This is a genomic window from Pseudomonas putida NBRC 14164 (genome assembly GCF_000412675.1).
Lineage (GTDB): Bacteria > Pseudomonadota > Gammaproteobacteria > Pseudomonadales > Pseudomonadaceae > Aquipseudomonas > Aquipseudomonas putida.
The window spans coordinates 340578-397579 of the sequence record NC_021505.1 but is presented as its reverse complement, the minus strand read 5'-3'; the positions used below and the strand labels follow the sequence as shown (position 1 = coordinate 397579).

Below are 57002 nucleotides of genomic sequence, written 5' to 3'. Positions count from 1 at the left end.
CATGGACGGCAAGCAGGCCTGCCAGAAGCTGATGGGCCGCATCAAGAACCCGGACCTGGGCTCGATGCGCATCCTGCACCTGCCGCACTCGTGGAACCACTGCATGGGCGACCACATGATCGTGTTCACCGTGTGGCCGATCAGCGCCCAGGAAACCATGGTCACCACCAAGTGGCTGGTGCACAAGGACGCCGTGGAAGGTGTGGACTACGACCCAGAGCGCATGCGCAAGGTGTGGGACGCCACCAACGACCAGGACCGCCGCCTGGCGGAAGAAAACCAGCGTGGCATCAACTCCACGGCGTACCAGCCGGGGCCTTACTCGAAGACTTACGAGTTTGGTGTGGTGAACTTCATTGACTGGTACAGCGACCGTGTATTGGCCAACTTGGGTGCAGAGCCTGCTCCATACCTGAAAGAGGTGAAGGCGCAGTGAGTATTTAGCGTTAGGCTGCCGCGCTCCACTTGCCTGGCGAGTTGGAGCGCGTCGGCCGACGTTTGGACACCCGCGCCTGACGCTACACGGTGACGTCGTGCGGGGTCGGGCGCGCTGACCTTATCCTTTCCGCTACTGCTGTAAACCCCCGGCCCACGTTAGCGAACACCTCGTCCACCATCGTCACATCCATGAAAGTCTCCAGAGCGACCACGGGAATTTCACGTGGGTTTGCCCATAAGTAACTCCCTACCTCACGTGCTGCAGCAAAGTTACCTATCGAACCGCCGCTCAGGTTGGTAACTGAATTCACCACGCCCAATACATCTGTTGCTGTCTGGAAGGCAGGCGTCACACCAGAGATCGCAGCAGCCAACTGCCCAGCTACCCCAGCGCTCCCGGTTATGAAAAACTGCTGATTCGAGACCCTGGATGCATGAGGCAGCTCCTGATGGCGCACGGAGGGCACAGGCCCGCCTCCCCCCGGAGGGTTATTGTTGGCCCAGAAAGCGGCCCTGCGCCCCACTACATTCTTGGCAGTACGTGCCAACGAGCCGAACAACGTAGCACCGCTGGACGCCACGCCAACGATTCTGAGCACGACGCCCCAGAACGCCCCGCTCGGGTCATGGCGATTCACGGGATCGCCGCCACAATAGGCGTATGCATGGATACCTCCCTTGCCGAACGGGCTTAGCGAGTCAGAGCTGATGAACCGCCTCAGGCTCGGACTGTAGAAGCGGCGACCATTGCCCAGCGGATAACAGCCTGTCAGCGGATCCGGATGCTGACCACAGAAAGCCAACCCTGGTATCAGTGCCGCGCTCAAGGCACCGTAAGGCGAAAAAGCGCGCGCCTCGTGACGCCCCCTACCCAGTACAGAGTGCTGGCGGTCGATGCTTAGCAGGAATGTCGTCATGGTTATCCACAAGTCACGAAGCGTGTGGACAGGGTAATGAGGAAAATTGCGTTTGCGTACTGGCAAAAATAGCAGGCCGGCAACTGGTCACTATTCAACCAATCACGTCAAGGCCTCATGCTTTCTGGGCTACAGCGATGTTCATACAACTTGTCCACAGAGACACCAACAGAGTTTGTGAGCAAAACGCGGCAATGCAGCCTCTGGTCTGTGGATAAACGACTCAAGGCCTTGATAATCATGGATCAGGAGGCATTCACCCCTATTTGATCATTTTCTGATCAACTCCTCACACGCCATGACCTGCGCGGCTTTCAGGCAGTGCCGAACAGATTATCCACAGACCCGCTAACAGCGATTGTGGGCAAAACCCGTTGGAGGCACGCATGTCTGTGTCTGAGGAGCCGGCTCAGAGTTGATCAGTTTATGATCAAAACTCTGTAAGCCCCTTTATATATGGCCCCCAGCCATACACCAACACTTTATCCACACCTTGGCGAACAGATTCCGTGGGCAAAATACAGGCGTACCTGATAGTGCTGCCAGTTTCGTGAAATGCAGCGATGTGCTGGGGTAATGGTTACTACTTGGGCATTACCCAGGAGTGACTTATACACAGCCGCCAGGAGGGCACTGTGAAGTGGTTCGATGAAGGGCGGGGCATTGGGGTAGTGGGCGTTCAATGTAGCCAGGGAACATCATTAGTCTGTCAGGGCCAATCGCCGGCAAGCCAGCTCCCACAGGTATTTCACTGAACCCGTAGGCAGTGGTGATCCTGTGGGAGCTGGCTTGCCGGCGATGAGGCCAGTAAAGGTCTTAGCGCAGCACGCCTTCTTCCACCAGCAGCTTGAGGATGGCCTCAGCACCTTCCTGTGGCGAAACGTCCTTCAGCACCTTGCCACCGCCACCACTGGCCTTGGCTGTTGCTGCTTTCATGCGGTCTGCACCGCTCTTGGCCTTGATCACCTTCAGGCGCTTGGGCCGAGGGCGGGCCGGTTGCAACTCGGCATCGGCCAGCAACTCATCTTCGACAATGGCCACATTACGCGCCGCCAGCACACCACGTCGCGCCGGCCCGAATGCGCTCTGGCGCGGCTTGGGCGCAGCGTTATCCACAGTCGCCAGCAACGGCAGGCGCACTTTCAGCCGGCGCCGCTGGCCCCGCGGCAAGGCCTGCAATACCTGAGCGGTGCCGTTCTCGATCGACTCCACCTCGGCCAACCCCACGATCAACGGCCAGCCAAGCTTTTCGGCCAGCAGGAATGGCAACATGCCCGACCCTTCACCCGTCTCGGCCTGGCTACCGGTCAGCACCAGCTGTGCTCCGGCGTCGCGCAGGTAATCCCCCAGCACGCCCAGCACATCGGCACCGGCCGGCTGCTCCAGCACGTCAAGATGGTCCAGGCCCATGCCCAGGTAAGCGCGCAAAGCCTCTTCCTGTGGATTGCCAGCATGTACCACCTGCAAGTTATCCCCAGCCAGCTGCAACCCCAGTTCCACGGCGCGGGCATCCTGCTCGGCGCGCCGGGCGCGCCCGGAGCTTGGGTGGGCACCGATGGAAACCAGGCTGATCACTTTCGTACTCATGGTCGTGCCCTTATGCCGCGTCGCGCTGGCCGCCGCTGCGGTAGTTGTCCACAGCCTCGATCAATGCCTTGAGAATCGCCGAACTGTCGCCAATCACCGACAGGTCCGCCCGTTTGATCATGTCGCAACCCGGGTCCATGTTGATCGCCACCACCTTGTCGCAGGCGCCGATGCCCTGAAGGTGCTGGATGGCACCCGAGATACCCACAGCCACGTACACACGCGCGGTAACCCAGGTGCCGGTAGCACCCACCTGGCGGTTGCGCGGCATGAAGCCGTCGTCCACCGCCACCCGCGAGGCGCCTTCGGTGGCGCCAAGGGCTGCGGTGGCCTGGTGGTACAGGTCCCAGTCCTTGACCCCGTTGCCGCCCGAGATGATGAACTCGGCCTCGGCCATGGCAATGGTGGCCGGGTCCACGGCCACCGAGCCCAGGTCTTCGATGCGCGACAGGCTGCGCGCCACGCTTGTGGACAACTCCACCGGCAAGGCTTCGTGACGGGTTTCGCTGACCGGCTCGGCGCACTCCGCCGCCGCCAGTATCAGCCGTGGCACCGCACGTTGCAGGTCTTGCTGGCCAGCACCGGCGCGGCCGATGCACTGGCCGTCCTTGACCTGCCATACGCGCGTGGCCGGGCGCTCGCCCAGCGCCGCGCCCAGGCGTCGGCCCAGTTCGCCGCCACCGGTGCGGCTGTCAGGCAGCAGCCAGTGGCGCGGGGTGAACTGGTTATCCACAGCCCGCAGGCCCTGCACCAGTTGCTCCGGTGCATAACCCTCGAAGGCCTCGCCCTCGACGACCAGCAGGCGGTCGACGCCAGCGGTGGAAAAGTTGCTTTCCTTGTGCTCGTTAAAGACCACCGCCAGCACTGCGCCGTCACTGCCGGCCAGGCTGTGGGCCAGGCCGAGCAGGTCGCGGTCGTGGCTGCTCAGGCGGCCACCGACCATGTCCGGCACCACCGCGATGTAGAACGCCGGCGCCGGTACCTGGTGCAGCGGCAGCTTGACCTCTGCCGCCGCCGTGCGCCGCCCGCCCACACCGGTACCCTGCTGGGCGCCGCTGCGGTCGATGCGCTTGATGCCGGCCGGGCCGATGAAGCCTGCGGCAATCGCATGGGGGTTCTTGCGGATGAGGCCATTGGGCCCCATCCAGCTGGTTTGTTGCGTCTGCATGGCCGCGTGCAGCGGGTGCAGGCGGTTACGGGCGATCCACTCGGCGCGTGGGTCGCGGCGGATAATGTCGCTCATCAGTGCACCTCCGCAGGTTCACGTTTGGCCGTTTGCGGCTTTGCGGCAGACGGCGCGTCCTCTTCGATCAGCACGTCGGCCACCAGCTCCGCCAGGTCCTTGATCTGTGGGCGCGGCTCGACCACGCCTTCGAGCATGGCGGTGCACTGTGGGCAACCCACGGCCACCAACTCGGCCTCGGTTTCGCGAATGTCGTCCATGCGCATGTCGGGGATACGCTGCTTGCCCGGGATGTCGGTGATCGGTGCACCGCCGCCACCGCCGCAGCAACGGGAACGGAAGCCCGAGCGCTGCATCTCGCGCACTTCGATACCCAGCGCCTTGAGCACTTCACGCGGCGCTTCGTACTCACCGTTGTAGCGGCCCAGATAGCACGGGTCGTGGTAGGTGACGCTGCCGCCCTTGTGCTGGGCCAGGTTGAGCTTGTTGGCCGCGATCAGTTCGGCCATGTAGGTACTGTGGTGCTGCACCTGGTACTCGCCGCCCAATGCGCCGTACTCGTTCTTCAGCACATGGAAGCTGTGCGGGTCGCAGGTGACGATGCGCTGGAACTTGTATTTGGCCAAGGTCTGGATGTTGCGTTTGGCCAGTTGCTGGAAGGTCGCTTCGTCGCCCAGGCGGCGGGCCACGTCGCCACTGTCGCGTTCTTCCAGCCCGAGCACGGCAAAGTCCACGCCCGAGGCCTTCAGTACTTTGACAAACGAACGCAGGGTGCGCTGGTTGCGCATGTCGAAGGCACCGTCGCCAACCCAGAACAGCACTTCGGTGGTTTTCACCTCCGACAGCAGTTTCAGGTTGAGGTCGGCAGCCCAGTTCATGCGACCGCCTGGGGCGAAGCCGCCGGGGTTGTCGGTGGCGATCAGGTTGTCCAGCACCTCGGCGCCCTTGTTCGGGGTGGCGCCCTTTTCCAGGGTGAGGTGGCGGCGCATGTCGACGATGGCATCGACGTGCTCGATCATCATCGGGCATTCCTCGACGCAGGCACGGCAGGTGGTGCACGACCACAGCGTTTCAGCGTCGACCAGGCCATTGACGATAGGCTGGTGCGGATGGCCGCCGTGTTCACCGATCGGCTTGCCCGGGTACGGGCTACCGGCGAACTTGGCGTCCGTGCCACCGGCCAGGCCGATGACCATGTCCTGGATGAGCTTTTTCGGGTTCAGCGGCTGGCCAGCAGCAAAAGCCGGGCACATGGCTTCACATTTACCGCACTGCACGCAGGCATCGAAGCCCAGCAGCTGGTTCCAGGTGAAGTCAGCCGGTTTTTCCACGCCCAGCGGCGCGTTGGGGTCTTCCAGGTCCAGCGGCTTGAGGCCGGTGGAGCGTCCGCCGCCAAAGCGCTCGGCGCGGCGGTGCCAGGCCAGGTGCAGCGCACCGGCGAAGGCGTGCTTCATCGGGCCACCCCAGGTCATGCCGAAGAACAGCTCCGACACGCCCCACAGCACGCCCAGGCCGAGCACTGCGACCATCACCCAGCCACCCGTGTTGGCAGGCAGGATGCCGGCGACCGGCAGGGTGGCAATGAAGAAGCTTGCGGCAAATACCAGCAGGCTCTTCGGCAAGCGCATCCACGGGCCTTTGGACAGGCGCGCAGGCGGGTTGAGGCGGCGCTTGAAGACAAAGATGGCGCCAGTGAACATGATCACCGTGGCCACCAGCAGCGCGTAGCCGAGGACTTTGCTTTGCAGGCCAAAGCCATGCACCAGGATCGCCAGCGCGGCCGACAGCACGAAGCCGCCAGCGGTGGCCACGTGGGTCTTGGACATGTACTTGTCGCGCTCGACGACGTGGTGCAGGTCCACCAGGTAACGGCGCGGCATGGCCAGCAGGCCGCCGATCAGGTCGACCTTGGAGGCCCGGCCACGCCGCCACATGCGCACCCGGCGCAGGGCGCCGAGCACCGCCAGGCCAAGGGCAGCGAACAGCAGGATGGGTAGAAGGGTGTTCAACATGGGAGGCTCCCACAACAGCTAAATTCTTGCGCCACCCCAAAGGCCAGCGCGGACCCCTGTAGGAGCGGCCTTGTGCCGCGAAAGGGCTGCGTAGCGGCCCCAGCATCCTTGATACCGATGAAATGCTGGGGGCCGCTTCGCGACCCTTTCGCGGCACAAGGCCGCTCCTACAGGGGGGCCAGTCCCGCCTCTAGAAAGACGGTGCGATCAGAAATCCTTGCACAGGCGCAAGGCGTCGTAGATCGCCGCATGCACGTTGCGCTGGGCCACGCAGTCGCCGATGCGGTACAGCAGGTAACCTTCGCCCGGCTGGCTGAGGATCGGCTGTGGCTTGATGGCAAACAGCGCCTCCACATCGATCTGGCCCTTGTTGCGCGAGCCCTCTTTCAGCGCGTAGTACAGCTGTTCATCAGGCCGCACGCCGTTCTCGATCACCACCTGGTCGACCACGCGTTCTTCCTTGGCGCCGGTGTACTCGTTCTCCAGCACCGCCACCAGCTTGTCGCCTTCGCGGTAGACCTTTTCCAGCATCATGTCGCCGGTCATGATCACTTCTTTCGGGTACATGCTGCGGTAGTAGGTCGGGAAGGTCGTGCCGCCCATGGCCACGCCCGGCTTGATGTCGTCGGTGACGATTTCAACCTGGCTGCCTTTGTCGGCAATGTAGTCTGCTGCCGACATGCCGGTGAATTCACAAATGGTGTCGTACACCAGCACGTTCTTGCCCGGCGCAACCTTGCCGTCGAGCACGTCCCAGCTGCTGACCACCAGCCCTTCGGCAGCGCCCCAGTGCTCGTTCTGCTCGACAAACGGATGGCCGCCCACCGCCAGCACGATCACGTCCGGGCGCAGGTCCTGGATGGCGTCCACGCTGGCAGCGGTGCCCAGGCGCAGGTCCACTTTCAGGCGCGCCAGCTCCAGCTGGTACCAGCGGGTGATGCCGGCGATCTGGTCACGCTGCGGTGCCTTGGCGGCAATGGTGATCTGCCCGCCGATCTGGTCTTTCTTCTCGAACAGGGTCACATCGTGCCCACGTTCGGCAGCCACGCGGGCTGCTTCCATGCCGGCAGGGCCGGCGCCAACCACCACCACCTTGCGTTTGACGCCGGTGGTTTTTTCGATGATGTGCGGCACACCCATGTATTCACGGGAGGTCGCGGCGTTCTGGATGCACAGCACATCCAGGCCCTGATACTGGCGGTCGATGCAGTAGTTGGCACCGACGCACTGCTTGATCTGGTCAATCTGGCCCATCTTGATCTTGGCGATCAGGTGCGGGTCGGCCATGTGCGCACGGGTCATGCCGACCATGTCCACGTAGCCGCCTTCAAGAATGCGCGTGGCCTGGTTCGGGTCCTTGATGTTCTGCGCGTGAAGCACCGGGACCTTGACCACCTCCTTGATGCCGGCTGCCAGGTGCAGGAACGGCTCTGGCGGGTAGCTCATGTTGGGGATGACGTTGGCCAGGGTGTTGTGGGTGTCGCAGCCCGAGCCGACCACGCCGATGAAGTCGAGCATGCCGGTGCCGTCGTAGTAGGCGGCAATCTGCTTCATGTCTTCGTGGCTGAGGCCATCGGGGTGGAACTCGTCACCACAGATGCGCATGCCCACGCAGAAGTCGTCGCCCACTTCGGCGCGCACGGCTTTGAGTACTTCCAGGCCGAACTTCATGCGGCCTTCAAACGTGCCGCCCCATTCATCGGTACGCTTGTTGACCCGCGGGCTCCAGAACTGGTCGATCATGTGCTGGTGCACGGCCGACAGTTCCACGCCGTCCAGGCCGCCCTCTTTGGCACGCCGCGCAGCCTGCGCGTAGTTGCCGATGACACGCCAGATCTCTTCCACCTCGATGGTCTTGCAGGTGGCGCGGTGCACCGGTTCGCGGATGCCCGACGGCGACATCAGGGTCGGCCAGTTGAAGCCGTCCCAGCGCGAGCGACGGCCCATGTGGGTAATCTGGATCATGATCTTGGCGCCATGCTTGTGCATGGCGTCGGCCAGGTTCTGGAAGTGCGGGATGATGCGGTCGGTCGACAGGTTGACCGACGCCCACCATTCCTGCGGGCTGTCGATGGCGACCACGGACGAGCCGCCGCAGATCGCCAGGCCGATACCGCCCTTGGCCTTCTCTTCGTAGTACTTCACGTAGCGGTCGGTCGTCATGCCGCCGTCAGTGGCGTAGACCTCGGCGTGCGCGGTGCTGAGCACACGGTTGCGGATGGTCAGTTTGCCGATCTGGATCGGCTGGAACATTGCTTCGAATGCCATGACGCTATCTCCGGCTTACAACGGCTTTGTAACGAACAGGCCATCTTCGTGGCCTTCTTCCGAACCGCCGTAGACCTGTTCGGCCACGGTGCGGATCGAGCTGCCGCGGGCAGCGAGAATCTGGTCCATTGCGCCGGCGAACCAGCCGGTGAACATGTAGTCGACCTTGCGGCCAACCTTGCCGTACACGTACACGAACGCCGAATGCTTGAGCTTGACGCTGCAGGTGCCTTTGTCCAGGTCGATGTCCTGGATCTCGAACAGGCCCCAGCCACGCTGGCTCAGGCGCTTCATGTAGTGCTCGAACACCGCCACGCCTTCCAGGCCATGGCACTCGGCTTCCTTTTCACACCAGTGCCAGGCGGACTTGTAGCCGGCCTTGTAGAGGATCTCGGCATAGGCGTCGGCGCCCAGCACTTCCTCGATACCGATGTGGTTGTTGACGAAGAAATGGCGCGGCACGTACAGCATCGGCAAGGCGTCGCTGGTCCAGACACCGGTCTCGCTGTCGACTTCGATTGGCAATTGCGGGGCGATCTTGGCCATGGAAACTCAACTCCATACAAATTTTTATGTGGGTGCCCCGGCGTTGCTGGCAGGGGCTATCAGGCTTGGAGAGCGGCTTACTCGCCCCAGACGTCCTTGAGGACGTTGACCCAGTTCTCGCCCATGATCTTGCGCACCACACGCTCGGAGTGGCCGCGCTTGAGCAAGGTTTCGGTGAGGTTGGGGAATTCGCCCACGGTGCGGATGCCCAGCGGGTTGATGATCTTGCCGAAGTTGGTCAGACGACGGGCGTAGCCCTTGTCGTGGGTCAGGTACTCGAAGAAGTCCTGCCCATGGCCCTGGGTGAAGTCGGTGCCGATACCGATGGCGTCTTCACCGACGATGTTCATGGTGTACTCGATGGCTTCGGCGTAGTCGTCGATGGTCGAGTCGATGCCTTTGGCCAGGAACGGCGCGAACATGGTCACGCCGACGAAGCCGCCGTGGTCGGCGATGAATTTCAGCTCTTCGTCCGACTTGTTGCGCGGGTGCTCTTTAAGGCCCGACGGCAGGCAGTGGGAGTAGCAGACCGGTTTCTTCGATTCGAGGATGACCTCTTCGGAGGTCTTGGAGCCGACGTGGGACAGGTCGCACATGATGCCGACGCGGTTCATTTCCGCCACGATCTCGCGGCCGAAGCCCGACAGCCCGCCGTCACGCTCGTAGCAGCCGGTGCCCACCAGGTTCTGGGTGTTGTAGCACATCTGCACGATGCCCACGCCCAGCTGCTTGAACACGTCCACATAGGCGATCTGGTCTTCGAACGCATGGGCGTTCTGGAAGCCGAAGAGGATGCCGGTCTTGCCCAGTTCCTTGGCCTTGCGGATGTCGGCGGTGGTACGCACCGGCATCACCAGGTCGCTGTTGTCGCGGATGAGCTTCTGGCTGGCGGCGATCTGGTCGACGGTTGCCTTGAAGCCTTCCCAGACCGACACCGTGCAGTTGGCCGCAGTCAGCCCGCCTTTGCGCATGTCCTCGAACAGCTCGCGGTTCCATTTGGCAATGATCAGGCCGTCGATGACGATGCTGTCGGCGTGAAGTTCGGCTGGGCTCATCAGGCTGTCCCCTTTTATTGAATGGTTGGCGCCAAACCTTGTGCCGGCGCTTTGGGGCCAGCATATGCCTGTGCCCAAAGGCGCCCCGATGCAAAAACGACAGGGGGTTTGCCGAAAGCGTCAATGCGCGACAACACGCCCTCTGGCACGCCGTCTGGCGATGAGAGGCAGTCGCGTTAACGACCTTTCGGGCTGCTTTATGAACATTTGGACAGGTGGCTACCCACGCGCCCTCGTCTGAGCGAGAATCCCTGCGATTCGTCAGCCTGTTGAGGAGAAAAGGGATGAAATCATTGGCATGGCTGGCGCTGCTGGCCGTCGTATCGGGCGCCCAGGCCGGCGAGGAAGAAAGCACCCCGTGCGACAACGTCGACACCGATCAGCAGACCTACGCCTGCGCTGCATTCAACAAGCAGACGGCCGAGCGGGAGCTGAAATCGGCTTACGACGACTTGATCCAGCGCATTCGCGATCAATATGCCGACGAAAGCGACCAGGCCACTGCCCTGATCGGGCGCATGGACGCGGCAGAGAAGCTGTGGATGCAACTGCGCGATGCTGATTGCAAGGTTGAGACCTATGCCGAGAAGCAGGGGAGCAAGGCATTCCAGGCGGCCTGGGATACCTGCGTGGCCCAGCGCAGTGATGACCGGTCGGAGTATTTGCAGTCCATCGGCCAGCAGTGAAATCCCTGTTTCCTGCGCAGGCCCTATCGCCGGCAAGCCAGCTCCCACAGGTACCCCACGGCATTCAAAGGCTGTGCAATACCTGTGGGAGCTGGCTTGCCGGTGATAGGGCCAGTGCAGGAGGAAATCAAACTGCCCTGGCCAACCTGTCCTCCCGCGGGCAACGCTGGTACCGCGCCCGGTAACAACGGGTAAAGTACGAAGCCGACTCGAACCCGCAAGCCACCCCCACCTCCAGCACACTCATGTCGGTCTGGCGCAACAACTGCCGCGCCTTGTCCAGCCGCAGTCGCAGATAGAAACCACTGGGCGTGTCGTCCAAGTGCACACGAAACAGCCGTTCCAGCTGGCGCCGGGTCACCTGCACCGCTTCAGCCAGCACCTGGGTATTGAGCGGCTGTTCGGTGTTGCGCTCCATTTCGCCAATCACCTTCACCAGCTTCTTGTTGCTGATGCCATAGCGGCTGGCGATCTGCATGCGCTGGTGGTCCTGTCGCTGGCGGATACGCCCGAGCACGAATTGCTCCGACACCTGCACCGCCAGTTCACTGCCGTGGGCCTGTGCAATCAGGTCGAGCATCAGGTCAATGGACGCCGTGCCGCCAGCGCAAGTGATGCGCCGCCGGTCGATCTCGAACAGCTCCTGGGTCGCCTGCAGGCTCGGGTAGTTTTCCTTGAACGCTTCCAGCGCCTCCCAGTGCACGGTGGCGCGGTGGCCGTCGAGCAGGCCGGCCTCGGCCAGTACCACTGCACCCGTGTCGATGCCGCCGAGTATCACCCCTTCATGATCCAGGCGGCGTAGCACCTGTTGCAGCGCCTGGCCATAACAGGCCAGGGGATCGAAACCGGCCACGATCAGCAGGATGCCGGCAGGCTCGCCCGCGGCCAGCGCCGCATCGGCGTTTACCGACATGCCGTTGCTGGCCTGCACCGCACCGCCATCCAGGCTCAATACCTGCCAACGGTAGGACGGCCCCTTGAACCGGTTGGCTACCCGCAGCGGCTCCAGGGCACTGATGAAGCCCATGGCCGAGAACCCGGGCAACAGCAGAAATTGAATGTTTTGCAGCATTGCATGCTCCACGGCAAAGGTGGTCGCCTCCGTGCAAGTGTTGGTCGCCAGGGTGCGATTTTTCACCCTGCGTGCAGCGTAGCGTGTTCACACGGCCCAGAGAGACCGAACCCCATAACAATATGCACTGCCGATGGAGAGCCACCATGCACAGCTTGATCCGCCGCAGCCTGTTGACCCTTGCCCTGAGCAGCATCGCCACTTCCCCGCTTTACGCCGCCGAACCTGCGGCCTGCAAGAATGTCCGCCTGGGCGTGGTCAACTGGACCGACGTCATCGCCACCAGCGCCATGGCGCAGGTGCTGCTCGACGGCCTGGGCTACCAGACCAAACAGACCAGCGCCTCGCAGCAGATCATCTTCGCCGGCATCCGCGACAAGCGCCTGGATATGTTCCTGGGTTACTGGAACCCGATCATGACCCAGACCATCACCCCGTTCATCGATGCCCAGCAGGTGAAGGTGCTGGAAAAGCCCAGCCTGGAAGATGCCCGGGCGACCCTGGCAGTGCCGAAGTACCTGTATGACAAAGGCCTGAAGACCTTCGCCGACATCCACAAGTTCGAGAAGGAGCTGGGCGGCAAGATCTACGGCATCGAGCCCGGTTCCGGCGCCAACACCCAGATCAAGGCGATGATCACCAAGAACCAGTTCGGCCTGGGCAAGTTCCAGCTGGTCGAGTCCAGCGAGGCCGGCATGCTTGCTGCCGTCGACCGCGCCGTGCGGCGCAAGGAGGCCGTGGTGTTCTTCGGCTGGGCGCCGCACCCGATGAACGTGAACATCGACATGGCCTACCTGGGCGAGAGCCAGGACGCCCTGGGCCCGGACGAAGGCCGCGCAACGGTGTGGACAGTGACTGCCCCGGACTACGCCGAACGCTGCCCCAACGCCCACCGCCTGCTGGCCAACCTGAACTTCAGCGCCGAGGACGAGAGCCGCATGATGCAGCCGCTGCTCGACCACAAGGATGCGCTGGAATCGGCCCGCCAGTGGCTCAAGGACCACCCCGATGACAAAGCCCGCTGGCTTGAGGGCGTGACCACCTTCGATGGCAAGCCGGCCGCAGACAACCTCAAGCTTACTGCCAACTGATCCGGCCCTTTCGCGGGCACGCCCGCTCCCACAGGTTCTGCCTACGCCCAGGGTTCACGCGAACCCTGTGGGAGCTGGCTTGCCGGCGATAGGGCCAGCACAGACAACACAAGGAACCCCGCCATGAACCACGACGTCATCATCACCTGCGCCCTCACCGGCGCCGGCGACACCGCCTCGAAAAGCCACCTGGTCCCGGTCACCCCCAAACAGATCGCCGAATCCGCCGTCGAGGCCGCCAAGGCCGGCGCCACCGTGGTCCACTGCCACGTCCGCGACCCGCAGACCGGCCGCTTCAGCCGCGATGTGGCGCTGTACCGCGAAGTCATGGAACGCATCCGTGAAGCTGACGTGGACATCATCGTCAATCTCACTGCCGGCATGGGCGGCGACCTGGAAATCGGCCCGGGTGAAACGCCGCTGGAGTTCGGCCCGGGCACCGACCTGATCGGCCCGCTGGAGCGCCTGGCCCATGTCGAAGCGCTGCTGCCGGAAATCTGCACCCTCGACTGCGGCACCCTCAACTTCGGCGACGGCAACTCGATCTACGTGTCCACCCCGGCCCAACTGCGCGCCGGCGCCAAGCGCATCACCGAACTGGGCGTGAAAGCCGAACTGGAAATCTTCGACACCGGCCACCTGTGGTTCGCCAAGCAAATGATGAAGGAAGGCCTTCTCGAAGACCCGCTGTTCCAGCTGTGCCTGGGCATCCCGTGGGGCGCACCGGCCGACACCACCACCATGAAGGCGATGGTGGACAACCTGCCGGCCAACGTCACTTGGGCCGGCTTCGGCATCGGCCGCATGCAGATGCCCATGGCCGCCCAGGCCGTTTTGCTCGGCGGCAATGTGCGGGTGGGCCTGGAAGACAACTTGTATCTGGACCGTGGGGTGCTGGCCAGCAATGGCCAACTGGTGGAACGCGCAAGCGAGATCATCACCCGCATGGGTGGCCGCGTGCTCAGCCCGGCAGAAGGCCGGGAAAAAATGAACCTCAAGCGCCGCTGATCCATTCAGGAGACCGATATGCCCTTCATCACCGAGATAAAGACCTTTGCCGCCCTGGGTAGCGGCGTGATCGGCAGCGGCTGGGTCGCCCGCGCCCTCGCCCACGGCCTGGATGTGGTCGCCTGGGACCCGGCGCCCGGTGCCGAACAGGCGCTGCGCAAACGTATCGCCAACGCCTGGCCGGCGCTTGAAAAACAAGGTCTGGCCCAAAGTGCCTCCCAGGACCGGCTGAAGTTCGTCAGCACCATCGAAGAATGCGTGCGCAACGCCGATTTCATCCAGGAAAGCGCACCAGAGCGCCTGGACCTCAAGCTCGACCTGCACGCAAAAATCAGCGCCGCAGCCAAGCCTGACGCAATCATCGGCTCAAGCACTTCCGGCCTGTTGCCCAGCGAATTCTACGAATCGTCGACTCACCCTGAACGCTGTGTTGTCGGCCACCCCTTCAACCCGGTGTACCTGCTGCCGCTGGTGGAGATCGTTGGCGGTAGCCGCACCTCACCCGAGGCCATTGAAGCTGCCAAAACCATCTACACCGCACTCGGCATGCGCCCGCTGCATGTGCGCAAGGAGGTGCCAGGCTTCATTGCCGACCGCCTGCTCGAAGCGCTCTGGCGCGAAGCCTTGCACCTGGTCAACGACGGCGTTGCCACCACGGGCGAAATCGACGACGCGATTCGCTTCGGCGCAGGCTTGCGCTGGTCGTTCATGGGCACGTTCCTTACCTACACCCTGGCCGGTGGCGATGCCGGCATGCGCCACTTCATGTCACAGTTCGGCCCTGCCCTGAAGCTGCCCTGGACCTACCTGCCAGCACCGGAACTGACCGACAAGCTGATCGACGATGTGGTGAACGGTACCTCTGAGCAACAGGGCGAGCGCAGTATCGCTGCACTGGAGCGCTACCGTGACGACACCCTGCTGGCGGTACTGGAAGCGGTGAAAACCAGCAAGGCCAGCCACGGCATGTCGTTTAGCGATTAAGGAGACCAAGATGCCCGCTCTGATCACTTACCGCACCACGGTCCAGGAGGACTGGGTCGATTACAACGGCCACCTGCGGGATGCCTTCTACCTGCTGATCTTCAGCTACGCGACCGATGCCCTGATGGAGCGCATTGGCCTGGACGCCGACAGCCGCGGGCAAAGCGGTAATTCACTGTTCACGCTGGAGGCGCATATCAATTATCTGCACGAGGTGAAGCTGGGCACCGAGGTGTGGGTGCAGACGCAGATCATCGGCTTTGATCGCAAGCGTCTTCACGTGTATCACAGCCTGCACCGGGCAGGGTTCGACGAGGCGCTGGCGGCGAGCGAGCAGATGTTACTGCACGTGGACCTAGCGGGGCCGAAGTCAGCGCCTTTTGGGCACACGACTGTTTGCCGATTGAATCACTTGGTAGAGCAACAGGAGGGGGCGCAGGCGCCGCAATATATGGGGCGTACGATAAAACTTCCTTCTTGAATAACCAGAGAACCGGCGCCAGGGTCTCCATAGATACGAAGCACCTAGGCGCCTTCACTCGCAACAATCAGACAGAGTAGAAGCGGATAATCAAAACGATCACTCGTATGACACCCTATAGACTGGCCCTATCAGTCTTCTTGTAAATTTGAACCCCTCTGGTTTACCACCGCCAGAATGAACGCTCGTGATAACAAAATCCCCAGAAAAGTTACTGCCCGTATAACAGCTCCTTACTGTGTAAAAAATGTTGGAGAAGCATAATTTTCTCGGGGTCGAACCGCTGTAGAAGTCTTTTACCTCTACCCGTACGGGATCGACATCATTATCCTTGCATTCCGTATACCAAGAGAGCAGCGCTTGTTCACCCGGCTTTAAATCAATGAAACAACCCCGGTTCGCCCCATACAACCACAAACGAACGCGATGAGCAGGGTCCGGATAAAAATTGGCAACAGTGTCCCGATTTTCGTTGAAAGTCCGCGCCACATCATTTTTATCTACCGTACCCATAGGAACCCCTTGGTACTGCAGCCGCGGGTTTGAATGATAGGGAATGGCACCATGCGACGTTCGCATCTGCGTATGGAAATTTGGCGCTGTATGCTTGTAGCCATAAGCGTAAGCGGGTATGCCCTGATCGGGAAACTCGTCACTATGCATAGCCCCCATGTTATGCCCTAATTCGTGGCCTAACGCACCAAAACAACTAATGGACGAGAAAGCCGTCTCCTTGCGCGCTGGCATTTTTGCTATACCACAGTAAATACTATACGTGGAAAGCATCGATACCAGATCGGCGCGTACTTTTTCACGTTCGATATGAATTTTGGCCCCTAATGGTTTATCAGCTATCATATCATTAAGCTGAGTTTGGGGTTCTTTGCCTGTTTCATCGTAGTCAGAATCGTAAATATCCGACAGCTCGTACACCGCATCGACTTTGCTATTGATCAAGTATTGGTTGGCGTTTTGTAACGCCTGCGCCAATTCTATCTTGTAATTCGGAAATCGCGCCCTGGACTGCCGGGTTGTCACGAAAAGCACCCTAATCGTACTTTTTGACGACAGAGGAGCAATGACCAACTGGGCATTGCCCTGTGGTTGCACCGGAGCAGCTATCGGCGCTGCTTCTGGTGGTAGTTTTGATTCATCAACCTTGACCAAAACTTGCTGGCCTTTGCCAACCGCCGTTAAACGGTAGAGCTGCCCCTCCACACGGATATCCCCAACGACCAGCTTACCGTCGCTCACCAGCGAAACCCAGTTTAGCGGATCCATATTAATTTCCGCAGGTGAGGGGTAGAGTTGTCTACGATTGGAAGGCATATCACCAACCCACCCTACCATTCCCGAAGCTACATTATCGCTTCTTGACAACTTGAAGCTCACCGTTCTGCCGTCAGTCAGAGGCATTGATAGCATCGTCGTATCTTTCGATACAAGCCCCGGCTTGACCTGCACTTCTTTAACTTCAGCGTCTTCTGCCACATTCAACAAAATTTTCAAATACTGGTCAGTACCGGATTGCCTCTCAAGGGCGGCGCGGTTCTGGTCTGGCTTGATCTGAAATAGCGTAACCGCCGAACTTTCGAGGTAGTTTGCAGGGTCCGAAGCTGTGCATCCTCCAAAAAGAAACACAACACCAAGCAAGCAGAATTTCAATTGTTTCCGGTTCATGTCCATGCTCCTGCTATGGGAGCCTTACTTGACCATGGACATCGACTCCCAACAACTGACATAAATAACAGTTGCAAAAAATGATGCCTAAAAGCCGTGAGCTACCGAGGCCAAGAGCGAGCACCTCCATTGTGCGTGTGCGTGAGCGAGGGTAACCAAACCCTCTCCACCACGCCCGGCATGCACCCGCTGCATGTGCGCAAGGCACTGCGCGATTTCATCTCCGACGGCTTTTATGACGATAATTGGGTGAGTAATGGAATCCGGGGCGCATATTACGCCCCGAATCTACGGTAGCACTCAAGGTGCGGGAGGCCAATCCTCTGAGTCATTCCCATAGGAAATGCGATGCACAGAACCGTTCATATAGCCGCCACCACGATGCGTCCTGACCAGACCCGACGGCAAATCCGTGCCCACGTCCCAGTTTCGGATCGAGAAATTACCTTGATAGTTTCCGTTAAAACAGAGACTTTGACGGTGATCTGCGTTGAAAAAGCACAGCTTGTTATAGGGACTGGAAAAAGAAAATACTTTGGCAGAGCGTGACTTGCCGCCGCTGAGAGCCGCACATTGCGGCCACTCGGACAGGCTGCCTACGGTACTCGTGGGCATGCGAAACTCGCAGGTTTCCCCCTTAAAGTCCGCAAGCGAATACAATTTAATCGTCACTTGGTTATCCATTGCGTATTCAACATATTTAACGTCACCGTAAAATGCGTCATCGCCAACCCTCCCCTCGCGAACCAACCCGGATGGGAGCACGCTTACCGCTTTAAGATTAGGCACCGCAAAGTCACCAGCATACGAACCAGCGTAACAAACTCTTCTATACTCCTCCGATCTAAAGCAAAGTTTCATTCCTGGGGCAAAGTCATAAACCCTTATAGACTTTACCTTATTGCATGACGGCTGATCTACACCCGGCTCGATTTTCAAGGTGCACATGTCACCCCGTTGATTATAATCACTGAAAAGTTGCACCAGTACCGTCAACGGATTTGGTGGCGGGTAAAAATTCTCGACGGTTTCCCGGCGTTCGTTAAACCGCCTCGCAACGTCATTAAATTTACTATCCCCTAACGGCATGCCCAGGTAGGTCACACGGGGGTTGGAGAAATTAGGTAAAGCGTCGCGAGACGCTACCATCTGAGTGTGTAGGTTATAAAGAGGGGTCTCGTAGCCGTATGCATATTCAGGAACATTTCCAGTCTCGCCCTGTTTATGCAGTGCACCGATGTTATGACCAAGTTCGTGCGCAAGCGATCTGGGACAGGTAACTATCGAATGAGGCGAATTCTTGCCCGTCGAAATGTAGGCTCTGCCGCACACCGAAGGCTCTGTAGTATACATTAAGACCATATCCGCTCTTAATTCCTCTCGCATGCTCAGGACTTGCGATGCGAACGGCTGGGCATTACCGATATCTCCCAGTTGCTGGGAGCTGCTTCTTCCAGTCTCGTCGTAATCCCCATAAAAATTCCCGGCCCATTGGTAGGTGATCTGCACGTCACTGTTTTTCATGTATTGGTTGGCATCTCTCATCGCCAGGAGAAGGTCAAGCCACCACCAGGGGTTAGCGGCCTTTCGTTGATTGGTTGCCAAGAACATCAAGCGTATTACGCTGTGCGCGGATTGCGGCGATTTCACTTTGGTGTCATCGCGCGCGCCCCCTGCAGGGGCTACGAGGGGTTCGCCGTCTGGAGGAAGTTTGGACTCGTCAACTTTGATCAAGACATACCGCCCTGAACCAATAGAGTCCAGTCGATAACGCTGCCCCTCGACAATGAGATTGCCCACCAGTTTGTCACCCTCACGCACCATGGACAGATAATAAAATGGGTCGTAATCAATCTCCGAAGCGGAGGCCGCGTGGGTCGCTTTCCATGCCGAAGGCTTGTAGCCAACCCAGCTGTCTATACCCGATTTGAGGGTGGTGAAATCGCGGAGATGAAACTGGGCGGTTTTACCGTCCGGCAAGCTCACCGCCAAATCCTGCGTCTGCTGGCTCACCCGTGCAGGGTCGATCTTGACCAGAGTAACTTCCGCGTTCGCCGGGTCACCCAACAATGTGGCCAGGTAGCCGCTAGCCGTTTTTTGCAGGACGTTGCGCTCAGGCGTAGGTTCAAGTGTGAAAAGTTGAGGGGGTGTACTGTTGGCCGCAGCCACGGTGCGCTCAGAGATTGAACATCCCCCAAAAAACATCACCATTGAGGCAAGCAGGATTCTGTTCCAGATCGTGGTATTCACTTTTCCGCTCCTGTGGAAAACCGTCGCCCGCAGGAGAGCACTATCAGGATCTTTCCGTCACCTGGCAGAAATACTAGGCTGCTAGAAGTTTTATAAGATGGAACTGTTGAGAAACACAAAAAAATAACCCCGGAAAGCCGTGAGCTACCGGGGCCAAGAGCGAGCAACATCCACTGTGCGTGAGCGAGGGTGACCAAACCCTCGGGTACCGTGAATGGCTTCAGTGTGCGTGCTTGCCGGGCGGGGGATTTAGCCGTAAACGACCTGTTCTTAGCCAAAGCAGCCATGGCGATATTCTGTCCTTGCGAGGCTGTTGCGCACGTCACAGAATCGGTCCTGAATCACAGCAGCACTCTCTTCGCGATAAAAGGGACAACAGCCATGATGCATGCGGATTTGATTGACCAGGACGACCTCGCCGGCCACCTGCGCGCCCGCGGTTTCGATATTCCAGCCGGGGCCAGTGCCGAACAGGCGTGTGAAGCGGTGGTGCGTGGGCTGACCGAGCCCAATGCGCGGGCGCTGAAGGGGATGGTGGAGCAGATGTACACCGGTAGTGCGACGATCCTGCCTGCTGTACGCCAGGCCATCGACAAGCAGCTGCTGCCAGCGCTGGCGAGTTTCAACAAGCGAGCCTGATTCTTTTTCCTGTACTGGCCCTATCGCCTGCAAGCCAGCTCCCACAGTGACTACACACAGATCGAGGCCTGTGCAGTACCTGTGGGAGCGGGCGTGCCCGCGAAAAGCCCGGCGCGGTGTCAGAGCCTTACGCTGGCAAAGGTCGACTCGTTGCGCGCCTGGCTAAGCGCGGCCATCGGCCCACTGTGCGGCGACAGGGTCATGGCCTGCGGAATCGGCATCATCGCTACCTGCTGCGCGGTGTTGGAACCCACACGCTCGTCACGCGGCGGAATGCCGAAGTACTCGCGGTAGCACTTGGAGAAGTGCGGCGTGGACACAAAACCACACACCGACGCCACTTCGATGATCGACATCGGTGTCTGCTTGAGCAACTGCCGCGCACGGATCAGGCGCAGTTTCAGGTAGTAGCGCGATGGCGAGCAGTGCAGGTACTTCTGGAACAGCCGCTCAAGCTGGCGTCGCGACACCGCCACGTACACCGCCAGTTCGTCCAGGTCGATCGGCTCTTCGAGGTTGGCCTCCATCAGCGCGACGATTTCCTGCAACTTCGGCTGGTTGGTACCGAGCATGTGCTTGAGCGGCACGCGCTGGTGGTCCTGCTCGTTGCGGATGCGCTCGTAGACGAACATCTCGGAGATGGCCGCCGACAGCTCGCGGCCATGGTCGCGGCTGATCAGGTGCAACATCATGTCCAGCGGAGCAGTGCCGCCGGAGCTGGTGAAGCGGTTACGGTCGAGGGTGAACAGCCGAGTGCTCATGTTCACCCGTGGGTAGGCCTCCTGCATGGCCGCCAGGCACTCCCAGTGCACACTGCAATCGAAACCGTCGAGCAGCCCGGCACAGGCCAGGGCCCAGCTGCCGGTGCACACCGCGCCAAGGCGGCGCGACTGACGGGCCTGGGCCTGCAGCCAGGTGACATGCTCACGGGTAACAGTGCGCTGGATGCCCACGCCGCCGCAGACGATCACGGTATCGATGGGCGGCGCGCTGTGCATGGCGGCATCGGGGGTGATCTGCAGGCCGTCGCTGGCCCAGACCTGGCCGCCGTCGACAGTCAGGGTGTGCCAGCGGTACAGCTCGCGGCCGGAAAGCTGGTTGGCCATGCGCAGCGGCTCGACGGCCGATGCCAGGGAAATCAGGGTGAAATTGTCCAGTAGAAGAAACCCGATGGACTGGGGTGCTGTGCGGTTCTGGGTTGGGGTCCCGGAGGTGTACGACGTCATCGCGATTTCTCCTCACACAAATGCAGGGTGTGCCTCAGGCGGGCACTGATTTCTTGTTATGACCCCTCGGTCATTTTCCGGGGGTAGGTTGCCAATCTCAACGCAAACGCCGTGCCTGAAATTGAACGGCTATCCAAAAAAACCTGAAAACGACACCTGCATCAGGCAAATCAGGGGCTTCGGCCGAGTTGGCAGATAGTCGCAAAACAGGCGTGCTAGGCGCCGTGCGTGTAACGGCTGAGCAATTTGGTGACACGTGCAGCGTAAGTTGCCCAGAAACGACACTCTTGAGTGTCACCGACAATGCCGACACTGATCGCGACACCCGACGATCGGTAGGCGGCGGGCGCACCATAAGGAGGCATTGGTGGTTATGTTGCACCTGCATCAACCTTCAAAGGCCTCTTCGCGGGTGAACCCGCTCCCACACGTACTGCGCAATGCCTGTGGGAGCGGGTTCACCCGCGAAGAGGCCAGCAAATCTGGTAACGATCAGCACTCGATAGCGCTGACCGCCAGGCCACCGCGCGAGGTCTCTTTGTATTTGTCGTGCATGTCGGCCCCGGTATCACGCATGGTGCGGATCACCTGGTCGAGGGAAATGAAGTGCTCGCCGTCACCGCGCAGCGCCATTTGCACCGCGTTGATGGCTTTTACCGCAGCAATCGCGTTGCGCTCGATGCACGGCACCTGCACCAACCCGCCGACCGGGTCGCAGGTCAGGCCGAGGTTGTGTTCCAAGGCAATTTCGGCCGCGTTCTCCACCTGTGGCGGGGTGGCACCCAACACTTCGGCAAGCCCTGCCGCCGCCATGGCGCAGGCTGAGCCGACTTCACCCTGGCAGCCCACTTCGGCACCGGAAATCGACGCGTTCTTCTTGCACAGGATGCCCACGGCAGCCGCAGCCAGGAAGTAATCGACAATGCTGGACTCGTTCACCTCATCGCTGAAGCGCATGTAGTAGTGCAGCACCGCCGGGATGATGCCGGCCGCGCCATTGGTGGGTGCGGTAACCATGCGCCCACCGGCGGCGTTCTCTTCGTTGACCGCCAGGGCGAACAGGTTGACCCATTCCATGGCGCTCATGGTCGAGCCAATCACGTTGGGCTTGCCGATCTCCTGCAGGCTGCGGTGCAGCTTGGCAGCGCGGCGGCGCACGTTCAGCCCGCCGGGCAGCGTGCCTTCGTATTTAAGCCCGTTGTTGACGCATTCCTGCATGGCTTCCCAGAGCTTGTGCAGGCCGGCGCGGATCTCTTCTTCGCTGCGCCAGACCTTCTCGTTGGCCATCATCAATTGCGACACGCTGAGGTCGTTTTGCTTGCACAGGCGCAGCAGTTCGGCGGCGCTGTTGAAGTCGTACGGCAGCACCGTCTGGTCGGCATCCAGCACACCGCTGGCGGCCTGGGCGGCATCGACCACAAAGCCGCCACCCACCGAGTAGTAGGTGTCGCGGTGCAACTCGCCCTGCTCGCCTTCGGCAATCAGGGTCATGGCGTTGGGGTGGTACGGCAGGTTCTCGTCCAGCAGCAGCATGTCGCGGGCCCAGACAAACTCGATGGGCAAGCGGCTATCGAGCTGCAGCGTGTTGGTTTCGCGCAGGTCGGCGATGCGCGGCACGATCTGGGTCGGGTCAATGGCGTCAGGCCATTCGCCCATCAGGCCCATGACCGTGGCGTTGTCGGTGCCGTGACCGATGCCGGTGGCCGACAGCGAGCCATACAGGCGCACTTCGATCCGTTTTACACGTTCCAGCTCGCCGCGTTCGCGAAGGCCCTGAACAAACAGGGCGCCAGCACGCATGGGGCCGACGGTGTGGGAGCTGGAAGGCCCGACACCGATCTTGAACAGGTCGAACACGCTGATGGCCATTGTCGAATCACCTCTTGCTGGGCTTGTCTCTGCGCGCCATGCGCAGGGCGGGGCAACTGCTAGGCTCAAACAGCGGGCCGCCTTGAATGCCAGCATCATCGGGCTTTTACCGCACCCCTCGCCGTCTGCAACCGACGTACTTTTGTCCAGCCGCGCCGCGCTGTTTTTGCTCAAGGAGCGGCCCTCACCACGCCGCTTTCCGGCGGCCTGGTGACGCAAAAATGCGGCCGAGGGGGTGGATAAACCCATAAGCGACATCGCCCTTACTGGATACGACCCGTTCCGTACTGGATACGACCCTACCAGTAGGCGATTGCCCGGCGCTGGAGGATTATCGAAAGCGACTCGTAAAGCACGGCCACGCATCCTGCCCTCTGCAGGCCTGGTCGACCGGACCCTCAGAAAGCCCGGCGACCCACGCGAACCCGAAGACAATATCTCAGGAGTCCATCCATGAAAGGTTCACCCTCGCTGTTGCTGGTTGCGTTGCTGTCCACGCCCTTGCTGGCCCAGGCCGCCGAACCCGAGCAGTGTCAGACGGTACGTTTCTCCGACGTCGGCTGGACCGACATCACAGTCACGACCGCGACCACCAGCGTTGTGCTCGAAGCCCTGGGTTACAAAACCCACACCACCATGATCTCGGTACCCGTGACCTACAAGTCGCTGGCCACCGGCAAGGACCTGGACGTGTTTCTCGGCAACTGGATGCCGACCATGGAGAACGACATCAAGCAGTACCGCGACGCTGGCACCGTGGAAACGGTGCGCGCCAACCTGGAAAACGCCAAGTACACCTTGGCCGTGCCCCAGGCGCTGTACGACAAGGGCCTGAAAGATTTCGCCGACATTCCCAAGTTCAAGAAGGAACTGGACGGCAAGATCTACGGCATCGAGCCCGGCAACGATGGCAACCGCACCATCCAGAGCATGATCGACAAGAACGCCTTCGGCCTGAAGGACGCCGGTTTCAAGATTGTGCAATCGAGCGAGGCCGGCATGCTGTCGCAGGTCGACCGCGCGCAAAAACGCGGCGAGGCCCTGGTGTTCCTGGGCTGGGAACCGCACCCGATGAACACCCGCTTCAAGATGCAGTACCTGACCGGCGGGGACGATTTCTTCGGGCCCGATTTCGGCAAGGCGACCGTATTGACCAATACCCGCAAGGGCTACGCGCAGGAATGCAGCAACGTTGGCCAACTGCTCAAGAACCTGTCGTTCGAGCTCAAGGATGAAAGCACCATGATGGGCTATGTCCTGGACGACAAGATGAAACCCGAAGCAGCCGCCAAGAAGTGGCTTAAAGACAACCCCGGCAAGCTGGACACCTGGCTTGCCGGCGTTACCACTGTTGATGGCAAACCCGGCCTTGAGGCGGCCAAGGCCAAGCTGGCGCAATAACGCAGCACGCAATAGCGCTACCTCGGGGCAGGACCGTGCCTGCCCCGGGTTGATTTCAATCTATGCAGGTGGAAGCTCGCTATCATGCTTATCGATCAGAAAATACCCCTGGGCCAGTACATCGCGTCGTTCGTCGAGTGGCTGACCCAGAACGGCGCAAATTACTTCGACGCCATCGCGCAAGGCCTGGAATTCATGATCCATGGGGTCACCAGTGCCCTGACCTGGTTCAACCCGTTCGTCCTCATCGCCCTGTTCGCCGGCCTGGCACACCTGATCCAGCGCAAGTGGGGGCTGACCGCGTTCGTTGCCCTGTCATTCCTGCTGATCTTCAACCTGGGTTACTGGCAGGAAACCATGGAAACCCTGGCGCAGGTGACCTTCGCCACGGTGGTGTGCGTGGTGATTGGCGTGCCCCTGGGCATCCTGGCTGCGCACAAACCAATGTTCTATACCGCCATGCGCCCGGTACTCGACCTGATGCAGACGGTGCCCACCTTCGTCTACCTGATCCCTACCCTGACCCTGTTCGGCCTGGGTGTGGTACCGGGGCTGATCTCTACCGTGGTCTTCGCCATTGCGGCACCAATCCGCCTCACCTACCTGGGCATCTGCGACGTCCCGCAGGAGCTGATGGACGCTGGCAAGGCCTTTGGCTGCTCGCGTCGCCAATTGCTTACCCGTATCGAACTGCCGCATGCGATGCCCAGCATCGCCGCCGGCGTCACCCAGTGCATCATGCTGTCGCTGTCGATGGTGGTGATCGCCGCCCTGGTGGGCGCTGACGGCCTGGGCAAACCTGTGGTCAACGCACTGAACACCGCCGATATTTCCCTGGGCTTCGAAGCGGGCCTGGCGATCGTGCTGCTGGCAATCATGCTCGACCGTATCTGCAAGCAACCGGAACTGCCGGTAAGGGGTGAGGCATGAGCATCATTCGTTTCGAAGACGTCGACGTCATTTTCTCCAACAAGCCGCGCGAGGCACTGTCGCTGCTGGACCAGGGCAAGACCCGCGAACAGATCCTCAAGCAGACCGGCCTGGTGGTCGGCGTCGAAAAGGCCAACCTTGATATCAACAAGGGTGAGATCTGCGTGCTGATGGGCTTGTCCGGCTCGGGCAAATCGAGCCTGCTGCGCTGCATCAACGGCCTGAACACCGTCAGCCGCGGCAAGCTGTTTGTCGAGCACGAAGGCAAGCACATCGACATTGCCCACTGCAGCCCGGCCGAGCTGAAAATGATGCGCACCAAGCGCATTGCCATGGTGTTCCAGAAGTTCGCCCTGATGCCTTGGCTGACGGTGCGCGAGAACATCAGCTTTGGCCTGGAAATGCAGGGCCGCCCTGAAAAGGAACGGCGCAAGCTGGTGGACGAGAAGCTCGAGCTGGTGGGCCTGACCCAGTGGCGCAACAAGAAGCCGGACGAGTTGTCTGGCGGCATGCAGCAGCGCGTGGGCCTGGCCCGGGCGCTGGCGATGGATGCCGACATCCTGCTGATGGACGAACCGTTCTCGGCACTGGACCCGCTGATCCGCCAAGGCCTGCAAGACGAGCTGCTGGGCCTGCAGGCCAAGCTGAGCAAGACCATCGTGTTCGTCAGCCACGACCTGGACGAGGCACTGAAGCTGGGTACCCGCATTGCGATCATGAAGGACGGGCGGATCATCCAGTACAGCAAGCCGGAGGAGATCGTGCTCAACCCGGCCGACGAGTATGTGCGTACCTTCGTCGCCCACACCAACCCGCTGAACGTGCTGTGCGGCCGCAGCCTGATGCGCAGCCTGGACAACTGCAAGCGGGTCAATGGCTCGGTGTGCCTGGACCCGGGTATCGATTCGTGGCTGGACCTGGGCGAAGGTGGCGCGCTCAAGCGTGCACGCCAGGGCCAGAACGGGCTGGACATGCAGAACTGGGCACCGGGGCAGGATGTGGAGCTGCTGGAGCGCAGGCCGACCGTGGTGCACGCCGACATCGGCATGCGCGAGGCGCTGCAGATTCGTTATCAGACCGGCAACAAGCTGGTGTTGCAGGATAACGACAGGGTGGTGGGGATTCTTGGGGATACCGAGCTTTATCACGCGTTGCTCGGCAAGAACCACGGTTGAGGCAATTGGGGCCGCGTTGCGGCCCTTCGCGGGCACGCCCGCTCCCACAGGTTTGGAGAGATCCCTGTGGGAGCGGGCGTGCCCGCGAAGGGCTGCTAAGCAGCCCCAATCAATGGATCAGCGAACGACGATACCGCGCGATGCCATGTAGGCCTTGGCCTCCGGCACCGTGTACTCGCCAAAGTGGAAGATACTGGCCGCCAGCACCGCGCTGGCATGCCCTTCCAGAATGCCGTCAGCCAGGTGCTGCAGGTTACCCACACCACCCGAGGCAATCACCGGAATGCCCAGCGCATCACTGATGGCGCGGGTAACACCCAGGTCGAAGCCGTTCTTCATGCCGTCCTGGTCCATGCTGGTCAGCAGGATCTCGCCAGCACCCAGGCCTTCCATCTTCTTCGCCCACTCGACTGCATCCAGCCCGGTCGGCTTGCGCCCGCCGTGGGTGAAAATTTCCCAGCGTGGCGTTTCACCTGGCCCGGACACCTTCTTGGCATCGATGGCGACAACGATGCACTGCGAACCGAAACGGTCCGCCGCCTCGCCCACAAACTCCGGGTTGAACACCGCAGCCGTGTTGATCGAAACCTTGTCGGCACCGGCATTGAGCAGGTTGCGGATGTCCTGCACGGTGCGCACGCCACCGCCCACGGTCAGCGGGATGAACACCTGGCTGGCCATGCGCTCGACGGTATGCAGGGTGGTGTCGCGGCCATCGACGCTGGCGGTGATGTCGAGGAAGGTGATCTCGTCGGCACCCTGCTCGTTGTAGCGACGGGCGATTTCCACCGGGTCGCCGGCATCACGAATGTTCTCGAACTTGACGCCCTTGACCACCCGGCCGTTGTCCACGTCCAGGCAAGGGATGATGCGCTTGGCCAGTGCCATGGTTCAGTCCTCAGCCTTGGTAGTTGTCGCAGAAGGCCTGGGCCTCGGCGACATCGAGGGTGCCTTCGTAGATGGCACGGCCGGTGATGGCGCCAATGATGCCGGGGGCCTTGGCGTCCAGCAGGGCCTTGATGTCGCCCAGGTTGTGGATGCCGCCCGAGGCGATCACCGGAATGCGGGTGGCTTCAGCCAGTGCCTTGGTGAAAGGCACGTTGCAGCCCTGCATCATGCCGTCCTTGGCGATGTCGGTGTAGACGATCGCCGAGACGCCATCGGCCTCGAAACGCTTGGCCAGATCGATGACCTGCACGGTGCTCACTTCGGCCCAGCCGTCGGTGGCGACGAAGCCGTCCTTGGCATCCAGGCCAACGATGACCTTGCCGGGGAAGGCCTTGCACGCTTCGGCGACGAACTCTGGCTGCTTCACCGCCTTGGTGCCGATGATCACGTAGCTGACGCCAGCCTTGACGTAATGCTCGATGGTTTCCAGCGAACGGATGCCACCGCCGATCTGGATCGGCAGGGTCGGGTAGCGCTTGGCAATGGCGGTAACCACCTCACCGTTGACCGGCTGGCCTTCGAAGGCGCCGTTGAGGTCGACCAGGTGCAGGCGGCGGCAGCCACCCTCGACCCACTTGGCGGCCATGCTCACCGGGTCGTCGGAAAATACCGTGGAGTCTTCCATGCGGCCCTGGCGCAGGCGCACGCAAGCACCGTCCTTCAGATCGATAGCGGGGATAATCAGCATCTTGGGAACCTGTCTGTTCTTAGGGTTTCAGGGCTTTTCGAGCGCCCACAGATCGCTTTCGATGCTCTCGAACCGCTCCTTGAGGTGCAGCTGAACATCGGCAATCGCCCTGTTGTAGTAAAGGGGTGCAATTTCTTTGCTGAACAGCTCAAGCACCTCGGCCACCTCGAACGACCCCAGCTCCAGCTCGAAACGGTCTTCGAGGAAGCGCTTGAGCGTGTCGAGCGCATCGCGCTCCTGCTCGGGGGCCAGCGTGATGACCGGGGTCTTGGCTTTCGACCTGCTCATTTACCAGCGCCCGTCCCAGGCGACGAAGTTCTGCAGCAACTGCAGGCCATGGGTATGGCTCTTCTCCGGGTGGAACTGCACGGCAAAGCGCGAGCCATCTGCCAGCGCGGCGGCAAAATCGACGCCGTAGTGGCCGCGGCCGACTACCTGGCCCGGCTTGCCGGCATTGATGTAATAGCTGTGCACGAAGTAGAAACGCGCTTGGTCGGGGATGTCGTGCCACAGCGGGTGGTGGATGGTCTGGCTGACTTCGTTCCAGCCCATGTGCGGCACCTTCAGGTGCTCGCCGTCTTCTTGCAGGTCTTTGCCGAAGAAGCGCACCTGGCCCGGGAACATGCCGATGCAGTCGACACCGGCGTTTTCCTCGCTGTGTTCAAGCAGCGCCTGCATGCCCACGCAAATACCGAGGAACGGGCGGTCCTGGCTGACTTCGCGCACCAGGCTGTCGAAGCCCAGGCGGCGGATTTCGGCCATGCAATCGCGGATCGCACCTACGCCCGGAAATACCACGCGGTCGGCTTCACGTATGACTGCGGCATCGCTGGTGACCAGCACTTTACCGGCACCAACGTGCTCAAGCGCCTTGGCCACCGAGTGCAGGTTGCCCATGCCATAGTCGATTACGGCTACCGTCTGCATTTACAGGCACCCTTTGGTCGACGGCATCTGCCCGGCCATGCGCTCGTCGAGGGTGACAGCCATGCGCAGCGCGCGGCCGAATGCCTTGAACACGGTTTCGATCTGGTGGTGGGTGTTGTGGCCACGCAGGTTGTCGATGTGCAGGGTTACCAGCGCGTGGTTGACGAAGCCCTGGAAGAATTCCTGGAACAGGTCGACATCGAAGCCGCCAACACTGGCACGGGTATACGGCACATGCATTTGCAGGCCAGGGCGACCGGAGAAGTCGATGACCACACGCGACAGCGCTTCATCCAGCGGCACGTAGGCGTGGCCGTAGCGGAAGATACCTTTCTTGTCACCGATGGCCTGGGCGAAAGCCATGCCCAGGGTGATACCGACGTCCTCGACGGTATGGTGATCGTCGATATGCGTGTCACCCTTGCACTCGATATCCAGATCGATCAGGCCATGGCGGGCGATCTGGTCCAGCATGTGTTCAAGAAAAGGCACGCCGATATCGAATCGGGCCTTGCCACTGCCATCGAGGTTGATCGAGCACTTGACCTGGGTTTCCAGGGTATTGCGCTCGACGGAAGCCTTACGTTCGACCATCACCAGCTCCGCAAAATCATTGGGCGAAAAGGGCTCCATTATAGGCCCAGAACGCGCCAGCTTGAAACGCGGATGACATATGGCAAAGCGAGGAATTACGGGGGCTGGATGCTGCTACAGGTCTATACAACTGCGTAATGGGGGCTGCTTTGCGCCCCCATGCAGTTACATCAATGGAACAGGACAGCAGTCTTCTGCAGTGTCACCCACACACCCCAGGCCAGCGGCACGACCACCACCGCCCAGGCCAGCAGCACCAACGGCAGGCTCCCCGGCGCCGCCTTCCACTCCAGCGACCGCGCCCCATCGGCACCCTTGTCATGGCTCAGCGCGCGCTCGGCCGCCAGTTCGGCATCGCTCATGAAGTGCTTGTCGGCCACCGGGCGCACCAGCATGTTGCAGATAAAGCCCAGCACCAGCAGGCCGGCGAGGATATACAAGGTCATGTCGTAAGCCGCTGCGCGCTCTACACCCGCTGCCAGCTGAGACTCGCGCAGGTAAGTGATCAACACCGGCCCCAGCACGCCCGCCGCAGCCCAGGCAGTCAGCAGGCGACCATGAATGGCGCCGACCATCTGCGTGCCGAACAGGTCAGCCAGGTACGCCGGCACGGTCGCGAAACCGCCGCCATACATCGACAGGATGATGCAGAACGCGGCCACGAACAGCGCCACGTTACCCAGGTGCCCCATGTTCGGCACCAGGCTGTAAAGGCCAACGCCCAGGGCGAAGAAGGCAAAGTAGGTGTTCTTGCGCCCGATATAGTCGGAGAACGATGCCCAGAAGAACCGCCCGCCGATGTTGAACAGGCTCAGCAGGCCGGTGAAGCCGGCGGCGATCGCGGCAATCTGTGCCAACTGGGCCGCATTCAGCTGGCTGAAGGTCAGTTCGTTGCCCAGCAATTTGCCGGCGAACACTTCCTGCAGCAGGGGCGACGCCATGCCGAGAATACCGATGCCCGCCGACACGTTCAGGCACAGCACCAGCCAGATCAGCGCGAATTGGGGGGTTTTCCACGCCACACTGACATGTACATGGCGGTCGGTGACCATGGTGTTACCGGCTTTTTTCGCCGGGGCGCTCCAGCCTTCGGGCTTCCAGCCGGTCGGCGGCACTCGGTAAGCCAGCGCGCCGGCAGTCATGAAGACGAAGTAGATCGCCGCCATGGCGACGAAGCTCTGCCATACGCCCACTTCGTGCTCGTTGCCAAAATGCCCCATCAGCGCAGTGGCCAGCGGTGCACCCACCATGGCCCCGCCACCGAAGCCCATGATCGCCATGCCGGTGGCCATGCCGCGTTTGTCCGGGAACCACTTGATCAACGTGGACACAGGGGAGATATAGCCCAGGCCCAGGCCGATGCCGCCGATCACGCCGGAGCCCAGCCACATCAGCCACAGTTGGTGGGTTTTTACGCCAATGGCCGAGATCAGCATGCCGCCACACCAGCACAGTGCCGACACCAGGCCCGCCTTTCGCGGCCCGGCGTGCTCCAGCCAACCACCCAGTACTGCCGCGGAGCAGCCGAGGAAGACGAAGAACAGGGTGTAGATCCAGCTCAGCATCGAGATCGGCCAGTCGCATTCGGCGCTGAACAGGCGGGCAATGAAGCCCATGTCTGGCGCACAGGCGACGGGCGCGGTGATGCCGAGGGCTTGCGACAACGGCAGCCAGAACACCGAAAAACCGTAGGCCATGCCGATGCACAGGTGGATGGCCAGGGCGGCTGGCGGGACCAGCCAGCGGTTGAAGCCCGGGCGGGCGATGATGCGCTCCTTCGACAGGAAGCCTGGCGCACTGGCCGAGGCTCCCGCCGCGACGGTACTGGTCATGGATCTGATCCTTCTTATAGGGTGGGTGCTCGCAAAGCGGCGCAAGATTAGCAGAGCCAAGTGGCGTGAAAGCAATCTGATATCGTGATTTTTCGCGTTGCTGAAACGGTCCTCTCTCCTGTGCCGGCCTCTTCGCGGGCTCGCCCGCTCCCACAGGATTTTCAACACCCTTCAGGCCTGTGCAGTACCTGTGGGAGCGGGCATGCCCGCGAAGAGGCCAGCACAGGCAAACATTTGCCCACCGAAAGCCGTACCATCTGCTTCAACCGTAGGAAAAGCCCTGTATCTCTAGTCGAATAAGCAGGGACAACCACCGCGGCGTTATACTCTGTCGCCTGAATTCACTAACGGACTACAAGGACTCGCCCATGAAAGCGTTCGGCAAAATCCTGGGACTGGGGCTTCTCGGGTTGCTGCTGATCATCGTGGCGCTGGGCTTCGCCCTGACCCACCTCTTTGATCCCAACGACTACAAAGACGAGATTCGCCAGTTGGCACGGGACAAGGCTCACGTCGAGCTGACCCTCAACGGCGACATCGGCTGGAGCCTGTTCCCGTGGCTGGGCCTGGAGTTGCACGAAGCAAGCATCGCCACCTTGGCCAAACCCAAGGAGCCGTTCGCCGACCTGCAAATGCTCGGCCTGTCCGTGCGTGTGCTGCCGTTGTTGCGCCGCGAAGTGCAGATGAGCGACGTGCGCGTCGAAGGCTTGAACCTGACCCTGGCCCGCGACGAGCAAGGTCATGGCAACTGGGAAGACATCGGCAAGCCGCTGCCCGCGCCGAACGGCACCCCTGCCGATGCGCAGGCCAATGCCCCCGCCCAGGCAACTGCCGAACAGAAGCCGGCGCCTGCGAACGGCAACGAGCGGGCCGTCAAGCTGGACATCGACAGCCTGACCGTGAACAACGCCCGCGTGCAGTACAGCGATGCCAAGACCGGCCAGAGCTACAGCGCCGAGAGCATCCAGCTGAGCACGGGGCCGGTCCACGAAGGCGCCAACATTCCGCTCAAGGCCAGTGCCTTCATCAGCGCCAGCGAGCCGAATATCAAGGCCCGCACCGAACTGGCCGGCGAGCTGCGTTTTGACCGCAAGCTCAAGCGCTACAACTTCGAAGACATGCGCCTGTCGGGCGAAACCTCGGGTGAGCCAACCGGCGGCAAGACCGTGACCTTCGCCGCCCAGGGCCAGCTGCTGGTCGACCTGGCAGCCAATGTCGCCTCGTGGAACGGCCTGAAAGTCTCGGCCAACCAGCTGCGCGCCCTGGGCGAGCTGAATGTGCGCGACCTGGACAAGGCACCACAGCTGAGCGGTGGCCTGTCCATCGCCCAGTTCAACCTGCGCACCTTCCTCGACAGCATCGGCCGCACGCTGCCAGCCACCAACGACCCGGCAGCCTTCGCCAAGCTGGAGCTGGTGACCCGTCTGCAGGGCACGGCAAACAGCCTGGCCCTGGAAGACCTGGCCGTGAAGCTGGACGACAGTACCTTCAGTGGCCGTGTGGCCGTGGAAGACTTCGCCAAGCAGGCCCTGCGCCTGCAACTGAAGGGCGATACCTTCGACGCTGACCGCTACCTGCCAGCCAAGAGCGAAGAGGCCAAGGGCGCCACTGCCGCGCGCCAGGCCGAGGTCAAGCAGCAAGAAGCCAGCGCCGTGGCCGGTGCCGGCACCACACCACTGCCCAACGCCCCGACCCAGGTGGCCTGGAGCGACGACAAACTGCTGCCGGTCGACCGCCTGCGCGCCCTCGACCTGCAAGCAGACCTGGCCTTTGGCTCGCTGACCGTGGACAAGCTGCCGATCGAAGACGCCCAGCTCAAGGCCATTGGCCAAGGCGGCCTGCTGACCCTGCAAACCCTGCGCGGCGAGCTGTACAACGGCACCTTCGAAGCCAAGGGCACGGTCGACGTGCGCCCTGCCGTACCGCAACTGGGTGTGAACACCAACATCCAGCGGGTGCCGGTAGAGCACTTCATCAAGACCGAAGGCAAGGACCAGGTACCACCCGTCAAAGGCCTGCTGACCCTGACCAGCGACCTGACCGCCAGCGGCAACAGCCAGAAAGCCCTGGTCGACACCCTGAACGGCAGCGCCAACTTCACCATCAATGATGGCGTGCTGGTCAATGCCAACCTGGAACAGCAGCTGTGCCAGGCCATCGCCACCCTCAACCGCAAGACCCTGAGCGGCGAGCCTCGCGGCAAGGACACCCCGTTCCAGGAACTGCGCGGCAGCCTGGTGGTGCGCAATGGCGTTGCCAGCAACCCGGACCTCAAGGCGCGCATCCCGGGCCTGACCGTCAACGGCCATGGCGACCTCGACCTGCGTGTGCTGGGCATGGACTACAACGTTGGCGTGATTGTCGAAGGCGACCAGCGCGCCATGCCGGACCCGGCCTGCCAGGTCAACGAACGCTACGTGGGCGTTGAAGTGCCGCTGCGCTGCCGTGGCCCGCTGGAGCTGGGCGCCAAGGCCTGCCGCCTGGACCAGGGCGGCATGGGCAAAGTTGCCGCCAAGCTGGCCGGCAACCGCCTGAAAGACAAGATTGATGAAAAGCTCGAAGAAAAACTCGGAGACAAAGTGAGCCCGGAAGTAAAAGACGCACTCAAGGGGCTGTTCAAGCGATGAGCCCCGAGCAGTTCTCCAGCGCTGTGCTGGACTGGTACGACGAGCACGGCCGGCACGACCTGCCCTGGCAACAGGGCATCACCCCGTACCGGGTGTGGGTGTCGGAAATCATGTTGCAGCAGACCCAGGTCAGCACCGTGCTCAACTACTTCGACCGGTTCATGCAGGCCCTGCCGACCGTGCAGGCCCTGGCCGAGGCGCCGGAGGATGAAGTGCTGCACCTGTGGACGGGGCTGGGCTACTACACCCGCGCACGCAACCTGCAAAAGGCGGCAAAGATCGTCGTCGCGCAACATGGCGGCGAGTTCCCGCGCAGTGTCGAGCAGCTCACCGAGCTGCCCGGCATCGGCCGCTCCACCGCCGGCGCCATCGCCAGCATCAGCATGGGCATTCGCGCGCCGATCCTGGACGGTAACGTCAAGCGCGTGCTGGCCCGCTACACCGCCCAGGCCGGCTACCCTGGCGAGCCCAAGGTGGCCAACCAGCTGTGGGCCACGGCCGAGCGTTTTACCCCGCTGGAGCGCGCCAACCATTACACCCAGGCCATGATGGACATGGGTGCCACGCTGTGCACCCGCAGCAAGCCCAGTTGCCTGATCTGCCCGTTGCAGCGCGGCTGCGAGGCGCACCTGCACGGTGAAGAAACCCGATACCCGGAGCCCAAGCCGCGCAAGGCGTTGCCACAACGGCGCACGCTGATGCCACTGCTGGCCAACCACGAAGGCGCCATCCTGCTTTATCGCCGCCCCTCCAGCGGCCTTTGGGGTGGCTTGTGGAGCCTGCCGGAGCTGGACGACCTCGCACAGCTCGACGACCTGGCCTATCAGCACGGCTTGCGCCTGGCAGGCAGCCGGGCCATGGCAGGCCTGACCCATACCTTCAGCCACTTCCAGCTGGCAATCGAGCCCTGGCTGGTGCGCGTCGACCTGGTCGGCGAGCACGTGGCCGAGGCCGACTGGCTCTGGTATAACCTCGCCACCCCGCCGCGCCTGGGCCTCGCCGCCCCGGTCAAAAAGCTGCTTGAACGCGCAGCCGACGAACTGATTGCAGGAGATGCCCGATGACCCGCACCGTGATGTGCCGCAAGTACAAAGAAGAACTGCCAGGCCTGGAGCGCCCGCCCTACCCCGGCGCCAAGGGCCAGGACATCTTCGAACACATCTCGCAGAAAGCCTGGGCAGACTGGCAGAAGCACCAGACCATGCTGATCAACGAAAAACGCCTGAACATGATGAATGCCGAGGACCGCAAATTCCTCCAGGCAGAGATGGACAAGTTTTTCGCCGGCGAAGAATACGCCCAGGCGGAAGGCTACGTTCCACCGGCCGAATGACCCCAAAAATCGTAAGCGACGGAATTAATTTAAAATTTTTTCAAAAAGTCGTTGACGAGCGGTCCGGAAATCTATTTAATTCACCTCGTCGCCCAGATAGCTCAGTCGGTAGAGCAGAGGATTGAAAATCCTCGTGTCGGCGGTTCGACTCCGTCTCTGGGCACCACCTTCAGCTTCTGGTGGTTGCAAAGTTACCCGAAGCGACAACAAGAAACCCGCCTAGTGCGGGTTTTTTGTTGTCTGTAATTTTTGCTCATTGACCAGCATCAAATAGCCATCACTCGCTCACCTTCATAATCGAAGACGGACACCCGTATCGACCAGCAAGGACCTCCATGAGCGAAGAATCCCCCCTCCTGCTCCCCGCCCCCAGCGAACCCGCCATCACTCCAGTCCGCACGCGCCGCCCACGCCAGCGCAAGCCGGAACCGGCGATCGCCAGCATCAGCCAGCAACCCGCGGCACTGGAAGTTGCCACCGCCCCCAAGGGCAGCAACGAAGACAGCACCTCGGCGCGCCTGCCGGCCAGCTACCCCTACCGTACCCGTCTGCGACGCCAGGACTACGAAAAGGCCAAGCACGCGCTGCAGATCGAGCTATTGAAGGTACAAAGCTGGGTGAAGGAAACCGGCCAGCGTGTGGTGATCCTGTTCGAGGGGCGCGATGCCGCAGGCAAGGGCGGCACGATCAAGCGTTTCATGGAGCACCTCAACCCACGTGGCGCACGCATCGTCGCACTGGAGAAGCCTTCCGAGCAGGAACAGGGCCAGTGGTATTTCCAGCGCTACATCCAGCACCTGCCCACAGCGGGTGAAATGGTGTTCTTCGACCGCTCCTGGTACAACCGCGCCGGGGTCGAGAAGGTAATGGGCTTCTGCACGCCGCTGCAGTACCTGGAGTTCATGCGCCAGGCGCCAGACCTGGAACGCATGCTGTGCAACAGCGGCATCCTGCTGTTCAAGTACTGGTTTTCGGTGAACCGCGAAGAGCAACTGCGCCGCTTCATCTCGCGCCGGGACGACCCGCTCAAGCACTGGAAGCTCTCGCCCATCGACATCAAGTCGCTGGACAAATGGGAAGACTACACCGGTGCCAAGGAAGCGATGTTCTTCCACACCGACACCGCCGATGCGCCGTGGACAGTGATCAAGTCCGATGACAAGAAGCGCGCGCGGATCAACTGCATCCGCCACTTCCTGCACTCGCTGGACTACCCCGGCAAGGACCACAGCGTGGCCCATGCCCCCGATGCACTGCTGGTGGGTCGGGCATCGCGGGGATTCGAGGAGGATGAACCGATAGGGGTAGCCAGTTAGATTGCCGGGGCTGCCTTGCAGCCCATCGCCGGCAAGCCAGCTCCCACAGGGTTTGCACCGACCTGGAATGTTGCGCAGTACCTTTGGGAGCTGGCTTGCCGGCGATGGGCCGCGCAGCGGCACATTTGCACAACACTTGGGTTTCCCCTGCAACTGCGCTTCAATACGCGCACTTTTCAGACACCCCAAGGATTCACCCCATGGCCACCCCTACCAAGCAACAGAAACGCGCCAAGCGCGCCGCCAGCAAGGCCAAGCAGAACCGCATGGTGCGCAGCGGCCAGGCGGTCAAGCCCAGTGCCGGCGACAGCGCCAGCGTCGAGCAGGTGTTCAACAAGGCGATGGAGTCGGGCAGCTACGACGCGATGTTCGAGAAGATGAAGGAAGCCCAGGCAGGCGGCCTGGTGCCGATGATCTCGGTATTCCTGGTGGACCCGCTGCTGGCCCTGGTGCTCAAGGGGCACAAGGAAGAGCACGCTACCGACTACATCGTGCTGGTGTTCAACGCCTACCGCAAATGGCTGGACGGCGCTGACGAAGAGGCCACCATGGCCTGGCTGGAAAGCGATGAGTTCCAGGATGCCTACATCGCCGCATCCGAACTGGTGGCCAAGCAGCAGCAACAGCAGAAGCAGTTTGGCTGACAGGGCCATTTAACCTGCAAGGGCCCTATCGCCGGCAAGCCAGCTCCCGCAGGTTCATGACAGGCCTGAGTGCAGCAACATTCCTGTGGGAGCTGGCTTGCCGGCGATAGGGCCGGTGCAGGCAACAAAAAAAGGCCGCACCCTTCACAGGGCGCGGCCTTTTCATTTCAGCCAGCGCGGATCAGTTATCCAGCGCCACCCGCCCGGCAGCTTCGCGCTTGCGGTGCACCAGCAAGCCAGCCGCTACTACACCAATGCTCAGCAACGCAGTCGCGATGATCTCCGCACGGTGATCCTCACGCAGCGCCATCACCACAAGAATGGCAACGATAAAGGCAATGGTCGCCCAGGTCAGGCCCGGGAACAGCCACATCTTGAAGGCAATCTTCTCGCCACTGGCTTCACGCTTGGCACGCATGCGCAGCTGCGAAATGGCAATCACCAGGTACACCAGCAACGCAATGGCACCAGAACTGGCCAGCAGGAATTCGAACACCTGGGCCGGGGCCACGAAGTTGGCGAACACGCAGAGGAATGCCGCTGCAGTGGACAGCAATACCGCCACGTACGGGGTCGCCGCCTTGGTGGTGCGCTGGGCGATGGCCGGGGCGTCGCCACGCTTGCTCAGCGAAAACAGCATGCGCGAAGAGGTGTACAGAGCCGAGTTCAGGCAGCTGGTCACGGCAATCAGCACGACGATGTCGACAATCAGCTTGGCATTCGGCACGCCGATACGGCTCAGCACGGTCTGGTAGGAACCGGTTTCGGCCAGGGCCGGGTCGTTCCACGGCACCAGGGCAACGACCAGGAAGATCGACACCAGGTAGAACAGGCAGATACGCCAGATGACCGAGTTGGTGGCGCGGCTGATCTGCTTGCCCGGGTCCTTCGACTCGGCAGCGGCGATGGTGACAATTTCGGTACCCATGAACGAGAACATGGTGGTCAGCATGGCTGCCAGCACTGCGCCCAGGCCGTTAGGCATGAAGCCTTGGGTGTCGAACAGGTGGCTGGCACCGCTCACCTGGCTGCTCGGCACAAAGCCGAACAAGGCCGCACAGCCCACGGCGATGAAGCCGACGATCGCCAGCACCTTGAGCAGGGCGAACCAGAACTCGAACTCGCCGTAGTTCTTCACGCTGCACAGGTTGGTCAGGGTAAGCGCCAAGGTAATGATGAGGGAGAAGGCCCACAGGTCAACTGCAGGGAACCAGGCATGCAGAATGGCCGCGGCGGCGTTGGCTTCCAGCGGAATCACCAGCACCCAGAACCACCAGTACAGCCAGCCAATGGTAAAACCGGCCCAACGCCCGATGGCGCGGTCGGCATAGGTTGAGAACGAACCGGTATCTGGCGAGGCGACCGCCATTTCACCCAGCATGCGCATGACCAGCACGACCAGCGTACCGGCAGCGGCGTAAGCCAGCAGCACGGCCGGGCCGGCAGCTGCGATGGCGTGGCCGGAGCCTACGAACAGGCCGGCACCGATGACGCCAGCGATGGACAGCATGGTCACATGCCGTTGTTTGAGCCCCTGAGCGAGGTCATTGGAATTGTTACCGCTCATTAAAACTACCTTTGTAAGGAGTGGACCACTCCGACTGCGGAAACGGAGCGCGCCAGGGGTTGGTCTAGGCGTCGCTGCAATCGGCGGTTTCCTACTGGCAATAAGCGCGCCACCAGCTGAATGCATTCGTCAGAAATTTCTGCGGGCCTTTTAGGACGCGGTTTGGAGGGCTTTCGGCCAGACCTTGACCGAAAGGACGCCAAATCGTCGGATTACTGAAATACCCACTTACAAACGCACCAAAGGTGCTCCCCGGTAACACCTGTGCACCACCGCAATGCCAAAAAGTGCAACCTTGAGGTACAACCTTCTAGCCTGCCTGCGTATTCGCGGGTAACCCCGCCCACACTGGACTGGCCTGATCTAAAGGTCGGGTTTACCCCTCGAATGGGCCAAAACCGCTTCCATGAGCAGGCTAAAGCTGGCACCATCGCGCCTTTTTTCATCAAGGCTCTGGTGCTGGGCGACACCTTCGCGGACATCTGCGCGACGTTGCGCTGCAGCGATGCGACAAACTGCCCCACCAGTGCCCCGAGTCCCTGGCAACCCTGTTGGCCGCCATAATGCCGCTATGCTAGCTTGGCGCACGCCAGGAAGGCCGCCAATAGCTGGGAACGCACCCGAACACATGAGGACCGCACATGGCTCAGGCCACGCCCGCGCTGGAAATCCGCAATCTGCACAAACGCTACGGCGAGCAGGAAATTCTCAAGGGCATTTCGCTGACCGCACGCGACGGTGACGTGATCTCCATCCTGGGGTCGTCCGGCTCCGGCAAGTCCACCCTGCTGCGTTGCATCAACCTGCTCGAGAACCCGCACCAGGGCGAAATCCTGGTGGCCGGCGAAGCCCTCAAGCTCAAGGCTGCCAAAAACGGCGACCTGGTCGCCGCCGACAACCGCCAGATCAACCGCCTGCGCAGCGAAATCGGCTTTGTCTTCCAGAACTTCAACCTGTGGCCGCACATGTCGATCCTCGACAACATCATCGAGGCGCCACGCCGCGTGCTCGGCCAGAGCAAGGCCGAGGCCATAGAAGCCGCCGAAGCGCTGCTGAACAAGGTTGGCATCTACGACAAGCGCCACAGCTACCCCGCCCAGCTTTCCGGTGGCCAGCAACAGCGTGCCGCCATTGCCCGTACCCTGGCCATGAAGCCTAAAGTCATCCTGTTCGACGAGCCCACTTCGGCCCTCGATCCGGAAATGGTCCAGGAAGTGCTAAACGTTATCCGCGCATTGGCCGAAGAAGGCCGTACCATGCTGTTGGTAACGCACGAGATGAGCTTTGCCCGCCATGTGTCCAGTGAAGTCGTCTTCCTGCACCAGGGCCTGGTCGAAGAGCAGGGATCGCCGCAGCAGGTCTTCGAGAACCCGAACTCGGCGCGTTGCAAGCAATTCATGTCAAGCCACCGCTAACGGAGCAATACATGCACACTTACAAGAAGTTTCTCCTGGCAGCTGCTGCCACGCTGGTGATGTCGGCAAACGCCATGGCCGCAGAAAAACTGCGCATGGGTATCGAAGCCGCCTACCCACCGTTCAACAACAAGGATGCCAGCGGTAACGTGGTTGGTTTCGACAAAGACATCGGCGACGCCCTGTGCGCCAAGATGAAAGTCGAATGCTCGGTCGTCACCTCCGACTGGGACGGCATCATCCCGGCCCTGAACGCCAAGAAGTTCGACTTCCTGGTGTCTTCGCTGTCGATCACCGACGAGCGCAAGCAGGCTGTGGACTTCACCGAGCCGTACTACTCCAACAAGCTGCAGTTCATCGCGCCGAAAAATGTCGACTTCAAGACTGACGCAGCGTCGCTGAAAGGCAAGTCCATCGGCACCCAGCGCGCCACCCTGGCCGGCACCTACCTTGAAGACAACTTCAAGGGCGTCGACGTCAAGCTGTACGACACCCAGGAAAACGCCTACCTGGACCTGGTGTCCGGCCGCATCGACGGCATCCTGGCCGACAAGTACGTGCAGTACGAGTGGCTGAAGAGCAAAGACGGCTCGAACTTCGAGTTCAAGGGCGAGCCGGTGATGGACAGCGACAAGATCGGCATTGCCGTGCGCAAAGGTGACACCAAGCTGCGCGACGAGCTGAACAAAGCCCTGGCCGAGATCAAGGCCGACGGCACGTACAAGAAAATCAACGACAAGTACTTCCCGTTCAGCATCGAATGACCCGCCCTGACCGGCGCGCCCCCGTGGCGCGCCAGTCCCTAAAATGACCTGCCCATGAATATCGACCTGCACGGATTCGGTCCGGCCATGATGGCCGGCACCCTGATGACCGTAAAACTGGCGCTTTGCGCCTTGCTGCTGGGGCTGGTGCTGGGCCTGCTCGGCGCCCTGGCCAAGACCTCCCCGCTCAAGCCGCTGCAATGGCTTGGCGGCTTCTACTCGACCCTGGTTCGCGGCGTGCCCGAACTGCTGTGGGTGCTGCTTATCTATTTCGGCACCGTCGGGCTGATGAACAGCCTCGGCGAAGCCCTGAACATGCCGGGCCTGGAGCTTAGCGCCTTCGCGGCGGGTGTAATCGCCCTGGGCCTGTGCTTTGGCGCCTACGCCACCGAAGTGTTCCGTGGGGCCATTCTGGCGATCCCCAAGGGCCATCGTGAAGCTGGCCTGGCGCTGGGCTTGTCCAAGGGCCGCATCCTTTCGCGGATCATCCTGCCGCAGATGTGGCGCATCGCCCTGCCCGGCCTTGGCAACCTGTTCATGATCCTGATGAAGGACACCGCCCTGGTGTCGGTGATCGGCCTGGAAGAAATCATGCGTCACTCGCAAATTGGCGTGACCGTGACCAAGGAGCCCTTCACCTTCTACATGGTCGCGGCCTGCATCTACCTGGGCCTGACCGTCATTGCCATGACCGGCATGTACTTCATGGAAAAACGCGCCGCTCGCGGCTTTGCGAGGGCTGAATAATGAATTGGGAAGTCATCTTCAAATGGCTGCCACGCCTGGCCGAGGGTGCGGTCCTGACCCTGGAGCTGGTAGCCATTGCCGTGGTTGCCGGTTTGATCCTGGCCATCCCGCTGGGCATCGCCCGCTCCTCGCGCCACTGGTACGTGCGCGCCGTGCCGTTCAGCTACATCTTCTTCTTCCGCGGCACGCCGCTGCTGGTGCAGCTGTTTCTGGTCTACTACGGCCTGGCGCAGTTCGATGCGGTGCGTTCCAGCTCGCTGTGGCCGTACCTGCGCGATCCGTTCTGGTGCACGGTGCTGACCATGACCCTGCACACCGCTGCCTACATCGCCGAGATCCTGCGTGGCGCGCTTCAGTCGATCCCCAAAGGTGAGATCGAAGCGGCGCGGGCGCTGGGCATGTCGCGTGGCAAGGCGCTGTTCTACATCATGCTGCCCCGTGCTGCGCGCATCGGCCTGCCGGCGTACAGCAACGAAGTGATCCTGATGCTCAAGGCCAGTGCGCTGGCCAGTACCGTGACCCTGCTGGAACTGACCGGCATGGCCCGTACCATCATTGCCCGCACCTACCTGCCGGTGGAAATCTTCTTTGCCGCAGGCGTGTTCTACCTGGTGATCTCGTTCCTGCTGGTGCAGGGCTTCAAGCTGCTGGAGCGCTGGCTGCGCGTGGATGCCTGCCAGGGTCGTTGAGACCTTACTGGCCATTTCGCGGGTAAACCCGCTCCCACAGGTACATCACAGGCCTTGAAACCTGTGTTAATCCTGTGGGAGCGGGTTCACCCGCGAAGAGGCCCTCAAACCCAACACACTTCTTCCCATGCCCAACCACCTCCACAGCCACCACCTAAGCACCCGCTTCAAGGCCCTCGACCAATTCCTGGTCGAGCACCAACAGCTGTGGAAACCCCGCCCCTTCACCACCCTGCAACTGGCCTGGGAAACCACCCACCCCGAACTCGCCACCCACCTGCGCCAATGTTCCCTGGCAGACGCCGAAGCCGACAGCGCCGCTGACCGCTTGCCCGCGCCCTTCGCGCAACTGGCCGAACAAGCCCGGAAGCTCGCCGCCCTCGGCAGCCTCCCTCAGACCGACCTGCCACCCGCCGCCCACCGCCTGGACGTCGCCGTCCCCGGCCGCAAATGGCAGCAGATCGAAGCCTTCGCCAGCCACCTGGCCTTCCGCGACCCGCCCCGCCACTGGCTGGACTGGTGCTCCGGCAAAGGCCACCTCGGCCGTCGCCTGCTGCAACCCGGCCAACAGCTGACCTGCCTGGAGTACGACGCCGAACTGGTCGTCGCCGGCCAGGCCCTGAGCGCCCACCATCACTTGCCAGCACAGCACGTACACCAGGATGTGATGGCCAGCGACAGCGCCCGGCACCTGGCCGGCGACAAAAGCGTGGTTGCCCTGCATGCCTGTGGCGACCTGCATGTACGCCTGATGCAACTGGCCAGCCAGCAAGGTTGCCGGCAACTCGCCGTAGCCCCCTGCTGCTACAACCGCATCGCGGCGCCGCAGTACCAAGCGTTATCCACAGCCGCGCAGGCATCGAGCCTGCAGCTGTCGCTGGACGACCTGGGCCTGCCCCTGAGCGAAACCGTCACCGCCGGCGCCCGCGTGCGGCGCCAGCGCGACACCTCGATGGCCCGGCGCCTGGGCTTCGACCTGCTGCAACGCCAGCAGCGCCAAAGCAGCGAATACCTGCCAACGCCGTCGCTGCCGGTAGCCTGGCTGGAAAAGCCCTTCGAGCAGTACTGCCGCGACCTGGCCGATCTCAAACAAATGCCCTTGACCGGCAACCCGGACTGGACCGCCCTGGAAGCCGCCGGCTGGCAGCGCCTGGCCGAGGTACGCAACCTGGAGCGCGTACGCAACCTGTTCCGCCGGCCGCTGGAGTTGTGGTTGGTACTCGATCGCGCCCTGTTCCTCGAAGAACAAGGCTACGCCGTTCGCCTAGGCCTGTTTTGCGACTATCCACTGACCCCACGCAACCTGCTTATCCTCGCGGAACGCGACCGTTAGCCGCAGCACAACCTGTGGATAAGTCTGTGTACAAGCTTTTGATTACCTGTTGGATCCAAGCGCTATTTCAAGCGTTTGGCTTATTCCGGGTTGCAGCTCAAGGCCAGTAAAAACAGGCGTTTGCGCAAAGACCAGCGGCGCAGCGATCCGGCATGCCTTTCGCGCAAGTCCCAAATGCCACTTGTGCATAAACATTTCTTGTGGTTGGCGCAAGCGGCTTTTGTGGGAGCAAAAATTTCAGTGCGCCTTACCTTTGGCGATCTCGATATCGTTCATCAACGCCTTGGCCATGTCGCACAGGTAATCGGCAGCACCCAGGAATTTATGGTCGTCTTCCATATCTCCCTCACGCACCAGGTGCTTGATGTAGCCCATCAGGATCGAGACATGCTCGTAGGCAGCATCCACGGGGACACCGGGCTCCACACGTAGCAGATTGAGGGATGGGTTACCGGCTGCGAGGAAGGTTTCCACGCCTGCGGTGGTGACTGGCTCATCTTGTTTCATGGCAAATCCTCATTCACGAAAGGAGGCTGCCAAAAATCTTTCTCACGGATTTGAGGCGGCAGCCGTACGCGGGGTGAGAAACCGAGTGAATAAGGAAGCCCGGCCAGACCGAGGTCTGCCCACGTACGGCCACCATGACAGGTAGCGCTTATTCAAAGTCGGGCTCTCACACCCGGTCGCCTGAGCGACCCGAAAACGGTATCTGTGAGCCACTTCCCCGACAACAGCGATACTTCGGCGGCGCGCGTAGGATACTTCCGAAGCATCCAAACCCAGAAGCTTTTGGCCCCATGGTTCAGAATTTCCTTACGCAAATTGCCGCACTCACACGATCCCTGTGGGAGCGGGTTCACCCGCGAAGAGGCCCTATCAGGCAACACAAGGCTAATGCCCCACCGCCGTAACGGTGTATCATCCGCCCCCCAAATCATTAAAAAGTGACGTCGCGCGCTGCCCGCCAGCCTCGCGGCCTTCTGGCGTTGCGCCAGAACCGACAATGGACCAACGGACCTGACCATCGTGACCCAAGCCAAACCTCTCGCCCTGTTGACCCTCGCCCTGGCCCTCACCGGCTGCGCCAGCGGCACCTCGCCTCACCCAAACAGCAACCTGGGCTGGAACCACCCCGGCATGCAACTGGGCGGCGACAACGGCCTGCCCCTGCGCACCGAAAGCCCCTGCCGCAAGCGCGGCTGCGACAACGACAAGTTGTTCTTCAACCCGGGCAAAAGCGAGCCAAGCGTCAACACTATCCACCGCGGCTGGTAGGAAAATTCTCCTTTTGGGCCGGTGACTTAGGTCTTTTGCGAACATTCGCAAGGAAGTGGTTTACAGGCGCCAAACGATCGTTATAATGACGCCCCATTGCCGGTATAGCTCAGATGGTAGAGCAACTGACTTGTAATCAGTAGGTCCCGGGTTCGATTCCTGGTGCCGGCACCATTCAAGGTTCCATACAAAGCTTTTAAAATCTCTGGAACCCCCGAAAAACCCGCCTTCTGGCGGGTTTTTTCGTTTTGGCGTTCCGTCGGATTCCGGGGGTAGCCAACGCTAATAAGGGTAGTTTTAAGGATAGAGGTCCGTTTCGATATCGGAGACTACCCTTATGGCCCGCACCACTGCCCCGCTTACAGACACCGCCTGTCGCACGGCAAAGCCCAGAGAGCGCGAGTACAAGCTCTTCGACGGCGACGGTCTCTACCTCCTTGTGCAACCCAACGGCCGCAAAGGCTGGCGGCTCAGGTACGTGAAACCCGATGGCCGCGAAGGCCTGACCGCCCTCGGCAGCTACCCGGTGGTCGGGCTGGGCGACGCACGCCGCAAGCGCTTCGAGATCAAGCAGCAGCTCGCCAACGGCATAGACCCCATCCAGTACAAGCAACAAACCAAGACTCAGGCCGTGATCAACGGCCGGACCTTCGAAAGCGTTGCGCTCGACTGGTATGCGAGCATGGTGCCGAAGTGGGCGCCCGGCCACGCCAAGACTGTGCTCAGCCGATTGAAGACCCACGTGTTCCCTTTGATCGGTGCCAGAGCAATTGTTGAGCTGGACACCCACGACCTCATGCAGCCACTGGAAGCCGTGACGAAGCGCGGCACCATCGACGTGGCGCTCAGGATCAAGAACTACCTGCAAAGCATCATGCGTGAAGCCAAACGGCTGCGACTGATCACGGCGAACCCGGCTCACGACCTCGATGGCTCGATCAAGACACCACGGGTAACTCACCGACCCGCACTACCCTTATCGCGGCTGCCAGGGCTACTGGCATGCATTGAGGACTACAGAGGTCGCCCGCTCACGCGCCTCACGGTGATGCTGTCGTTGCATGTATTCGTACGCTCAAGTGAACTGCGCTTCGCTCGTTGGAATGAGTTCGACCTCAAGCGTGGAATTTGGGAGATCCCCGACACCCGCCCGGCGCTGGACGGAGTGCCCTTTTCCACAAGGGGTACGAAGATGGCCGGGGACATTCACGTTGTACCCTTATCGCCGCAAGCCGTGGCCTTGCTCGAGCAGATCCACGCGATCACCGGCAAATTTGAGCTGGTGTTCGCTGGCGATGCCAAGCCATGGAAACCGATGTCCGAGAACACGGTGAATGCCGCGCTCAGGACGATGGGCTACGACACCAAGGTGGATATTTGCGGCCACGGGTTCCGAGCCATGGCGTGCAGTGCGCTGGTCGAGTCCGGGCTGTGGTCAGAGACGGCCATCGAACGGCAGATGAGCCACAAGGAACGCAACAACGTGCGGGCCGCTTATACCCACAAGGCCGAGTTCCTCGAAGAGCGCCGGATGATCATGACCTGGTGGAGCCGGTTTCTGGAGGCGAACCGCGAGGACCATGTGACGCCGCATGAGTTTGCCAAACAGACGGGCGAGAACGTAACGCGCCTTCGCAGTGCCAAAAGGACCGAGTAACCCGCCGCACCACCACCTCAACTCGCTGTGAAGTTACCCACAGCACCGCATGAAGCTCTTCCGCGCGGGTCCTTTCAAACGGGGCTGCAAAGCCGCCCCGTTTGAAAGGACCATACCTAAGAAAAAAACTGCTGGCACAGCTTACGTCTGTGGAAAACCACTGATGTCCACCGGGGGATAGTTTTATCCACAGGCGCTAAATCCCTGATATCGCACCGCTTGACGAATATTGTCCACAAGCGTAGACCGGGAGTCGCAAGAGCTGTCGATGACAGCACCCCAGGTGACCCGAACCTTAAAGGTCACGCCGCTCCCGCGGTGGTCCACCCGCAAGTACGATTCGCGTCCGGCAGCTCGTACGGTCACTACCCATGTGATGGATGCCACCTCAATATCGTTGCCCCTGCGGCAACCACCCTACCCATCTGCTCAGCAGCAGCCTATTCGCTTGGCCATTTCACGTGCGCCAACCTGCGCCCGTCTCTTTCACTGGAAAGAGACGGGCGCTCCTGACACTGCTGCAGCCCTGATAGCACATCGCTCAGCGGCAATTCCCCTCGTGACAATTGGCGTGACAAACGCCGATGTCACCAGCAACAGCCATGCAGATGATGGTGCCGCAGACCAAGGAATGGCCTGCACCTGACTGACAGTCAGGCATGCCCCGGTCATCGCATTGCTGCGTTCACCCGGCTCAGGATCTCGCGGCACTGGTCTCGTCAGCCAATGCAGCCTCCACCCGCCCACCGGTAACGGTGCTCAGGAGGCCAGATCATGAGATGCCCTTGCTCCCGGTCGTAAGGAGCCGCCAGTCCCGTGAAGAGGACATTCCCCACAGGTCGCAGGGGCCTTGATCCCTGATAACACTCAGCATTCTTGGCGGGATGACGTGGGGAATAGGTTTGGGACTTCGGCAAAACAGACCGGCCTGGATGGCGTACGGGGCGGGCGCTGCGAGCCTTTTGAAAAATTCAACATTCACTTACTATAAGAGTATCTTGAGCTATTTCTTTGGAGACCTGGTTTGCTATTAACTGACGCTGAGATCCGAACAGCCGTACTCTCCGGAGAAATAGATTTTGGCCGTCTTTTCGATCACCGGCAGATCCAATCCGCTTCTATCGATCTGACTGTCGGAAAAATATATATCCCGGACAAAATAAAAGAAATAAACAAAGTTCAGAACATCTCCGACCTAGCGATACACCAGTGCAGTATAGGAGCAGGGGAAGCGATAATTATCGAACTATCTGAAAACATACAGTTAAGCAAAGACATCGGAGGCATTCTCCTACCTCCGAACTCTTTGACAAAGAATGGCATCATCATGACCAACCCAGGTCATATCGATCCAGGTTATAGCGGAAAACTCACGGTTTGTCTCATTAACATGGGTAAAGACGCAGCTCCAATGGAGCCAAGCTCTGTCGTAGCAACTCTGCTCCTGTTCAGGCTAAATGCTCCTTCCTCTGGCTATCAAAAAGGGCCAGGCACCGGTGCAAACCTAACGCAGCTATCTAAACTTTCAAAAGATTTCGCAAACATTTCAGAAAGGTCGTACGACGATATCAAGCGAGTGATCTGGAGGCATTTCATAGCTGCGCTGGGACTCTTGTCGTTAGCTTTCGCAATTCTAGCGATCGTTGTACCGAGTTTACTTCCAGTTGCAACAGGCCTTCTAGAAAATAGACACAGCGAATCAAAAAATGGCGAAGCCATCAAAAAGCTGGAAGAACAGATAAAAACTCTGCAAAGCCAGCTAGAAAAAAAGCCTTCCGTAATTGACACACCTGCACCTGCACCTGCACCTGCACCTGCACCTGCACCTGCACCTGCACCTGCACCTGCACCTGCACCTGCACCTGCACCTGCACCTGCACCTGCACCTGCACCTGACCATAAGGAGACAGAATGAAAGTCTCAAGTCCTATTGTGAGATGCGTTGCAAAAAGCTCTATTGACTTTGACGCGATTCAAGAATTCTTAGATTCTGAAAAAATGGTGTGGCAAAGAACGACTGACTCTAAAAGCAGCGATGACTTAGTCGAATTCTCAGGGCGAATTTGCTATATGTCTTTTGGTCAACGTCAATCGCCTAGAAGCAATCAGGAATACATACTCAACCTCATTGATAGCGGGCATGGCAGTGTGCTCGAGCATGCAAGTTGGACTTTCATCGTATCAGGTGTATCACGGGGTTTCACCCATCAACTTGTGCGACATCGCGCTGGCTTTTCATATAGTCAGCTTTCACAGCAGTATTACGACGAGTCTGACGCGGACTTTGTTGCGCCTCCATCCCTAAAAAAAGATTCTCCTTTATATAAAAAATGGCTTGATGCAATGCATTCATCAGTCGAGCTATATAGAGAGCTCATCGCGAGCGCAAAGAAACTATCTATAAGCAACAGCTTTTCCAACAAAGAAAAGTTACGAGAACTCAGAACAACTGCAAGATCAATTCTCCCAAACGCCATTGAAACAAAATTAGTATTCACGGCAAACGCCAGAGCACTGAGGCACTTCCTAATTACGAGAGGGGCAATCGAGGGTGACTGGGAGATGCGGGATGTGTCAACTCAAATCCTAAAAATTGTCAAGCAAGACGCACCTTCGCTTTTCCAAGACTTTGAAACAATAAAATTAAGCGATGGAAGCAGTTCTGTCATAAAAAAGACCATATAGCCACGCCAGAAAAAACCTTAGGCGACTTAATGCACTTTAAGTCGCTAGGCCTCGACGCATCATATCAAACTATAAGCTTTATCGGGATCCAGAAAATGGGGGCTGATTTATCTTCCGAAACATAAATCAATCCATTTTTGTTTTTGATCAAAAATCTAAACAACACCGAAAACCGCCCCCTGCAACTACAAACGGCAGTAGTTAGTTCCGCATCTTCATGTCTGCTCTGTAAAAGTTATCCCTCGGGAAAACAGAAACGTACTCAGACTCTTCGGTCTCGTAGCGCACCCAAATATTATCCACGCTTTTGTAAATGAGACATCCCGTCTGGCTGTCCTTGTCGTTCACATGAACGACCACAAAATTGCACCCATTAGTGACAGCAACCTCGCCACCACTTTTCATTGCCGAATTGAATAGATAGTTAGAAAACCACACTATCCCAACCAGCAAAAAAATTCCTTTCAACTGCGAACAGGCGAGCAACAAATTCTCAGCCCTTGCAGATGCAATCTTCTTCAAATACAGCGTACCCAATAACGCCGACAGCACACTAGCGACAACAAAAAATAAAAATGGATACGCAACAGGGCTTACAACCTTGATTATTTCTCTACCACCCTCAAAGAAAATTTGATCCACAGCAACATCAACGAACGCGGGGTCTACTCTCACGCTTCGAAAGTAACCATTAAAATAGCCTCTTCCTGAAGCATATGTAATAGCCGTCAGTAAGAATGCACCACCTACGAATTCTAAAATTCCATTTCTCACCGTCACCCCCTATTCCAAGTCAAGGCGGAACTGCTCGCCCGTTCCGCTGGAATGTTGTTTGGCCCCCATGGTTTTTTCTGAACCACTCTCAATATCTATTTGTGGCGAGAAGGAAATAGACGGCAATGCGCTATCGGCGTTAGCTAATTTTAGATCAAGGCTAGAGGTCAAACTTGTAACCCCTTTCTTGCCCATAATCTGCTTATACTCCTCAAGCATTTTATCTGTTTTGTCCCTATCAGCAGGCTTTGCAGTTCGCTCCTGGGACATATCATCTTGTTTAAGAGTTGATACTATCTCTTCAGATAGACTAGCCAGCGCATCAGACCCGCCTTGACACCCAGTCAAGCCGAAGGCTAGCAAAGAAGCTAAGACCCGAGCATAGACCTCTGGTTTCACTCCATTCAACACCTGAACTGCGTGATGAAAGTAACCAGGCGACATAACTTCAGCCTGCGAGGTCAATCTTTCTTGAAAGTCGGTCCCATGCAAGCTGTCCTCTAACAATCTCGCCAAGTCAAAACCCGGCATAGTTGGTTTCAGCAGAGCATCTGTCGTCAATTGCGTGCAAACTACGAAATCAAGCAGCTTGCACATACTTCGAGTGCCAACGGGGCCAATTTTTGCAACGCGATTAGAGAAATAAACCACGTTTGAACGAACAAAAATAGGATAAATCAAACAATATATTTTATCCCAATATTCGTCCAAGCTGGAAACCGTATTCCTAGCTAAAAGAGGCTTCTTTAATCCGGCACTAAGAAGCTCCCGTGCAATTGGCTTACCCCAGGCAACATTCCTGCGTAGCTTAGACTCTAAATACTCAACCTTCGGCTCTTTTGAGCCTCTGTATATCTTATTAACCAACACAGTCTCATCAATGTAAGACTCTGACGTGAATTGTCCGATAACTATATGGGTCTTACATAAAGTAACGACCAGATCACCCACGCACATTTCTTGCGCAAATTTATTCACCTGCGCTTCGCGGTTGGCTAGAGACATTTTGCTTTCAAAATACTCTTCCTCGGCCAACTCAACATCTTGCTCTAGCTCAGTGCTGGTGTCATCGAGTTTTTTCAGTACTGCTAAAGGTGAATCAAAGAAGCTGTCAGATTCAGCTTCCAGATACCCGCGCAAAATCTCTCTAGAAGGAATTTCGTCAAGCGCGTGTTTTTTGATTAGCTTGTCGATATGAGCGATTGCAACAACGCCGTGCTTCAGGAAATTCTGAAAATGCTTTCCGCCGGAAGCCCTAACCAACCATATGCGCTGTCCCTCAGGGTATACAAAGACTTTCGGAAGCACCTTCAATTCCCTCTGCAATATCAGAATGATGGCTCAGTATAATTTTCACGCCATCCGAAATGCAACAAAAAACACTCATGGTGTTTAAGCGCTCTTATAGCGCAAACTTAATACTGCAGGAAACACTTATACGCCGCGTGCAAAAACACCTACTACTAGATACTGAACCGCCCTTTATTCGGCCCAACCCGGAGTATCACTCACCAATTAAAAAACGGAGATAACCGCGACGGATAGTTTTAGAGATAGAATCAAAAATAACATCACAGAAAAATATTTACTTTCAGTTATTTACGAGCTTTTTCGACTCCTGGTGCCGCACCATACGCAGTATCAAAAAAGGCTCACCGAAAGGTGGGCCTTTTTTGTTTTCGGCTTTCACTGCGCTGCTCCCACCCTGTCTCCGCTGTCAAACCACCCCATGCATGAAGAACTCGACCGGTACGCTGAAAAACTCAGCAAAGCCCTTTACCTGGGCAACCGTCATCTTCCGCTTGTTGTTCAGAATCTCCGAAACCGCGCTCTGGGTCGCTATCGCCGACAGGTCCTTCTGCTTCACCCCCCTGTCCGACAGCAGAAAGGCCAACGCTTCGGCCTGGCTCGCGAACGGCACCAATACGGACTCACTCTCATACTCGTAGACGCGGTCCGCTACCATCTCCGCAAAGCGTGCCGCAGCGTGGCCTTCACTGTCCGCATGGGAGTAAAGCTCGTCGATCAATGCCATGCGTGCCTGAAGCTCGGCATCGTCCTTGATGGGATCATGGCAGGCGGCCAGAAGCTGGGCCATGGTTGCCATCTGAGTGTTCAGGCCATCGAGCATGGGTGAAATATTAGCGATGAAGGCATCTAGTCCATTGGCTTCGATTTTAGCCCGCTTCATGTTGTCACCTGTCGAATTGAAATATCGCGCTGCCCAGGTTGCTACCTGATATCGCTTCGGCACCATTTGTCGTACTCGGCGTGCGACAAAATGGCCTTGATGTACAGAGTGCCCGTTCGCGCATTGAGACACGCGATGTGGCGGCATTCGTTTTTCTTGACCCGCATTGTGTTGTCGCGGCGCCCCAACATAAGGTGGAAATTGTCTGTGATCCAGATATCTGTCAAATAGATATCTGGATGCGCGATGACTTCGCAACCGCCAATGGATTGATGTCGGTCAACCGAGGGGCTGGGCCAGGGGTTTACGTTCAGGCCAAGTAGCCCTGAGGGAGGATGAGCATGGCCAAGAGATTTCCCACAAACCCTCGCCACCCCGAGCGTATCTGCTGGGGTTGCGACCTGTACTGCCCGGCCAAGGCGCTAGCCTGTGGCAATGGCGCAGACCGGACCATGCATCCGGTGGAGCTGTTTGGCGAAGATTGGGATAGCTTCGAGGGCCATTTGGAGAAGCCAGCTGATGCAGGGCACGCGGCAGAGCCCACCTGAGAAAGGGCCGCTTGGGAGCGGGCACACCCCGAAACCGACACCGTGGTGGATGGCACGGGCTTCGCCCGTGTTCGCGGGCGAGCCCGCTCCCACAGTGATCGCGCTCGCTTTCAGATTTTTTGCAATTCAGTTGCCCCGACAGATACTGCATAGACCTGAAGTCTGCGCGGTACCTGTGGGAGCGGGCGTGCCCGCGAAGAGTCCAACGCGGTGCATGGCACCGGCTTCGCCGGTGTTCGCGGCTAAAGCCGCTCCCACAGCGACCGCGCGCAGACCTGTGGGCACGGTTGGTCAGAACGCGGTACTTACCGTCAACGACAGGTTACGCGGGTCGCCGTAGATGGCCCCGGCATAGAACCCGTACTGGGTGTAGTAGTGCTTGTCGAACAGGTTGTTGGCGTTGAGGCTGACGCTGGTTTCATCGGTCAGCTGGTACTTGGCCATGGCATTCCAGATGGCATAACCGGACCAGTTCACGTCAGTGGCACCATTGCTCACACCGTTCGTGGGCTGGCCAGCCGGGCTGGAGATGGCGCGGATGTTGGTCTGCGCAGTCACGCCGGCGCCCAGGGTCAGGCGGTCGAGCGGGCCGCTCAGGCGGTAGGTGGTGGAGGCCTTGAACAGGTGCGACGGGTCGCTGCGGCCATCGCTGTCGACGCGACGGAAGTGCAGGTAGGTGTAGCCGGCATACACGTTCCAGTTGGGCGTCAGCGCGCCTGCCACTTCCAGGTCGATACCGTCGGTTTCCACGCCAGAGCCCGCCTTGTAGGCGCTGGCCCCGGTCGGTGTGGTCAGGTCGCCGTCCAGCACGGCCTTGTTTTCCTGCTTGGTGCGGAAGTACGCCGCCGAGGCGTTCAGGCGGCCATCGAACCATTCACCCTTGATACCTGTTTCGTAGCTTTGCCCACGAATCGGCTCGACCTTGCTGCCGCTGCTGGTTTCAGAGGTTTGCGGGGTGAAGATATCGGTGTAGCTGGCATACAACGAGTAATTGTCGTTGAGGTCATACACCGCGCCCAGGTAGGGGGTGACAATGCCGTTTTCTTCCTGGCTGCTGCGCTCGCCGGCCACGCTGCGGGTCACCGAAGAATAGTTGCTGGTGCGCACGCCAACGATTACCGATAGCGGGTCGGTGATGCTCAGGCGGGTGGCGGCGTACATGCCCTGCAGGCGGGTGGTGGTCTTGCTGTGAAGGCCGGTGCGCGAGGCGATGAGGTCGTAGTCGTCATCCACGCCATTGTGCCAGTCCGTGACCGGGAAGCCGTTATTGGCGCGGAACTGGCAACCCAGTGCAGGCGCGCTGGCCATGCCGTCGCCGACCATGGTGCAGGTGTACTGGGGCGACCAGCCAACGGTGCGGCTGTCGTTGTAGCCGACCATGGCCTGGTGGGTGCGGCCAAACAGCTGGAAGGGGCCGGAGAGGTCGATCTGCGCCGACTGCTGGGTGGTGTCGCTGGAGCTGTGCAAACCGTTCAGCACCGCGCCGCTGCCGTCCTGGTCCCAATAGCCGCCGAAGCTGCCGCGCCCAGCCGAGTTCACCTTGGCAAGGCCCCGGTGGTTCAAGGCTTCGGTAGTCGCCTGGGCTGCTTTCAGGTCCAGTGTCCAGTCGTTGTCGAAGCGGTGCTCCAGAGAGCCGAACGCGGTACGGGTGGTGTACTCGCCAAAGCTCCAGCTGGGCACCACGTTGGTGCTGCGCGGCAAATCGGTCTTGCTACCGTCGCGGTACCAGATGGGGATGTTCGCGCCCCAGCCGCCGCCGACAACCTTGTTGTACTCATACTGGTAACCGGCGCCCAGGGTGGTGGCGTCGTCCAGGTCGAACTCGAAATTGGCCAGCGCGGCGCGGGAGCGTTCGGACTGGTTGTCACGGAACGAGTTGGCGTCCTGCTGGGTCATCACGAAGCGCGAGCGCAGGCGGCCATCCGCGGACAGGGGCAGATTCAGGTCCGCACCCAGGCGACGCTTGTCCCAGCTGCCGTACGTGGCGTAGGCGCTGCCGCCGAATGTCTTGGTCGGTGCCTTGCGGATCAGGTTGACGGTGGCCGAGGGGTCGCCGGTGCCGCCCAGCAGGCCGTTGGCGCCGCGCACGATGTCGATGCGTTCGTACAGGTCCATATTCAGTGCGTTGCCACTGCCGCTGAAGTCCGAACCGCCCTGGGTCTGCAGGCCGTCGACCTTCCAGTTGCTGATCGAATAGCCCCGGGCACGGTAGTCGGTACGCCCACCTACCTCGGACTTGTTGGCCGTTACGCCTGGCGTGGTTTCCAGCGCCTGCTCGATGGTGTGGATGTCGCGGTCATCCATCTGCTGGCGGGTAATGGTGGTGACCGATTGCGGCGTCTGGCGTGGCGTCAGCGCCAGGCCGGTGGAGCTACGGGTGCTCTCGACCGTGTAGCCTAGCTGGCCAGCATCGTCGGCCGGCAGCAGAGCGCTGTCTTCGATCTGCGTGGCGTCCAGCTCCAGAGGTTTGCCATCGGCAGCCATGGCCCCGCCACTGATGGCGACGGCAACGAAGAACGCCAACGGCTTGAGGCGATTGCCGCTTTGGCTGATGGGGGTGAACACTTTCGGGATGCGCTTGGGATTCATTTGGGAAGGCTTCGTATTTGCAGATGATTTTTTGTTAGGATTCTAGGGATCGGCCCTCCCGGCTCCAGACCCGACATGTACGGGGATGTAATTGAACGTAACGAGCGCCACCGGCCCTCACCGAACAGGTGTTTTTCCGCATGACCACGACCTTGCTGGTTGTCGACGATGACGACGAAATCCGCGAACTTCTTTGTGATTACCTGACCGATGCCGGCTACAACGTGCTAGCCGCAGCAGACGGTGAACAGATGCGCGAACAGCTGGCCCGGCACAAGGTGGACCTGGTGGTGCTCGACCTGATGCTGCCCGGCGAAGATGGCCTTAGCCTGTGCCGCCAGTTGCAAGCGACCCCGGGGTTGGCAGTAATCATGCTGTCGGCCAAGGGAAGCACGCTGGACCGCATCATCGGCCTGGAAGTGGGTGCCGACGACTACCTGGCCAAACCCTTCGAGCCGCGCGAGCTGATCGCCCGGATCAAGGCCGTGCTGCGTCGCCCGCAACGCCTGGACACTCCCGCGGAAGAGTCCGCCGTGGCGGACGCCCAGCTGTTCGCAGGCTTTCGCCTTGAACACGTCAAGCGTCTGCTCACCCGCCCCGATGGCGAAACCCTGACCCTGCCGCGCTCCGACTATCGCGTGCTGCGCGAACTGCTGGAAGCCAACAACCGGGTGGTCTCCCGCGACCAGCTGACCCGCAGCGCGTTTGGCCGCGACCACCTGCCCGACGACCGTTCGGTGGACATGTGCGTCAGCCGCCTGCGCCAGCAACTACGCCGTGCGCCGGCGGGGGCTGCGCAAATTCTCACCATCCGCAACGAAGGCTACCTGCTGAGTATCGCCAACCTCGCGGCCGATGCCTGACATGCGCTGGCTTCGCCGGCTGTGGCCGCGCACCTTGTTTGGCCAGCTGCTGCTGATCATGATCAGCGGCACGCTGGTGATCCAGTTGATGTCGAGCAGCATCTGGTTCGATGTGCGTTTCGCCCAGGTACTCGAGGCGCCCATTCGCCTGATCGCCGCGCGCAGTGCGCCCCTGATCGCCCAGGCCAGTTGCCACGCCGGCGCGCTGAAGGTGCCCGCCCACTATCAGTTGCGCTGCGCCGAAACGCTACCCACACCTGAACATGACGAGCGCCGAGGGCGCAGGCGCGTCGAGCTGTTGCTGCAGCAGGCCCTCAGGTACGAACTGGGGCATGCCCAGGACGTGCGCCTGCTGAAGGTGCGGCTGACCGATGAGCTGGGCCAGCCGATTGTCTGGCGCAGCCTGTTCGGCCTGCGCACGGCCCAGGCGCATGTGCAGTTCGCGGTGCCGTTGGCCGACGGCCACTGGCTGACCATCGAGGGCCAGGAACTGCAGGG

At 60.2% G+C, this 57002-nt stretch carries 52 protein-coding genes and 2 tRNA genes (2 of these 54 cut by a window edge); 29 read left to right on the top strand and 25 right to left on the bottom strand.

The window, feature by feature from the left end:
- Positions 1–436: the final stretch of a glycine-betaine demethylase subunit GbcA gene (gene gbcA / locus PP4_RS01740; protein WP_016484527.1), read on the top strand. Its footprint begins 857 nt before the window's first position; only the last 436 of its 1293 coding nucleotides appear in the window; its start codon lies off the left edge, out of view; its stop codon occupies positions 434–436.
- Positions 437–518: 82 nt separating this feature from the next.
- On the opposite strand, the gene PP4_RS01735 is transcribed toward gbcA, so the two are convergent.
- The 7 genes from PP4_RS01735 to PP4_RS01705 all read right to left on the bottom strand — a co-directional run bounded on the left by PP4_RS01735 (position 519) and on the right by PP4_RS01705 (position 10006).
- Positions 519–1355: an RHS repeat-associated core domain-containing protein gene (locus PP4_RS01735; RefSeq protein ID WP_041167495.1), complete on the bottom strand. Its 837-nt coding sequence runs from the start codon at positions 1353–1355 to the stop codon at positions 519–521.
- 816 nt (positions 1356–2171) lie between these two features.
- Entirely contained in the window at positions 2172–2942 is a 771-nt protein-coding gene (gene etfB, locus PP4_RS01730; RefSeq protein ID WP_016484524.1) for an electron transfer flavoprotein subunit beta, read from the bottom strand.
- A 10-nt stretch (positions 2943–2952) separates the two neighbouring features.
- Entirely contained in the window at positions 2953–4185 is a 1233-nt protein-coding gene (gene etfA, locus PP4_RS01725; RefSeq protein ID WP_016497622.1) for an electron transfer flavoprotein subunit alpha, read from the bottom strand.
- Positions 4185–6137 carry a dimethylglycine demethylation protein DgcB gene (gene dgcB, locus PP4_RS01720; RefSeq protein WP_016497621.1) on the bottom strand — a complete coding sequence of 651 codons (1953 nt, stop codon included), beginning with the start codon at positions 6135–6137 and terminating at the stop codon, positions 4185–4187. Before dgcB ends, etfA begins: the two co-directional genes overlap by 1 nt.
- Positions 6138–6344: 207 nt before the next feature.
- Positions 6345–8405, bottom strand: coding sequence for a dimethylglycine demethylation protein DgcA (gene dgcA, locus PP4_RS01715; protein ID WP_016497620.1), 2061 nt, complete (start codon positions 8403–8405; stop codon positions 6345–6347).
- Positions 8406–8420: 15 nt separating this feature from the next.
- Positions 8421–8951 (bottom strand): DUF5943 domain-containing protein, encoded by a 531-nt coding sequence (locus PP4_RS01710; RefSeq protein ID WP_016497619.1) that lies wholly within the window; start codon positions 8949–8951, stop codon positions 8421–8423.
- 77 nt (positions 8952–9028) lie between these two features.
- The gene (locus tag PP4_RS01705) at positions 9029–10006 is read right to left on the bottom strand and encodes a dipeptidase (RefSeq protein WP_016497618.1); all 978 of its coding nucleotides are present in this window, start codon (positions 10004–10006) and stop codon (positions 9029–9031) included.
- A 284-nt stretch (positions 10007–10290) separates the two neighbouring features.
- Between PP4_RS01705 and PP4_RS01700 the strand changes: the two genes are divergently transcribed.
- Positions 10291–10692, top strand: coding sequence for a lysozyme inhibitor LprI family protein (locus PP4_RS01700; RefSeq protein ID WP_016497617.1), 402 nt, complete (start codon positions 10291–10293; stop codon positions 10690–10692).
- Positions 10693–10819: 127 nt separating this feature from the next.
- Here PP4_RS01700 and PP4_RS01695 read toward each other — a convergent pair whose 3' ends face one another.
- Complete coding sequence (locus PP4_RS01695; protein WP_016497616.1) at positions 10820–11764, bottom strand: GlxA family transcriptional regulator; 945 nt, start codon at positions 11762–11764, stop codon at positions 10820–10822.
- A 146-nt stretch (positions 11765–11910) separates the two neighbouring features.
- On the opposite strand from PP4_RS01695, the gene choX reads away from it, so the two are divergent.
- The 4 genes from choX (at position 11911) to PP4_RS01675 (ending at position 15328) form a co-directional block, all read left to right on the top strand.
- Positions 11911–12855, top strand: a complete 945-nt coding sequence (gene choX, locus PP4_RS01690; RefSeq protein ID WP_016497615.1) for a choline ABC transporter substrate-binding protein — start codon at positions 11911–11913, stop codon at positions 12853–12855.
- A gap of 123 nt (positions 12856–12978) precedes the next feature.
- Entirely contained in the window at positions 12979–13863 is an 885-nt protein-coding gene (locus PP4_RS01685; RefSeq protein ID WP_016497614.1) for a BKACE family enzyme, read from the top strand.
- Positions 13864–13881: 18 nt separating this feature from the next.
- The gene (locus PP4_RS01680; protein ID WP_016497613.1) at positions 13882–14847 is read left to right on the top strand and encodes an L-carnitine dehydrogenase; all 966 of its coding nucleotides are present in this window, start codon (positions 13882–13884) and stop codon (positions 14845–14847) included.
- Between the two features lie 10 nt (positions 14848–14857).
- Positions 14858–15328, top strand: a complete 471-nt coding sequence (locus PP4_RS01675) for a thioesterase family protein (RefSeq protein WP_016497612.1) — start codon at positions 14858–14860, stop codon at positions 15326–15328.
- 99 nt (positions 15329–15427) lie between these two features.
- Here the strand turns inward: PP4_RS01675 and PP4_RS01670 are convergent, their stop codons facing one another.
- Complete coding sequence (locus tag PP4_RS01670) at positions 15428–17008, bottom strand: zinc-dependent metalloprotease family protein (RefSeq protein WP_016497611.1); 1581 nt, start codon at positions 17006–17008, stop codon at positions 15428–15430.
- 300 nt (positions 17009–17308) lie between these two features.
- The gene (locus PP4_RS01665) at positions 17309–19258 is read right to left on the bottom strand and encodes a zinc-dependent metalloprotease family protein (protein WP_016497609.1); all 1950 of its coding nucleotides are present in this window, start codon (positions 19256–19258) and stop codon (positions 17309–17311) included.
- A 381-nt stretch (positions 19259–19639) separates the two neighbouring features.
- Here PP4_RS01665 and PP4_RS01660 point away from each other — a divergent pair, with 381 nt between their 5' ends.
- Positions 19640–19897: a hypothetical protein gene (locus tag PP4_RS01660; RefSeq protein WP_016497608.1), complete on the top strand. Its 258-nt coding sequence runs from the start codon at positions 19640–19642 to the stop codon at positions 19895–19897.
- Between the two features lie 119 nt (positions 19898–20016).
- Here the strand turns inward: PP4_RS01660 and gbdR are convergent, their stop codons facing one another.
- On the bottom strand, positions 20017–21123 hold the full coding sequence (gbdR, locus tag PP4_RS01655) for a choline metabolism transcriptional regulator GbdR (protein ID WP_016497607.1): 1107 nt from the start codon (positions 21121–21123) through the stop codon (positions 20017–20019).
- Positions 21124–21615: 492 nt separating this feature from the next.
- Entirely contained in the window at positions 21616–22992 is a 1377-nt protein-coding gene (locus PP4_RS01650; RefSeq protein ID WP_016497606.1) for an L-serine ammonia-lyase, read from the bottom strand.
- A gap of 453 nt (positions 22993–23445) precedes the next feature.
- Here PP4_RS01650 and PP4_RS01645 point away from each other — a divergent pair, with 453 nt between their 5' ends.
- The 3 genes from PP4_RS01645 to choV all read left to right on the top strand — a co-directional run bounded on the left by PP4_RS01645 (position 23446) and on the right by choV (position 26498).
- Positions 23446–24393: a choline ABC transporter substrate-binding protein gene (locus PP4_RS01645; RefSeq protein ID WP_016497605.1), complete on the top strand. Its 948-nt coding sequence runs from the start codon at positions 23446–23448 to the stop codon at positions 24391–24393.
- Between the two features lie 81 nt (positions 24394–24474).
- Positions 24475–25323 carry a choline ABC transporter permease subunit gene (gene choW / locus PP4_RS01640; RefSeq protein WP_169725175.1) on the top strand — a complete coding sequence of 283 codons (849 nt, stop codon included), beginning with the start codon at positions 24475–24477 and terminating at the stop codon, positions 25321–25323.
- Entirely contained in the window at positions 25320–26498 is a 1179-nt protein-coding gene (choV, locus tag PP4_RS01635) for a choline ABC transporter ATP-binding protein (RefSeq protein WP_012270095.1), read from the top strand. The genes choW and choV overlap by 4 nt, the downstream gene beginning before the upstream one ends.
- 117 nt (positions 26499–26615) lie before the next feature.
- Here the strand turns inward: choV and hisF are convergent, their stop codons facing one another.
- The 6 genes from hisF to PP4_RS01605 all read right to left on the bottom strand — a co-directional run bounded on the left by hisF (position 26616) and on the right by PP4_RS01605 (position 31487).
- Entirely contained in the window at positions 26616–27386 is a 771-nt protein-coding gene (gene hisF, locus PP4_RS01630) for an imidazole glycerol phosphate synthase subunit HisF (RefSeq protein WP_008091498.1), read from the bottom strand.
- A gap of 10 nt (positions 27387–27396) precedes the next feature.
- On the bottom strand, positions 27397–28134 hold the full coding sequence (gene hisA / locus PP4_RS01625; protein WP_016484508.1) for a 1-(5-phosphoribosyl)-5-[(5-phosphoribosylamino)methylideneamino]imidazole-4-carboxamide isomerase: 738 nt from the start codon (positions 28132–28134) through the stop codon (positions 27397–27399).
- Positions 28135–28161: 27 nt separating this feature from the next.
- Complete coding sequence (locus tag PP4_RS01620; RefSeq protein ID WP_016497604.1) at positions 28162–28422, bottom strand: DUF2164 domain-containing protein; 261 nt, start codon at positions 28420–28422, stop codon at positions 28162–28164.
- Complete coding sequence (gene hisH / locus PP4_RS01615; RefSeq protein ID WP_016497603.1) at positions 28423–29061, bottom strand: imidazole glycerol phosphate synthase subunit HisH; 639 nt, start codon at positions 29059–29061, stop codon at positions 28423–28425.
- Positions 29062–29655: an imidazoleglycerol-phosphate dehydratase HisB gene (gene hisB / locus PP4_RS01610; RefSeq protein WP_009682881.1), complete on the bottom strand. Its 594-nt coding sequence runs from the start codon at positions 29653–29655 to the stop codon at positions 29062–29064.
- A 170-nt stretch (positions 29656–29825) separates the two neighbouring features.
- A complete protein-coding gene (locus PP4_RS01605) occupies positions 29826–31487 on the bottom strand; it encodes an OFA family MFS transporter (protein ID WP_016497601.1) in 1662 nt (553 codons plus the stop codon).
- 368 nt (positions 31488–31855) lie between these two features.
- On the opposite strand from PP4_RS01605, the gene PP4_RS01600 reads away from it, so the two are divergent.
- From PP4_RS01600 to PP4_RS01575, 6 genes are all read left to right on the top strand, one after another.
- Positions 31856–34114 carry an AsmA family protein gene (locus PP4_RS01600; RefSeq protein ID WP_016497600.1) on the top strand — a complete coding sequence of 753 codons (2259 nt, stop codon included), beginning with the start codon at positions 31856–31858 and terminating at the stop codon, positions 34112–34114.
- On the top strand, positions 34111–35178 hold the full coding sequence (mutY, locus tag PP4_RS01595; RefSeq protein ID WP_016497599.1) for an A/G-specific adenine glycosylase: 1068 nt from the start codon (positions 34111–34113) through the stop codon (positions 35176–35178). The genes PP4_RS01600 and mutY overlap by 4 nt, the downstream gene beginning before the upstream one ends.
- Positions 35175–35447 (top strand): oxidative damage protection protein, encoded by a 273-nt coding sequence (locus tag PP4_RS01590; RefSeq protein ID WP_016497598.1) that lies wholly within the window; start codon positions 35175–35177, stop codon positions 35445–35447. Before mutY ends, PP4_RS01590 begins: the two co-directional genes overlap by 4 nt.
- A gap of 90 nt (positions 35448–35537) precedes the next feature.
- Positions 35538–35613: transfer RNA gene (locus PP4_RS01585), tRNA-Phe, on the top strand.
- 169 nt (positions 35614–35782) lie between these two features.
- Positions 35783–36763 carry a polyphosphate kinase 2 gene (gene ppk2 / locus PP4_RS01580; RefSeq protein ID WP_016497597.1) on the top strand — a complete coding sequence of 327 codons (981 nt, stop codon included), beginning with the start codon at positions 35783–35785 and terminating at the stop codon, positions 36761–36763.
- Between the two features lie 200 nt (positions 36764–36963).
- Positions 36964–37407 (top strand): hypothetical protein, encoded by a 444-nt coding sequence (locus PP4_RS01575; protein WP_016497596.1) that lies wholly within the window; start codon positions 36964–36966, stop codon positions 37405–37407.
- 181 nt (positions 37408–37588) lie between these two features.
- Here the strand turns inward: PP4_RS01575 and gabP are convergent, their stop codons facing one another.
- Positions 37589–38974 (bottom strand): GABA permease, encoded by a 1386-nt coding sequence (gene gabP / locus PP4_RS01570; protein ID WP_016497595.1) that lies wholly within the window; start codon positions 38972–38974, stop codon positions 37589–37591.
- A gap of 641 nt (positions 38975–39615) precedes the next feature.
- Between gabP and PP4_RS01565 the strand changes: the two genes are divergently transcribed.
- From PP4_RS01565 to PP4_RS01545, 5 genes are all read left to right on the top strand, one after another.
- The gene (locus tag PP4_RS01565; protein ID WP_016484496.1) at positions 39616–40389 is read left to right on the top strand and encodes an ABC transporter ATP-binding protein; all 774 of its coding nucleotides are present in this window, start codon (positions 39616–39618) and stop codon (positions 40387–40389) included.
- A gap of 11 nt (positions 40390–40400) precedes the next feature.
- Positions 40401–41153 carry an ABC transporter substrate-binding protein gene (locus PP4_RS01560; protein WP_016497594.1) on the top strand — a complete coding sequence of 251 codons (753 nt, stop codon included), beginning with the start codon at positions 40401–40403 and terminating at the stop codon, positions 41151–41153.
- Between the two features lie 54 nt (positions 41154–41207).
- Entirely contained in the window at positions 41208–41900 is a 693-nt protein-coding gene (locus PP4_RS01555) for an ABC transporter permease (RefSeq protein ID WP_016497593.1), read from the top strand.
- On the top strand, positions 41900–42589 hold the full coding sequence (locus PP4_RS01550) for an ABC transporter permease (RefSeq protein WP_016497592.1): 690 nt from the start codon (positions 41900–41902) through the stop codon (positions 42587–42589). The genes PP4_RS01555 and PP4_RS01550 overlap by 1 nt, the downstream gene beginning before the upstream one ends.
- Positions 42590–42716: 127 nt before the next feature.
- A complete protein-coding gene (locus PP4_RS01545; protein ID WP_016497591.1) occupies positions 42717–43922 on the top strand; it encodes a methyltransferase in 1206 nt (401 codons plus the stop codon).
- 237 nt (positions 43923–44159) lie between these two features.
- Here PP4_RS01545 and PP4_RS01540 read toward each other — a convergent pair whose 3' ends face one another.
- The gene (locus PP4_RS01540; RefSeq protein WP_016497590.1) at positions 44160–44429 is read right to left on the bottom strand and encodes a DUF3077 domain-containing protein; all 270 of its coding nucleotides are present in this window, start codon (positions 44427–44429) and stop codon (positions 44160–44162) included.
- A gap of 519 nt (positions 44430–44948) precedes the next feature.
- Here PP4_RS01540 and PP4_RS01535 point away from each other — a divergent pair.
- From PP4_RS01535 to thyX, 5 genes are all read left to right on the top strand, one after another.
- A complete protein-coding gene (locus tag PP4_RS01535) occupies positions 44949–45197 on the top strand; it encodes a hypothetical protein (protein ID WP_016497589.1) in 249 nt (82 codons plus the stop codon).
- Between the two features lie 98 nt (positions 45198–45295).
- Positions 45296–45371: transfer RNA gene (locus PP4_RS01530), tRNA-Thr, on the top strand.
- Between the two features lie 163 nt (positions 45372–45534).
- Complete coding sequence (locus tag PP4_RS01525; protein WP_016497588.1) at positions 45535–46854, top strand: tyrosine-type recombinase/integrase; 1320 nt, start codon at positions 45535–45537, stop codon at positions 46852–46854.
- A 1024-nt stretch (positions 46855–47878) separates the two neighbouring features.
- A complete protein-coding gene (locus PP4_RS28475) occupies positions 47879–48769 on the top strand; it encodes a dCTP deaminase (RefSeq protein ID WP_041167494.1) in 891 nt (296 codons plus the stop codon).
- The gene (gene thyX, locus PP4_RS27660; RefSeq protein ID WP_016497586.1) at positions 48766–49539 is read left to right on the top strand and encodes an FAD-dependent thymidylate synthase; all 774 of its coding nucleotides are present in this window, start codon (positions 48766–48768) and stop codon (positions 49537–49539) included. Before PP4_RS28475 ends, thyX begins: the two co-directional genes overlap by 4 nt.
- 201 nt (positions 49540–49740) lie before the next feature.
- Here thyX and PP4_RS01515 read toward each other — a convergent pair whose 3' ends face one another.
- From PP4_RS01515 to PP4_RS27655, 4 genes are all read right to left on the bottom strand, one after another.
- Positions 49741–50319 (bottom strand): hypothetical protein, encoded by a 579-nt coding sequence (locus PP4_RS01515; RefSeq protein WP_016497585.1) that lies wholly within the window; start codon positions 50317–50319, stop codon positions 49741–49743.
- Between the two features lie 3 nt (positions 50320–50322).
- A complete protein-coding gene (locus PP4_RS01510) occupies positions 50323–51621 on the bottom strand; it encodes a hypothetical protein (protein WP_016497584.1) in 1299 nt (432 codons plus the stop codon).
- A 409-nt stretch (positions 51622–52030) separates the two neighbouring features.
- Positions 52031–52504 (bottom strand): helix-turn-helix domain-containing protein, encoded by a 474-nt coding sequence (locus PP4_RS01505; RefSeq protein ID WP_016497583.1) that lies wholly within the window; start codon positions 52502–52504, stop codon positions 52031–52033.
- A 41-nt stretch (positions 52505–52545) separates the two neighbouring features.
- Positions 52546–52671, bottom strand: a complete 126-nt coding sequence (locus tag PP4_RS27655; protein ID WP_231859021.1) for a type II toxin-antitoxin system HigB family toxin — start codon at positions 52669–52671, stop codon at positions 52546–52548.
- 174 nt (positions 52672–52845) lie between these two features.
- Between PP4_RS27655 and PP4_RS27650 the strand changes: the two genes are divergently transcribed.
- Positions 52846–53052, top strand: a complete 207-nt coding sequence (locus PP4_RS27650) for a DUF3079 domain-containing protein (protein WP_016497582.1) — start codon at positions 52846–52848, stop codon at positions 53050–53052.
- 291 nt (positions 53053–53343) lie between these two features.
- Here PP4_RS27650 and PP4_RS01500 read toward each other — a convergent pair whose 3' ends face one another.
- Entirely contained in the window at positions 53344–55641 is a 2298-nt protein-coding gene (locus PP4_RS01500) for a TonB-dependent siderophore receptor (protein ID WP_016497581.1), read from the bottom strand.
- A 140-nt stretch (positions 55642–55781) separates the two neighbouring features.
- Between PP4_RS01500 and PP4_RS01495 the strand changes: the two genes are divergently transcribed.
- Positions 55782–56504 carry a response regulator gene (locus PP4_RS01495; protein ID WP_016497580.1) on the top strand — a complete coding sequence of 241 codons (723 nt, stop codon included), beginning with the start codon at positions 55782–55784 and terminating at the stop codon, positions 56502–56504.
- Between the two features lies 1 nt (position 56505).
- A protein-coding gene (locus PP4_RS01490; RefSeq protein WP_041167951.1) for an ATP-binding protein crosses the window boundary here: on the top strand, positions 56506–57002 show its 5' portion. 871 nt of this gene lie beyond the right edge of the window; 497 of the gene's 1368 nt are visible here — the first part of the coding sequence; the start codon lies at positions 56506–56508; its stop codon lies off the right edge, out of view.

What these genes read in the sequence shown, in the direction of transcription:
- PP4_RS01500 (WP_016497581.1), bottom strand. Translation starts at nt 55,641, where the DNA reads ATGAATCCCAAGCGCATCCCGAAAGTGTTCACCCCCATCAGCCAAAGC.
- gbdR (WP_016497607.1), bottom strand. Translation starts at nt 21,123, where the DNA reads ATGACGTCGTACACCTCCGGGACCCCAACCCAGAACCGCACAGCACCC.
- ppk2 (WP_016497597.1), top strand. Translation starts at nt 35,783, where the DNA reads ATGAGCGAAGAATCCCCCCTCCTGCTCCCCGCCCCCAGCGAACCCGCC.
- PP4_RS01495 (WP_016497580.1), top strand. Translation starts at nt 55,782, where the DNA reads ATGACCACGACCTTGCTGGTTGTCGACGATGACGACGAAATCCGCGAA.
- PP4_RS01620 (WP_016497604.1), bottom strand. Translation starts at nt 28,422, where the DNA reads ATGAGCAGGTCGAAAGCCAAGACCCCGGTCATCACGCTGGCCCCCGAG.
- PP4_RS01685 (WP_016497614.1), top strand. Translation starts at nt 12,979, where the DNA reads ATGAACCACGACGTCATCATCACCTGCGCCCTCACCGGCGCCGGCGAC.
- etfA (WP_016497622.1), bottom strand. Translation starts at nt 4,185, where the DNA reads ATGAGCGACATTATCCGCCGCGACCCACGCGCCGAGTGGATCGCCCGT.
- PP4_RS01555 (WP_016497593.1), top strand. Translation starts at nt 41,208, where the DNA reads ATGAATATCGACCTGCACGGATTCGGTCCGGCCATGATGGCCGGCACC.
- PP4_RS27655 (WP_231859021.1), bottom strand. Translation starts at nt 52,671, where the DNA reads ATGCGGGTCAAGAAAAACGAATGCCGCCACATCGCGTGTCTCAATGCG.
- PP4_RS01590 (WP_016497598.1), top strand. Translation starts at nt 35,175, where the DNA reads ATGACCCGCACCGTGATGTGCCGCAAGTACAAAGAAGAACTGCCAGGC.
- PP4_RS01540 (WP_016497590.1), bottom strand. Translation starts at nt 44,429, where the DNA reads ATGAAACAAGATGAGCCAGTCACCACCGCAGGCGTGGAAACCTTCCTC.
- choV (WP_012270095.1), top strand. Translation starts at nt 25,320, where the DNA reads ATGAGCATCATTCGTTTCGAAGACGTCGACGTCATTTTCTCCAACAAG.
- PP4_RS01680 (WP_016497613.1), top strand. Translation starts at nt 13,882, where the DNA reads ATGCCCTTCATCACCGAGATAAAGACCTTTGCCGCCCTGGGTAGCGGC.
- mutY (WP_016497599.1), top strand. Translation starts at nt 34,111, where the DNA reads ATGAGCCCCGAGCAGTTCTCCAGCGCTGTGCTGGACTGGTACGACGAG.
- PP4_RS01710 (WP_016497619.1), bottom strand. Translation starts at nt 8,951, where the DNA reads ATGGCCAAGATCGCCCCGCAATTGCCAATCGAAGTCGACAGCGAGACC.
- PP4_RS01695 (WP_016497616.1), bottom strand. Translation starts at nt 11,764, where the DNA reads ATGCTGCAAAACATTCAATTTCTGCTGTTGCCCGGGTTCTCGGCCATG.
- hisA (WP_016484508.1), bottom strand. Translation starts at nt 28,134, where the DNA reads ATGCTGATTATCCCCGCTATCGATCTGAAGGACGGTGCTTGCGTGCGC.
- thyX (WP_016497586.1), top strand. Translation starts at nt 48,766, where the DNA reads ATGAAAGTCTCAAGTCCTATTGTGAGATGCGTTGCAAAAAGCTCTATT.
- PP4_RS01675 (WP_016497612.1), top strand. Translation starts at nt 14,858, where the DNA reads ATGCCCGCTCTGATCACTTACCGCACCACGGTCCAGGAGGACTGGGTC.
- PP4_RS01705 (WP_016497618.1), bottom strand. Translation starts at nt 10,006, where the DNA reads ATGAGCCCAGCCGAACTTCACGCCGACAGCATCGTCATCGACGGCCTG.
- PP4_RS01735 (WP_041167495.1), bottom strand. Translation starts at nt 1,355, where the DNA reads ATGACGACATTCCTGCTAAGCATCGACCGCCAGCACTCTGTACTGGGT.
- hisF (WP_008091498.1), bottom strand. Translation starts at nt 27,386, where the DNA reads ATGGCACTGGCCAAGCGCATCATCCCTTGCCTGGACGTGGACAACGGC.
- etfB (WP_016484524.1), bottom strand. Translation starts at nt 2,942, where the DNA reads ATGAGTACGAAAGTGATCAGCCTGGTTTCCATCGGTGCCCACCCAAGC.
- choX (WP_016497615.1), top strand. Translation starts at nt 11,911, where the DNA reads ATGCACAGCTTGATCCGCCGCAGCCTGTTGACCCTTGCCCTGAGCAGC.
- PP4_RS01560 (WP_016497594.1), top strand. Translation starts at nt 40,401, where the DNA reads ATGCACACTTACAAGAAGTTTCTCCTGGCAGCTGCTGCCACGCTGGTG.
- hisH (WP_016497603.1), bottom strand. Translation starts at nt 29,061, where the DNA reads ATGCAGACGGTAGCCGTAATCGACTATGGCATGGGCAACCTGCACTCG.
- PP4_RS01600 (WP_016497600.1), top strand. Translation starts at nt 31,856, where the DNA reads ATGAAAGCGTTCGGCAAAATCCTGGGACTGGGGCTTCTCGGGTTGCTG.
- hisB (WP_009682881.1), bottom strand. Translation starts at nt 29,655, where the DNA reads ATGGTCGAACGTAAGGCTTCCGTCGAGCGCAATACCCTGGAAACCCAG.
- PP4_RS01645 (WP_016497605.1), top strand. Translation starts at nt 23,446, where the DNA reads ATGAAAGGTTCACCCTCGCTGTTGCTGGTTGCGTTGCTGTCCACGCCC.
- PP4_RS01650 (WP_016497606.1), bottom strand. Translation starts at nt 22,992, where the DNA reads ATGGCCATCAGCGTGTTCGACCTGTTCAAGATCGGTGTCGGGCCTTCC.
- PP4_RS01565 (WP_016484496.1), top strand. Translation starts at nt 39,616, where the DNA reads ATGGCTCAGGCCACGCCCGCGCTGGAAATCCGCAATCTGCACAAACGC.
- PP4_RS01525 (WP_016497588.1), top strand. Translation starts at nt 45,535, where the DNA reads ATGGCCCGCACCACTGCCCCGCTTACAGACACCGCCTGTCGCACGGCA.
- gabP (WP_016497595.1), bottom strand. Translation starts at nt 38,974, where the DNA reads ATGAGCGGTAACAATTCCAATGACCTCGCTCAGGGGCTCAAACAACGG.
- PP4_RS01575 (WP_016497596.1), top strand. Translation starts at nt 36,964, where the DNA reads ATGGCCACCCCTACCAAGCAACAGAAACGCGCCAAGCGCGCCGCCAGC.
- PP4_RS01550 (WP_016497592.1), top strand. Translation starts at nt 41,900, where the DNA reads ATGAATTGGGAAGTCATCTTCAAATGGCTGCCACGCCTGGCCGAGGGT.
- dgcA (WP_016497620.1), bottom strand. Translation starts at nt 8,405, where the DNA reads ATGGCATTCGAAGCAATGTTCCAGCCGATCCAGATCGGCAAACTGACC.
- PP4_RS01605 (WP_016497601.1), bottom strand. Translation starts at nt 31,487, where the DNA reads ATGACCAGTACCGTCGCGGCGGGAGCCTCGGCCAGTGCGCCAGGCTTC.
- dgcB (WP_016497621.1), bottom strand. Translation starts at nt 6,137, where the DNA reads ATGTTGAACACCCTTCTACCCATCCTGCTGTTCGCTGCCCTTGGCCTG.
- PP4_RS01505 (WP_016497583.1), bottom strand. Translation starts at nt 52,504, where the DNA reads ATGAAGCGGGCTAAAATCGAAGCCAATGGACTAGATGCCTTCATCGCT.
- PP4_RS01670 (WP_016497611.1), bottom strand. Translation starts at nt 17,008, where the DNA reads ATGAACCGGAAACAATTGAAATTCTGCTTGCTTGGTGTTGTGTTTCTT.
- PP4_RS01700 (WP_016497617.1), top strand. Translation starts at nt 10,291, where the DNA reads ATGAAATCATTGGCATGGCTGGCGCTGCTGGCCGTCGTATCGGGCGCC.
- PP4_RS27650 (WP_016497582.1), top strand. Translation starts at nt 52,846, where the DNA reads ATGGCCAAGAGATTTCCCACAAACCCTCGCCACCCCGAGCGTATCTGC.
- PP4_RS01545 (WP_016497591.1), top strand. Translation starts at nt 42,717, where the DNA reads ATGCCCAACCACCTCCACAGCCACCACCTAAGCACCCGCTTCAAGGCC.
- PP4_RS01660 (WP_016497608.1), top strand. Translation starts at nt 19,640, where the DNA reads ATGATGCATGCGGATTTGATTGACCAGGACGACCTCGCCGGCCACCTG.